The sequence below is a fragment of the Natronoarchaeum philippinense genome, from assembly GCF_900215575.1.
In the GTDB taxonomy this organism is placed as follows: domain Archaea; phylum Halobacteriota; class Halobacteria; order Halobacteriales; family Natronoarchaeaceae; genus Natronoarchaeum; species Natronoarchaeum philippinense.
Window position 1 is genome coordinate 214,585 of record NZ_OBEJ01000002.1, and the last position, 53,427, is coordinate 268,011.

A 53,427-nucleotide genomic window follows, 5' to 3' on the forward strand; every position below is an offset into this window, starting at 1 on the left:
GCTCGGGGTCTGGTTCGGAGTGAAATTCTTGGGATTATTCGTCTTCGGTAAGGTCTACCAGCAGCATTTCTGAATCGGAGTCCCACCAGCACGGGTACCGTCCTTCACCCACGTCCCTTCCGATTCTTCTCACTACCGAGTGAGCGTTGATGCGAATTCGCTCGTCGTCCAGAATGTTCACGCGGTATCGTCCCGGCGGGTCTGCTTCTTCGTTGCGGAATTTGATTCCCATTACCGTGACTGGCCGCGTCTCGAAATCCATCATAATCTGTGCAGAGGCTTCACTCAACTCGATACTTGAAGGAAGCTCTTGTCTGATCGACTTGTGGAAACGGATAGACCTTGAACTGATGGAGGCCGTGTTCATACTACGGTTCTCACCCTCCTATTGTGCGCAGCAGTTGCTGTTTGAGAAATTCAAGGGTAGTCGATGATGACCTGCCCTTCGTTCTTTAATTGCCCTTCCAAGTAGATTCCGTTGACCTCGCTGAACTTCTGAGCGTACTGCGTGATTTCTGCCGGTGGGTCTTTCTTCTCCAGCCAGTCGTCCAAGTCAAGGGAGTACACGGTCTCCACCCAGTCGATCTCCACCTGCCAGTTGATGCCACCGATGTGACTCCAAGCGTTCGGCTCGATGTTCTCTTGTGCGTCGGAGACGGCGACGAACGGGCCGAGGAGGAATCCGTGTCTGTCGCTGTCCTTTCGCATCATCCGGTGGAGGAGGAGCTTGTCGTTCTCCTCGACAGCGAGCGGTTCACCCTCACCGGTGGTTTTCTCGTGGTTGCCAAACAGGCGGCGGATCATACATTCCCGTTCGGTGTCCCACGTGCAGGTGAACTTCCACAGGGTCATTAAGTCGACTTGCGGATCAAAGCACAATAACGATTGCTGCGAGTCGGCGGCGTGGGGAGCATACGACTGCTATTGGGCCGACACAGCCGCACCGCCAAGGGCGAATTTTGGATGAGCGGTTTATAACGTATCTGTGTGACTTCCGACCAACGACGTCAGTCTGCGAAGTCGCCAATCTCGGTCTGCTCCAGTTCGGCCTGCACGTCCTCAACGAACTCGTCCACCTTCCGCTGGAGTGCTTGCAAGGATTTCGAGACGGCCTTCCACTCATCCTTGTTCCCAGCCTGTACCTTCTCGATGTGTTCGTTCAGTCCCTTCTGCTGGTACTTGTTGATGACCTTCTCGGTGTGAGCGCGGAGTTCCTTCTTCATCTCCTCGTCAAGATCAACCCACAGAGGGTGCGCGTCCTCAAGCAGGTCATCGACGTCGAACGTGTCCTGTTCAAGGGCGACGTGGACGGTCGATTGGAGGATGGAGATGGTGAACTGCTGGTAGTCGTCATCGCTCGTTCCCACGTCGAACGGGAAGTAGTCCGTCGGAAGTCGCCGCGTTCCCGTCCGGATCGGAAACTGCGCCTGCAGTTCATCGAGGTTGAACTCGTAGTCCTCGAGGGTGCGGATGGTGAACTGCTTGGCGTCCTCGTCAAAGTGGACGACCGCGAAGTCATTCTCGGGGAGGAACGGGTTAACCGAGAGATCGGCGAAGGACGAGTAGGCGAACTCGGCGTCGTAGTCCTCGTTGGCCTCGGCGGACGAGACGACGCCACGCGTGAGCAGGAACTCGGGCGAGTGGTGGATGGCCTCGTACTTCTCGTTCTGCTCCTCTTTCAGAGTCTTCGACTTGCAGTCGATGACGATGGAGTGGTTGTGGCCGCGGCTGGTGAGAATCAGGTCAGGGTTCACCGCGTCCCCGTCATGGAAGAAGTGGGGATCAATGATGTCGACGGTGTAGCCGAGGCGCCGGAGCGCGTCGGGGAACGTCCTGTCGATCTGGCAGAGGGCGATCCAAGCGTTGATCTGCTGAGTGTGATCGGAGACGTTTTGCATCACTCCAGCACCTCCATCACGGCGTTCGAGTCGTAGTGGCGTTGGAGGTTGGCGTAGATTCGCAGGGCCGTGTTCCCGCACGCCTCCTCATCGAGGTAGAGGCGAATCCACTCCGGGCAAATCTCCATCGTGTACTTGTCGTTGTTGTGGAGATCGATCCCCTTCACCTTCCAGTACTGGTCGTCCAACTTCGTCTTCGCACCCCACAGGCGGAGCGGGTTCTTCGAGGTGATGATGTTCTCGATGAACTCCCGGACGTCCTCAATTTCGTTATCCAATTCGATGACGAGTGGCGTGCCGTCGATTCCGGTGCCGTGTTCCTTCGACTCGTAGGATATGCGGTGATGTTCCTCGATCCGTTGGAGGAGATCAGCGTACCGGTTCTTGATCTCGTCCACCGTGTCGATGTGGAGTTGAATGGAGTCGCCGCCCGACGTGGTGAAGCGACCGTTGTGGGTGACGCGCTCCAAGACGAACGAGCCACCGATCTCGCGCTTGATGCCGACCGCCGAGAGGGAGAGGAAGGAGGACAGCTCCTCTTGACTGTCGAGGATATCGAACAGGGTGCTGGTTCCACGACCGCTGCTCTGGACGGAGAGGTCTCCGAAATCGAGCCTGTCCTCGATGTAGTCCGAGGAGAACACCTCGTCGGCCTCGTAGCTGACGCCAACGTCGCGGAACTCGCCCATCTCCATAATGTCGCGCTGTTGCTCGACGGGCATCCACGTGTAATCAAGGCCGTTGCGGACGCCGCTCACCATATCCTTCACGACCGCCTTCGCATCGTCCGACTCCTCGAGGGTGTAGAGCGTCCAAAATCGCGAGTCGCTGGAGTCGAGGAAGAAGGTGTGTTTGTTGCCGTTGCGGCGGATGACGAGTTCGTGGAGATCAAAGTCCACTTCGCGTGCCTCGGCGATGTCCACTCGCTCCCGGAGTTGCTCGGGGGTGACGTTCGACTCGATGAGGAACGTCTTGAGCATCGTCTGTCCGGGCTGCAATTCCTGATCGTCCACCAGCTCGTCGTACGTGCCCTCGATGGTGTACTCGAGGTGCTCGAAAAGGTCACGTCGGCTTTGGATGCTGGTGGTGGACATTCTTCCGAGGTTCTTGTTCCGATTTAGTGGTTCGTGTGCCCAGTATGTTAATAATTACCAGATCGGGGTGAAAGTGGTTTCTCGTCGCGTGATCCGAGATTCTGACAGGAGGGTCTTATTCGTGATGGTGTTATTGAGGGGGTGGTGGAATGAGTGCGTGGCCGTCTGTATGGGGCCGCCACGCCACCTCAGACGCTCTCTATTACCTTTAATAAGTATGGGATATGAGAAAGTGAATAGGAATGTCGAGAGGGATGGCGTTCATTGACGCTCGGAATCTGATGAACGGTGCTCACAACGAGTTCGGCGCCAAGATGGATTTCGTGGAGGCTGTCGAGAAGGTGGCCGGTGACGATCTCGTCCGCACTTACTTCTTCGACAGCTTCGATCCCGACGACAAGCCGAACGGGTGGTACCACTCGCTCCGAATGCAGGGATTCCGGGTCGTTGACAAACCCACGCGCGAGCGCGACACCGGGATGACCTCGAAGGGCATTGATATCGGGATAGCGACGAAGATGGTGGGACAGGCCTATCGTGACTCATACGATGTGGCGTACCTGTTCACCGGTGACAGCGACTTCGAGTTGGCGGTGAGGGAGGTGCAGGAGGCGGGGAAGCGCGTCGTCGTCTCACAGTTCGATCACACCGCAGCGTCGCGATTGGAGGCCGCCGCGGACGAGTTCGTGGACTTGGAGGAGTACGGGGAGGAGTTGAAGAAGTGACTGAGCAGGGTTGGAATGTGGGAGTAGTATGTGCGGACGTGGCCACATCCCCATCGTCTCATTCATCGCGCCGTTACACGCGATGAATGGCGTCGGATGGAGCGAGTGCAGCGTCGGGATCGCGTTGTCCCGCACGCCCGCGTAGCAGTATACAGTCGTTGCTTGATTCCCCACGTTGAAGTATTTTTCCGAGTCAGTCTTTCGGCCGACAAGGACAGTCCACGAAGTAGCCAATCCCGTTCTCTTGCCGCTTGGCCTGCTTTTTGCTGCGACGCTCATCTGTAGAAGCGAATCCCCGTGGTTTTGACCTTCTCTGCTCACAGGTGTCAGTTCGTCACTTGGGCGACTCTGCTGTCGGTTGCCCGTAGGTAGTGACTGCTACAGATGAGCGTTTCTGAAAGTCAAAGTGAATCGATGCTGATCTGCTGACGTGCATGTCGGACGCTATCGAGCGACTGCAATCGAACTGGTCGGAGGAGCTGCCGCACGGAGTGATGGAGTGGGAAGGGAACGTCAACGAGGTGGCCGGTCTGGAAACCCTGCCGAATCGATCCGGGGACGTGGACGGAATGCAGCTGGGGGTGCCATCCACGGGAAACTTGGGTCTCGTTCTGTCGTCGCCGGAGAGGGTGGACGAGTACGTGGAAACGCACGCGGATGGAAACATCGACGTGCCGCAGTACTACTCTGGGTTCCCGGAGCGCGACGACCTTTTTGTGGAGCGGGGTGGGGATGGTCTTCGATCGGATGTGGTTGAGGCGGGCATTCGGGTGTTGAACGGTGGTGGCAGGTACGATGAATCTGAGTTTACCTTGTACGACTGTTTGCAGAGTGATGACGTGATGCCCTGTCCGCTCGTCAGAGGGGGTCACGGGTGCGTGCTTCTCACGCCGGCGCTGAAACCGGAGTGATTCTACACGTCGAGGAATGGGTGCGGCTGGTGTCCGCTGTTCTTGACGATTCGGCGGGCGTTGAGGCGCATCTTGCGGCTTGACGTACGAAATCCTTGCATTCTGCACTGCGGACGAGTTCGGACAACACGTGCCGGAGTGACATCTAACAGGCTGGAATGCGGTACTGATGTGTATGAGGCATCAGCTGGACGACGCCGGACGCATCGTCTTGGCTGACGATCTGGCCAGCAGCTGTATAATCACTGGAGAGCACTTGTCGGGCGGAGACATCCACTTCCGCATATGGCTGCATTCCGAGGAATGGGATGCTCCGGTGTTTGCCGATATATCGGCGGAGCGGGTGCAGGACTGCATTTCGAGGTTGCGTTCCGGCGGCGAATTTGATCACTGGGCGCGTTGGACGGAGAGCGGTGGGAGGGGGATCGAGTGTCCGATATGTTTGGAGGACAGGTACACTGCGGGAGAGCAGCACGTGATGACTGAGGTGTGTCAGCATCCGGCGGCAGAGTTGCGGGCCGTGGATTCGTCGCCGTTCCTGCACGCTGGCTGCGTGGATGATTTCTGCGACGTGCTGGAGTCGGTGTTTGACCAGTATCCGAAAGTGATGCTCGAGTTCGTGTGAGTGCAAGCGGTGTGGTGGTTCGGCGTTGCGCGGAATCTCCTACTGTCTCGTGGTAGTACGGATTTTCAGCCGTGTGGCTCAACTATGATCCAGACGCGGAGGCGTCAGGTCAGCAGACGTTTGACGGGTTTTGACTTCCTTCGGGCGTTCGTGTTTTACCGGCCGGGGGCGGAGTTCCGAGCGATACAGACACGCTTGCCGCTGTGTTGAGAGCCGAGCAACGGTAACGTTGGCATCTGATCCACTTGTGAGGGGATGGGCGGAGAATGGAGCGTGTGACACTTCCCGCCCACGACCGACTCGCCGCGCCACCCACATAGTGGCTTCCAATTTTCTGAAAATCAAAGTCATTCGCCGTGCAAGTCCCGGAACGTGCATGTCGGACGACGCCATCGAGCGACTGCACCAGAATTGGTCGGAGGAATTGCCTCGGGGATGGATGGACTGGCGAACGGATCAAGTAGGAGATATGGACGTTCTCGTGTCGCGACGTGGGAGTGTTCCCCATGTGGACACGCGAGGTGCGGTGCTCGCAGAGGTGCTGGGAATCGTCGTCTCTCCATCCTCTGCCGTGGATCGATACGTCGACGAACACGCTGACGGGACGCTTGACATCCCGCAGTACTACTCCCGATTCCCTGAACGCGGTGATGAACCCGTCCACTCGGTCGAAAACTCCAGTCTGTGGTCAGCCTGCGTTGAGGGGGCGCTCCGACTCCTGAACGGCAACGGTCAATACGCCCGTGACGAGTTCACGTTGTACGATTGCCTTGACGACAGCAATCCGATGCCATGCCCGATGCTGCGTGATGATGTTGGCTGCGTACTCATCGCCCCCGCCCTGAGTACGGATACGGATCACAATCTAACCGGGTCAAATTCAGCGGTCGACTGACGGCGCGGTCAAAAACCGCGCGTCCGGTGGCACCCTCCCAAAGGTGCGAAGACATGAGCAGCTGAGTTCGCCTCCTCGGGACGAACTCACCTCGTTGGTAACGGAGGTTGCAATAAAAAGGCCGGCACGGCAGCCCTCTGGCGAGATCGATCACTAGCCTGCGTTCTAAGTCGCTCGAAGTCGCACAGGCGGGTATGAGCGTCGTTGAGCGACTGCAATCGAATTGGTTGGACGAATTGCCCCGGGGACAGTTGAACTGGAAAGATGAGACACGGACAGTCCTTGGACTCGAGATCATCGTCAGCGGTTACGAGGCACCGGAACACGTCGACCGAGGTGGATTTCTGCCGGGAATTTTTGGCCTCGTTGTTTCCCCGCGGGAGACGGTGGAGACGTATGTTGAGGATCACGCAGATGGAACGATCGATATACCGCAGTACTACTCGGATTTTCCAGAGGGAGACTCGATGCGGGTCAATCTATACGAGCGGGGCGGGGATGCAGTTCGTGCCGCTCCGCTCGAGTCGGCAATCAGGGAGCTGAACGGCAGCGGGCGGTACCGCAAGTCTGAATTCACGCTGTATGACTGTCTTGGCGGGGACGCCAAACCGTGCCCAATTGTACGTGAAAATGTTGGATGCATCCTGCTGGCCCCGATGTTGGGGCCAGAATAGCCGCGTTGGTCACCCTCCCAAAGGTGCGAGGAAACGAGGTGAGCAGCGAGTCCGTCTGCCCAAGACGAACTCACCTCGTTGGTTACGGAGGTTGGAACAAAAAGGCCGGCACGGTAGCCCGCTGCCGAGACTTCTCACGAGCCCGCGTTCTAAGTCACTCGAAGTCGCACAGACGGGTATGACTGTCGTTGAGCGACTGCAATCGAACTGGTCGGACGAATTGCCACACGGCGTGATGGAGTGGCAGGACGAGACGAACACCGTGATCGAGCTGGAGATTCTGCCGAACCGTCCCGTCGAACCGGACGGGATGCGCCTGACGGACGAGTCGGCGAAGGGCGCCATCGGCCTCGTCGTCTCGCCGCCGACGAAGGTCGACGAGTACGTGGACGTGCTTGCGGACGACACCGTTGACATCCCCGAGTACTACTCGCGATTCCCAGATAACCGGGAACCGATGATCCAGCACGGCGACGACGCTTTATTCTCGGAGTGGGTGGAGGCGGCCGTTCGCGTTCTCAACGGTGGCGGCAGATACGACGAGTCCGAGTTCACCCTGTACGATTGTTTGGTGGACGATCCGCAGCCCTGCCTGTTGCTCCGCGAGAGGGTGGGCGCCGTTCTGCTCGCGCCAGCCGATTTGTCTCCCGAGGTGAAAGGGCTCTAAATTGAGCAGGCTTTCTATTATCATAAAGCAAATAAATTCCTGTTTTCGGCACCAAATACCGCTTGATGGCGGATGGATTCGAGAGCGTGGATGAAGCGCTCGAGGCGTTGAAAGACGGCGAGACAACGGCCTCGAAAGTGAGAGAACAGTACGGACACGTCGACGGCATCGAGCGCAGCATCTCTGTTGCACTCGCCAAGCGAAATCAGGATATGACTCAGGAGGTGTTTGAAGACTCGTTCTCCGCCGAGTTCTCCCTTGATAGGGAGTGGCCCACTCTGACCGAGGCGCGGGAAATGAACTGGCCGCCAAATTGGGACGCCGCAGACCGCTTGACGTCCGTGGTCTACGGGCTTCGACAGCCTCGGGAGACGGAGTGGATCGCGGAGCGTGCCGACGTGGATGTTGGCCGTGCGGAAGAGGTCTTGGAGGGGTTCGACTGGGTGTCATCCCTCAACGACGGGGAACGGTGGTATCCGTGCAGCATCGAGGAGCGCGACGAGTACCGCGACAAGAGGTGGTCTAAACGCTGATTCCGGCGAGTTTTCATTCAAGACGTGGGGTGTGTCTATAGACACTCCCGTCGTTGGTAACGTTCCACAGGAAAGGAAGGGGTCAGTCTTCGTCTTCTCCGACCTCGCCGCGGGCAGCTTTTCCAGCCGCCTCGACCATTTCCTCTACTGTGTCCAAATCCACATCTGCTTCTTCGGCGATCTCCTCTGCCGTCATCACGTGTTCACGGGGCATTTTAGGCGAAAGTTCGGGTTCGTTCAGTAAAAGTCACACCCGGATGCGGGGTGGGGCTGCTGGGCCGGCGTTTAAATGCAATTACGGTCGACCGCGGGGTGCTATGCCCGAAGACGATAGTAACGACAACGACGGTGAGGAGATGGACGTGGTTGACCCGGAGGAGGTCGATCACGCGCTCGACCGTCTGGGCCAGAAGCGACTGGCGATCGATCTGCTGGCCGCACAGCGAGACATCGCGGAATCGCTGGTGGGTGTGCCTGTGTGCGAAGATCAGGAGGAGATGGTGTTTGGCGTGTTGCACGATCTTGAGGAGGCTGCGGAAGCGGTGTGGCCCGACGATGATATGCCCGATGTCGGTGAGATTGCAGAGGGCGACTGGGACGACGATGAAGGAGAGAACGTTGAAGACGAGGCAGAGAACGAAGAGGAAGAAGACGGGGAGGAGTAAACCCCCGTTGTATCTGCGGGATGCTCGCATCCTACCACTTGCGTCCCGCAGTTGACCTCTGTGTCGGATGCTGTGGTCGGTTGGTTCAAGGCCGTGTTCCGCGGCCTGCCTGACGAGCAGGCATCGTACAGTTGCATCTCTTTTCTTATATGTATCTCGCAGATTGGGGTACACCAAACCGTCACACAAACCTAAGTGACAGGCACCAAGACAACTGGTATGGTGTTCGCAAGCGCCCTCAAAGAGAACCTCTACGACCTGTGGATGTGCTGGGAGTGTGGCACCGTCCGTGCCATCGAAATCTCCGAGAGAAACGCCAACGCTCCGATCCGCGACCAGAAACTCGAAGACCACGGACTGGAGTGTCCCGCGTGTGGAAACAAGGGTGCCGAGAAAATTGTCCCGGAAGAAGACGTGCCGAACTGGGATTAACACTACGGCGTGATCAACTCAGGCCGACGCGCTTGATCTCGTCCGCGACCACATCGTCGGAGGGCGTCTTGATGTAGTCCTCCATGGCTCCGAGTGACGACCAGCCGCCGATGGCCATCACGGTGTGTGGGTTCATCTCCTTCCGCACGAGTCGATCCTGCGCGAAGAACCGACGGAGGTCGTGAGCGGACAGCTTCTCCCAGTCCGCACTCCGACCCGGGACATCATCGCCCCGGGCGGCCATCTCGTCACCAAGCTCGTGAACGATGTCTCGGACGCGGCTCTTAGTGACGCCGAGAAGCAACTCGTCTTCCTCAACGTCCAGCTTGTGCCGATTCTCCAGCAACTCCACGTACGCGTCCTGTGGGATGTGGGCGTCGCGGAGCTTCCCACCGCTTCCGGTGGTATCCTTCCCCGCCTCTTCGTGGACGCGGAGCCAGTACAGACCGTCGTCGGCGTACATGTCTTCGGGTCGGACGGCTGCCATCTCCTGCGCTCGAAGTCCGACTGAGCCGCCGAGCAGCGCGACGGCGTGATGCTTGTGTGATCTGTCCTCTGCAACGTCGCATAGGGCCTCGTACTCTTCGGGCTTCAGCCAGAGCTTGTATTCGGAGTCTCCGGCTGTGGACTTGACTCGCATCGACGTGACGAAAGTATGAGTTTCCGGCAGATAAGTGCCGGCCGGCTGGGGGTGTTCGGTTCGTCGGCTGTGTTGAGACGGCTGATTTTGCGGGATAGAGCGGTTCGGGCTGATTCGAGGTGCCGATAATTACGAGAAATCGTCACCAGCCCTCGCTGCTGAACCGAACAGGGGTGGGGTTGCTCTCGACGTGAGCCGCTCGACGAACAGAACTCGTTGGTAAGTCGCCCAACCCAGCCGCACCTACTCGTTGCTGGAGGGATGATGATTGGCTGGGCTTCCGCGCTGAACGTCGCCCGCATCGATGTGGTCTCGCCGCCGACAGTCGTCGCAGGCCACGCTGATACCACCCGGGACGCTCAGGGAGATCGTCACGTCACCACTCCCACAGGATGGGCACGACAACCACACAGAGAGGAGTTCGACAACGGACTCCATCTACTCGCCCTCGATCTCGTCAAGCAACTCGCGCAACTCCTGTCGCTTCTGTTCAGTCAACCACTCCATCTCTTCATCCAACTCCTCTCTCGCAAGGTGATGCGAGTGAGCGACGAGCGTGTTGACCGATGCGAGGTAGTTCTGCATCGATTTCTTCCGCTCCATCTCATCGTCAGCGTTCTCGTATTCGAAGAGATTGCGACGGAGGATTTCCAACGTCAGGCCGAGATCATGGTCGTGGTCGAGGTTATCATCATCGGGCATATCTTGAGGATGTCCGCTACTCCCTGATATATGCCGGCCTCGATCCCATCCATCCCACGCCTCAAGTGAATCCTCTGCGCGATCGAGCCCTTCGAGCGCGTGGGCTGCGTCGATGCTGGCGGAGAGGGGAGGGCCTCGCCCGCTGTCGCCCTCTTCGAGCACTTCTTCCAGCACGTCGCGCAGAACTGGAATGCACTCCCTCGCCCGGTCGGTTTTCGACTTTTCGCTCATACCGATTGCATCGGCATATTGGACTCTAAATGTTGGCTTTCCTATAATAGAATGTGTTTTCATTCAAGACGTGGGGTGTTGCGCTCGTTGGTAACGTCCAATCAAACACCGCACAACAATCTAGGGTGTCATAAAACGATTCACACACCTCAGTAGCTTCCCGAAAACCGGTGTCTGAGAGGTGGGAAATATTGCCGCTATTCAGAAGCAGCAACAGGAGTCCTCTTGACCGGTATCAGAAAACCATGCCAACCGTTCTATGACAGCCTAACCGCACAACAATCATCTACCCCGGGCCGCAATTGGGTGACAAGCGACCCCACTCCCTCACGTATCAACCATGGAAGAAGTGATCACGGAGGAACTCATCGAGCAGGCCATTTCGAACCCGGACAACCAGAGCCCTGCCGACCTGACGGACAAGACCGTTGTCTACTTTGACCAGAAGGTGTGGGGTGAGATCAGGGACGCAAAGGTCAACGCCGATTCCGACCACACTTCACTTGACGAACTCGCCCAGCGTTCCGTCAACGAGGCCGACTTCGTTTACCCGTTCTCGCTGGAGAACATCATCGAGACCAGCGCGGCATCGGATGTGGAGTTCAAGGCCGACGTGTACGATATGATGATGGACTTGTCGAGGAATCACTCGATCAGGAACTATCCCTATGTCTTCGACCATGAGGCGAGAAGTTACATCTGTGAGCGACACAACCTGCTCCCCGAGCTGGACTCCAAGTCGTACGTGTTCGGCAAGGGGACGGCACACGCCGCCGGCGAGTGGAAGATAGAGTCCGAGAAAGGTGTGCCCGAGGAGGTGATGGATGAGTTCATCAAGGTCATCAGGGATGAGGAGGTGAATCGGAGACTGCTTCACGCCCGGTTGACCGAAGACGCGCCCGAGGTAACTCCAGAGCACAAGCGGGAGTACGAAGACCGGTATCGTGAGAAAGTCCAAGAGGTCGGTGAGGAGTTGGAACTGGAGGATCTAGAGGAGAGAAGCCTGTACCTGTCCGATGTGTTCATCGACACGCTGATGCCGAGGGTCAGAGGATACTGCCGCGATCTGGGCCTGAACCCGCTTTGGCCGATATTGTACGATCCCCGTCAGCTGTCCTTTGAGGCGTTTTTCAGACGGTTCCCCGCGTTCTACACTTACTCGACTCTGCACTTCGCCGTGGACGCACACACGGATAGGGAGCCCGAGTTCAACGACGTGCTGGACATCAGTCAACTGGCCGTGGCAGCACCGTACGCCGACATCGTCGTGACCGAGCAGTTCTTCGCCGGGATGCTGCACAGGTTCGATGTTGGAGATGCCTTCGACACGGAGATATACCAAGACGTAGACGCCTTCAGACAGTTCTTGGAGGAGACTCTTGATTGACCTCGAAACAGCTCGTTGGTGAGGAACCGGTTTTGAGGCAGAATAACCGGGGGTATTCCAGAACATCAGCCGCTCCTCGACAGAATAGCGGCGAGTGATTGAAATAGGTGAAAATCAGCTCTCGGATGCGTCGAGGATCAATCTCCTCAACGACGTCTCAACATCCCTATCCAACTCCTCGATCAATCCGAATAGATTGTCCACTATCACCTACATCACTCAACAACCACACCCGAGTCGTCCGCTCACCCGTTACAGGAGAGGAAAATATCTGAAAAACAGATCAGCAATCCTACCGTGAAATAGTCTCGTCGACCGTGACCCTAATTAACGCAATTGTGCCGCCACGTCTTCTACCGCGCTTTTAACCGCCTTCTCTTCCATACCCGGCCGTAATAGCACTCGCCCCGAAGCATCTCGTTGCTTGCCGTTCTTGTGTCCACTCACTCTCACCTTTGCCTTCGGCAGAAATGATGTCCGCCGTTTTACTTCGAACTCACCATCCCTGAACGAGGCATCGATAGTTAGCTTTCTGAACAGAAAGGGACTATTGTAGGTGAGGTTGAGCACTTCGAATCCGACATCGTACTCCCGAGCCAAATTCTGTGCCTGTTCGCTGGCCTCCTCTCGGGCAGATTCAATAGAGGTGAAGGAAGTGCCAATCCCTTCTGCAACGTTTCCCTCTCGGTCGCGTGCCGTTGCCTTCACGATGTACGGTCGCTTTTCGTGTACGTAGACGGTGTTTTCGATCTCGACCTGCTCGTGATTAGATACGTTCTCGTGTTGGGCCATTTCAGCCGATACCTCGGCAAGAACAGCAGAGTAATTAATGGGCTTAACACCTGTTCACTTGTTGAACGAATGAGGATCAGAAAGTATCTAATTCAGCTCAGGCTGGCCCGTACACGGTAAGGTCGTCACCCAACGTGTACAGACGGTTGCCGACAACTGTTGGAATGCCGCCATCGGTATTCGTTATTTGACCTTTCTGTTGTCCGTCTTCGGTGCTCATCACACTAATAGTCGCATTACCGAGATCGACATACAGCGATTCGTCCCCAATCGCCACAGGCACCCTCGAAAACGAAAGTGTCGAAATTTGATTTGTCAGAGGTGCTTCCCACTGTTTTGAGCCGTCGGAAGCTGAGTATGCGAGAATGCCTTGAGGTCGAACAAGGTAGACAGAAGAATCATCTGCAAGCGTTGCTCTAACCGCTGTTCCGTTGTAAATATCGGTATTGCTCCATCGCAACTCTCCCGCATTCAGGTCGTACGCGAATAGCCCATCTGATACCGCGTGAAGGTACAGCATATCTCCGACTGCTGCGATGTTTGTCTTGTACACCTCAAGTGAGGAGACGCCAAGAGAGAGTGTTGCTTCCCTCGACAAGTCATCGATGTTTAATACCGTAGATGGGGAGCCATAGGTGATGAGTCGATTACCGACTATCGTGCCGGACAAATCTGTATATATCGAGGTGCTTTCGCCCGTGATGGTCTTTTCATCAACGACACTACCCTCTCGAATGTCGAAAGCTAAGATTGTCGCTTCAGAGCTTGAGATGGCTTGACTTCGGTAATACAGTCTTTGGCCGTCAAAGACTGGTATCTCGGTTGCTTCTGAAGGTGCATTGTATAGGAACTGCCGGCTGCCATCTGTGGTGGACAGACCGATTATTCGACCTTGTTTGGCGCCGACGAGTGTTTCTTCGCTGGCGGGATACAGGTCGTAATTGAGATTGCGCTCCCAGAGTTTGTTTCCTGCGCCATCGAAACTTCGCATCCGCGGCCCTTTCCCCGAGATGTGACCGCTGACTGTCGTTTGACCGTTATGGATCACCACCGATTGCGGATTGCCATACGAACCAACATTCCCCGTCCACAACTCGGTCGCGTTTGAACCGGGGCCGCTGTAGTCGGCAGTATACTTGTCCGAACTCCCGTCAAGGTGACTGGGGATGAGCCCGATATCATTCTGATAGGGGCCCGATGGCGCATCCGAGCCTTCAGTGGTCGCATTAGTCTCGGACGAGGGCGTTTCCGTCGAATTTTCCTCGGAGCCGGGCGAACTCGTCTGCGGGCTATTGCCTTGGCCACCTGTAGATGAACAACCGGCGAGCCCTGCGAGGCTGGCTGCCATTGCAGAAAGAACTGTCCGTCGATACCAGCGCCGTTGCTGCGTGTCTTCCGACATATCGTTCCAAAAGCGGGGGCGACTCCGAGAGTAATTAATGGGTCTAACACCTGTTCACGGCGTGAACAGGTCACGTGTGCCGTCAAGAGGATTTTGACTCCGGAGCTTCCTCGGGGACGTACTCTGCCAACGGCTCGGCAGCCACGAAGTAGTCCCTAAATACGGCTTCTGCCCAGCGGATCGCCGGCTGTGATTCTGCCTCGAAATGACCGAGATACTCTGATTGTTCCCCGTGAACGAGCAAATACACGATCCCGTCCGCTGGAGATGGCCCCTCATCAGCGACGTACATTCCATACGGAATCGATTCACACACGCGAATGTCAGCGTAGTCGCTTTCGACCAGATTCACCATCCAGTCGATATGGCGGTTTACGAGCGACTCCATCACGTGCTTCTCGAGGACGAGATCGAGTTGCAACTCCTCTTTTTCCACGCTCTGGTCGTAGATGGTCTGCGCGAACTTCGTGCTGTTGTCGGCAACGCCAAGTCCACAGAGACGGTCAGCGTCTTTGATCCGTCTGATAGCCTTCTCCACATTCGCTTCCATCGACGGCGGTTGTACCGGAACTGCCTCCGCATCGCGGAAGAACACGGGATCAAGAGGCGCCTCGTCCGGAAAGTGCTCAATCAACCGATTTCCGGATTCAATCGTCTCGGTGGCGGCTGTTGCTCCTCTCACTGCGTCCAGTATGAGTTCCCCCTCTCGGGTGACCTCGTATGTGCCGTTCTGTTTTTCCACCAACCCTGCCTCGTCAAGTTCTTCGGTCGCTCGATGGACTGTCGGACGCGAGTCCCCAACTGAGTCCACGAGATCGCTGCGCCGCTGAGGTTGTGTAGCGAGCTGTTCCAGATATTCCTGCCGCTGAAGAACGAGTTCAACGACATCCGCATTCCCCATCGTTGTACTGTTTTATACGTGGAATTCACAAAAAAGTGCTCTGATGTATAAGATTGCTAATTTCGTCCGTATTAATTTCACTTGACTGACTTCGTCTAGAGCTGGTGTAAGCGGGATTGGAGACGTGTACAGAACCGTCTACTCCTCACAGCAGAAACGATGTGACGACGCTTCGAGAACACGAGGTGCCGCTCAATGCGGTCAAGGTGTTCTCCGTCGAAAATACGTTGGTGAGTAACCGGCTCAACGAGCACGGCGAGAGCAGGAGAGGTCGCGTGTTGTTCATCGAAGTAGCGTCTCGCCGTCGAGTTGCATCTCATCGTGTGCGATCGGATCACCGGTCTGCACGGCGTCAAGCATCTCGTTCACCGCATCTGGCCTGTTCTCCTCGGGAACGTTCGCGATCACGTTGATGAACAGCCACGCCATCCCATCAACCTTGTCCTCCAAGTGGTACGCGCTTGAGGAGATCGCACCGCGGCTCACGTCATCGAGTTGCTCGGCCATCTCGGCGTGCGAGTCGATGCCGTGCAGGTAACAGGCCATAATCTCCGACTCTCTGGTTCCGATCGGGCTGTTCTCGTCGATCACCTCCGCCAACTCGTCGATGCTTCGCCTCGGTTGTTCCCCGATCTCCTGCGGGTCTTGTCCCTCGAGCAGCAGGTCGATGTCGCTCGCATCCAGTTCCCTTGCACGCCACGCAACGCGGGCGGCCTCGCCACTTTCGTCCACTTCATCGAAGACGGCGACGAACTCCTCCAACTCGGGATACAGCCACGAATCATTCAGTTTGGCGGCCCTGCTCCACACGCCGCGGGATTCGAGAAATCGCTTCGCTCGCCGTCGCCCGATGGGAATGAATCGTTCCTCGGGCGGTTCCTCCGCGTAGTAAACCGTCTGCTCGGTCACCTCCGCCTGCACTCGCTTGACCCTCTCTCGCTCCAGCTCGGAGCAGAACGTCACCTCCCATCCCTCGCTCTCCGCCACCTCGACCGCCGCCTCCGGAGCGTCGTCCTCGATGGCCAAGAGGAACGGCTCGTCTGCGGCCTCCCAACATCGATACGTCTCCATCTCGTCGGCCTCGTCGGGGACGTCAGTCGCAACCAGCACGTGGTCGTGGTCTTTGTCGCTCGATACCTCGTTCAACTCGAACTCTGTGAACACCTCCAACAGATATTATGTTATCTGACAATAAATATCATTTCGTGGTGGCGTGACGAGGGATCAGACGACGATGGGATGTCTCGGAATCCCGGACGGTACGGTGGTTTTCCGCCCATCTATTCGATGTCGAAGCGGTCGGAGACCTGATCGGCAAACTCGCCCTCTTCCACGTCAAGGTAACCGACCTGCCGTCCCTCAACATACACGTGGCCCTCAAAGTCGTACAGTTCGATCTCGCAATCTCCCAGCGTAAAGCAGACCCCCGGAGAGCGGCCCCACGACTCCTCGGTGGGGTACTTCGCGCTTCGCCACTCCACGTCCTCCACACATTCGTCAACCCACTCCTCAACGCGATCCGGCTCGTCGTGAGCGCACTCGATAAGCCACGCCACGGGCGGCGTATCGTCTGGCACATCTCGTGATGCACGTTCCACGACCGAGTCGACAGCGAGCGCAAGCGAAGCCATCGCTTTCTGATGTGCTGTGTCCATATCCGTGGCTATCGTGGTGGGACTGATAAGAACAGCGTCAGAACAGGCGACAGTCCCATGGCATCTCAAAACACCACTTACAGGGCTATCTGAACTTCTTGAGCGTGACCCTCAACATCGACGACCGATTCGACTTGGCTTCCTGAAACGATACGAGGCAACCGCGAGGAGGCGTGGCGACAGTTGGAGCGATCTTTCGACCGACCTGTCTCAAACGCGCGAAAAAGAAAGGGGGTTGGCAGTCAGTCGATGCGCTCGATCTCGTCAACGACGCCGAGCGTCTCGTACGGTGCCCTACCCTTCTCCTCGTCGTACTCCGGCTGGTGCGACACCGTTGCGTTTGTCCATCCAGACCGCTTCCGGTAGGCCGAGACCGGCACCGAGTGGTACACGGTGTCGATGCGCTTGGCAGTGTCCTCGTCGATGGCGACGGTGACTGTGACCTCGCGGTGATGCTTCGGTCTCACGTGAAGCATCACATCCGTGCATTCAACGACGCCATCGAACTCGATTCCGTTCTTCAACTCGACGCGAACTTCGTCTCCATCTTCCAACGACGCTAGCGTGTTAATGACATCTGGTACTGCCACTGCACTAGGTATTAGGCACTGGAGTGACATAACCCCGTTGTCTCGGAACCCGTCGATTTCACGGTTTTCGACGCCTGTACTCTACTCGACTCGTTTCTCGTCTCGTTTTATCGACTTGTTCTCGACACCTCAGGTACACGAGTACCGGCGTTTTCTCAGGTACCAAGGTACCAAGGGTTTCGCCTAGAGTCAGTTTATGGAGAAGTCGGCCTGCCATTCGTCCTCGAAGTCCTCGTCCGCATCCTGCTCCCGTTTGGCGAGCGCGACTGAGATGGATCGCTCGATTCCGTCGATGTGCGAGTACTTCTCCAGCACCTCGTCTGGTTCGGCCTCGCCGCGCTTGATTTTGTCCAGCGCGTTTCGCACCTCGTTCACGTCCGGTTGTACGTCACGCATCCCTTTGAAAAACCGCTTTCCAGAGTCTGAAAGCCGGGATACTAATTTCCCGCCCGGGTGCATACCTGCGTGCGTGAACAGCGAGGACATCCGCCTGCTCCAGCAACTACTCGCCAACCGCCACGGTTCGCTGACGCTGACGGAACTGTCGGCCCGCAACCGGGAGGATGAGGCCACGCTTGCGGAGCATCTTGACGGTTTGCGAGAGAACGGTCTTGTGACGACGCTTGGAGACTCGGGGAAGTACTACACGGTCACCGAGTGTGGGATACAGGTGTTGAAGCAGATCGGGCATTACGAGCAGATCGGCATCCTGCACGATATGTACTCGGCGGCGGAGACGGACGTGGGGGCTGGAGACCGGCCGCGGCCGGAGTGGCTGTAGCCGTGCCCGAAGACAAGGTGAGAAAGGTTGGTCTCGCTCTCCGTGTTGGTAGCAGGGCGAGCGTGGAGGAGGTGGCCGAGGAACACGAGGTAAGTGAGACAGACGTCCGCGATGCGGTGGAGTGGGCTGCCGAACATCCTGCCGAGGTGCGGGAGATCATCGAGGAGCGTGCGGAGTCGCTCGCCGACTTGGAGCGGGAGTACCCCGACGGGGTTGATCCACCCCGGGAACAGTCCGCGGCGGATTACAGGGAGCGGCAACTCGACGCGCTTGACGCGATTGTCGAGCAATTCGAGTAGTCACTCGCCGTTCAACAGTCTCTCCACCCACTCCGAGAAGTCGCCGCTCTCGTTGACGCACTCGTCTAGATCCACAACCGCACCCCCGCGTGCGTGCCATCGTTTCTTTCGGTAGTCGCGCTCGTCCATACCCGAATCTCTCCCACTATCGACTTGAAAATGTACTTTGGAAAGAGAGAAAGTCTGCTACTCGATGCCCAATAGTTCGTCTGCGTTCCTCCAGTCAGTAATGTCACCCCACCTGTCAACCGCTTCATCGACTGGAACCTCGTCAGTCCAGTCAAATTCGAGATCATCGACGTCGGTTTTCATAACGCCGACGCGGACGCTCCACTCCCGCTCGTCGTCGCAGCGGAAGTCGTACGTGAAACTGGCCAATCGTGCCTCGTACTCCTCCTCCGTCATAATCTCGTAACTGCTGGCGAACGCGGCCTCGATCTCGTCCTCGTAGTCGCGGTAAGGACAGTGAGGGGAGCGTGCGCCGACGGCGACGAGCAGGCCAGCGAGACCCGGCGGGTGCGGGCTTCTGCCGGTGCGGCTTTCCAGTCGCTCGATGATGTCGTGGACGTGGGTGAGCACGATGCGGGGGTAGCCATCCCTCTGTCTCCATACCAGCACCTCGTCGTCATCGTCTGCAAATCTCATCTTTGTCTTTGTTCCCATTCTCTGCATTTGATAGTTGGTGCGTGGCCCAGAAAAGAGCACTGTCTCGGGGTGTGGCGGTAGAGATCAAAGTTTGAAGTGGATGGTATTGAGGTATATTCATCGAATTGACTAGGTGTTTGAGGAATGAAGGACGCGAGGAAACGAAAGACGTGAGCAGCGTCGGTGGCACCCTCCCAAAGGAGCCAGCCTTGCTACGCCCCGGTCGTCGGGACGCACCTCATACTCGGGGTTGATTTGTATTAAACGCCGGCGTGCAGCCGGCTGCAGAAGGTCAGCAAAAAAGTCACTTGTCGTTGGCCAACTCGTAGAGTCCGGTGTTGACCTTCTCCACCAGACCAGCCAGTCGCAGCTCCTTCAGATGGTGCTGGACGGCGTGCTTGCTGTCGATGCTGGTGTTCTCCTTGATGTGGTTCGGCGTCGCTCTGCCTTCTCGAAGGACTTCGATCACTTCTTCCTGTGTCGGAGTGGGTTTCTGTTCTGCACTCATATACGTGTAGTGGTACGTTATAGTGCCACTTAGTGGTTCTGAGTATCCGACTACAAACGACCTCTAACACCCACTTAGTACGTTTGCTTTACTTTGTGGTGCTACCCCGTAACCCTTTTGTGTCAGATGGAGCAAGAATAGAGTGAACAGAAAAAGAGAGCAAACGAGGTGACACACGATATGGGACTCGGATGTTTTGGAGGTGATTTGGCGCACAAACCAACGATGGAATGAGCCAGCGAGCGTGGTAGTACCCCACCGCCGCACCCGGATGATTGGAAAGACGGGCGCGAAACGGAGGTGAAAAGCCCGCAATGCCTTCCTCGGGCAACCGAGGTGCGTTGCGGGTCAAGGCGACTACAAGGGCGCTGAAACCACGATGGACGGCACTCAGTTCCCGTACGGCCCGGCTCCGCCGGGAAGCAAGCCCGGGAACGCACGCACGAGAGCCGTGACCGACTCGGCGAACGTGCGTGCGCACTATGTTGGTTTACTCAGCCCGGCGGCCGCGAGGCCGCGCGGGTAGGCAGGCTGGTGCCTCACCCTCGTGGTGAGTCGCGCGTTCGATTCCCCGGCTGCCCCTGTTGCTCTGGAGGTGATCTAGACGTTCTGCGACACTAACTACCATTCAACTATGTCCGACACACGATCCGAATTCGACACGCTCGAAGACCTGTTCGCTGATGACCGAACAATGCTGCTTTCCGCCGATGTTCACCTGCTGGAGGAATCACACATCGACAACCGTCCTGCAATCGAGATTGAAACCAACTCCCCGTCCCTCGTCACACCAGACGAGGACTTCGAGGAGTTCATCAAGGAGTATGGATGTGTTTCCATCCCCGACTTCGGGAACACCTACATCGTAGTCGATGGATAGGATGAGATTGTAGCGTTGTAAACAAGACCGCCCGCTGAACGTATTCCGGCGTCACAACCGGCAGCGGCATCAGACTCGGCTGTTCTGCGGCGACTGGAGGTGATCAAATCTACTGCAAACTATGTCTGACAACAACAGCACTTCCGACACGGAAAGCACAGACATCGAAGAGATGTACGACGCCTTGAACGAGGCGGACGTTGGAGATGTCGTTGATCTTGAATTGATGAACCAGCACGGCGAGCAAACTGGAGGTGGGGTTTTCCGCATCGACGAGAAAGTACACGAGTTCGGTGACGGAAAGATCATCTGCCGCAACGACGTTGACGATAGAGTTCACCTAATTCTCGAAGAAGTAGAATACACATCTGGAGCGCCGATATTCATCGAGGAAAAGGGAGAGAATTGGTTCTCGTATGCGTCGGTTTATGCCATCTACGACTGACCCGTTCGATTGACCGCCCCATCTTGCCCGCTGACGTTCGACTCGGTTCACAACCGGGAGCGGGGCTACGACTCGGATGCTTCTGGAGGTGATGTGCTGGAAGACAATCTACCGACAAACTATGTCCGACAACATCGACATCACGGTCAAGAGCAGAGAGTACAGACAGTACAACAATAACACGTCCCGCTACGAGGTCTTGGTCTTGGACGTTTCCGCCGCGGACGTTGAATACGAGTCAGACGAGATCGAGATGCCGATCAGCGGCGTCGAGCACGCCAACTACCTCGGCACGCACGACTTCGAGCGGGTGTTCGTGAAAAACGGACGACTGTGGGCGGAGACGGTTGACAAAGAAGTCGACGTCGACGGAGACGAGATGCTGTGGGTGTACTGCTACCTCGTGCAGGAGGACGACGGCACCGTCGCGTGGGAGATCGACGACGCGAAGGCTCCCGAACCAAGTGACGAGTGGCCGGAGGAAGCCATTCACGGCGAGACGATCTGGACGCGGGACTGACGTTCAACTTTCACCACGGCCAGCCGCGCGAACGTTGACTCGCCTCACAGGCGGGGCGCGGCCTCGACTTGGATGTCAGTAGACGACTCTGGAGGTGATACACAATCACGAAACTATGACCCGACAATACACGGACACCGAGTCAGCATCGATCACGACAGACGCAGAGCTTTCACGCGATCTCGCCGACTTCGTGAAGACGCGAAACATCAGCGACGCGGAGACAGTCATCACGGTTGGAGACGGGGATGAGGCTTACTGCATCATCTCGGTCTACGGCGGCGAGTCATCCGCAGTCGTGCTGTACGACTACGTTGCCGGTGCCGGCGTTGGGGATGTGGCGTACTGCGCTGATGTGGGCGAGGTTTACGAGGGCCTACAGCGGCTCCTGAACCACGATGAAACGGCGACGGTAGAAGAGGACATCACGGGGTTGCTCGACTAACTCACGACCCCTTTCCTCGCGGCCAACCGCGCGAACGTTCTTGACTCGGGTGCAAGACCCGGGGCGCGGCCTCACGAGTCAGATGCCTGCCGACGGTCTGGAGGTGATACTACTATCGACAAACTATGTCCGACAACAACATCGACATCGAGAGCGAGAACAGCATCCAACCGACGCTGCTCGAAGAAGGCGACGAGATTCGCATCGAGAGCATACCCACCGACGAGGAAGTCGTGACGACGGTGAGCAGCGTTGAACACGCCCGCGACGAGCAGAAGCTCACCACCGTCCACCTCGAAGATATCGACCGGCGGCTGTTCCACGATGATGAGTGGCGGTGCGAACACGTCGAGTGCCGCGTTCGGCGCACCGGTCTGCCAACCACTGAGGAAATCATCGAATCCCTGAAGAGCAGCGAGCGACAGCCGGATGAAGCCGACGAGTACGTCGCCATCGAGGGCGACATAGAAGCCTATCACGAGGCCGCCGACGGCCGCGTGATTCTGCGCTACGTCCTGCAGATGGGTTGGGATATGGACGGCTCCCACGAGGGCGAGATGCTCGCCGACGAGGAGGTGCAGGAGATGACGCCCCACGGCGTGACCGGCGATTGAGAACCACGACCGCTTTCTCACAGGCCAGCCGCGCTCGGCGCCACCCTTGCGGGTGCGGCGGTTCGACTCCACCGGCGGCCCTCGACTTGGATGTCAGTAGGCGACTGGAGGTGATCCAATCAATCCACTGTAAAAATATGTCCGACAACACATCTGATTCCGATCCGGACAGTATCGACATAGAAGCCATCGAAGACGGCGATGTGCTGCACATCGAGAACAAGGTTGGCGACGAGGAGGAAATGTTGCAAGTGGAGTACTGCGGGCACGAGATGGTTTGGCTGGAGAACGACAAGCGGCTGTTCCACGAGAACAGGAGTGAGAAGTGGACGTACGAGGGCATCGCCGCGAAAGTGACTCGGGTACACGGGGGGAGCGAAAGCCCGGAGAGCGACTTGACCGACGATGGCTGCGACACGCCGTCGGATAGCAGATGACGATAGAGTACCTGTGCCCGCAGTGCTTCACCCGAGCCGTCACGGCAGACGTTCATCAATACGAGTGCGAGGCCTGCGGCCAGTCGTGGGACAGTCTCCGAGAGTTGGCGGAGACCAAACCGAAGACCGAGATGGAACAGCAGACCTTGGCCTCGGTAGCCAGTCCGGGAGATGCTGAATGACCTTCGAGGAGACGTGGATCGCAGGGAGCGACGAGGACAGGTTGATCGTGAAGACGAACCCACGACATCAGGACGTGCATCTATATGAGTTCCATCGCAGAGGAGAGGCTTGGGTGCCAAGCGGTGTTGTGACGGGACACGTCATCGAGTACGCGCGAAACAACGTTGAGGAACCCGTTTTGAATCGCCGTCTCGGCGATGGTCAGCTCCAGCTCTCGGACTTCTTGGAGAGCGTCGAGAGCCGCTCCGAGGTCATCGCCGTCGGCTGAAGGCGGATACCAATTCTATTTCAGACAATACAGATTACCGCGCCATACAGCGTTTTTCTAGCGGGGTATCAGACATTGCACTTTTCTGACCGACGGCCCAAGTATGACGTGCAGTCGTGGCAGAGACAGAAGACCAGTCCGAATCAGCCAGCGACATTAACCGAATAGGTTTGGCGGCGAGTTGGGAAGTCATCGACGATCTCGGAGAACTAGACGACCACGAGATGTACGGGTTGGGCATCGCCACCGGGTACCTGCAGTCCCGGTGGAGCAACCTCCGCCCCGACGACATTGAGCGGGTCTCCGACGAAGTCATCCGCGATCCCCTCCACATTCCTGAGGAGCCGAACGACGTGGAGCGCGAGTTCATCGAGCGACGTGACCTGCTCGCGGAGGCCATAGCAGACCTGAAGTTCGAGGGCAAACTCTGATGCCGCAGTTCACTTAACTTTCTCATAACAGTATTTCACGTTGCAGTACCGCGTCTTTCCGACGGGGTGTCAACCAGTGAACTTTTCCGGAAGCCGTTCCAAAATCCGATGCAGTCGTGTCGAAGCAGTCTGCAGACGTGGACTCGACTTGGATGCACGCAGACGAATTCCATCGGGAATCGCCAAGCGAAGAGCGACTCGCAGTCGCCCACGAGAATATCATCATCAAGTGGGCTGCCGAGCACCCCGAGTGGTTGGAAGAAGTCCGCCCGCGGATGCTCGAAGACCCGGAGGAGTGGCCGGACGATCTCAACGAGGCGGAGCGTCGCTTCATATCGCACAAGCAGGCCGAGCTGGCCGGTGATGACGTGTGATCCGGATCGACAGTCCGAGAAGACACGCGCACGGGCAGGCGCTCGGACAACTTGAGGAGAAAGAAGGCGAGCAAGTGGATGCGGATGACCCGCGCATCGACGAGATGCTGCAGGCTCCCGTCGAGGATGTTGAACTCCGCAGACACGAGCACGGCTCCGGCCACGTCCGCGGCGAACCGGCCCCGGGAGAGCAAGTCGCCGTCATCACCAACGAGGAGGGCATCCGCTGGTGGCTCACCGCTCGCAACATCGAGGACGAGGATGTTCCCGAACACGTCCGCCGCGCCGCCCTGCTGGCGTTGGACGCCGAGGATTAAGCCGCTTTCACCGTTTTCTTTCCACAGTTCACCGCAAACTGTCATACAATGATCCTTTACACTTCACCTTCCAACACTTCAACAGGAATGGTCGAGCCGGAGCTGGACAATTCGGTACTCGACGTCGAATCGGTAGAAAGTCTGAAAGCCGTCGACGTCGCCACGGACGCCGTTCTCGTCCACGCCGACAAATGCAACTCATCAAAATCTGCATACGAAATCAGGAGCGCGTGTCAACATCTCATAGAAGATGACGGCGAACCTCGTCAAGATGATTCCCCGCTCGCCGTATCCGTTGTTAGAACGGCTGATTGAGGACGCACAGAAAATCCATCAGCAACGACCCATACTGCAAGAGACGCTCGCTACCGCTACGCGACCGAGGTGTGAGGGCCAACTAAAGACGAATGCTCGCGGTTGATGCGTTCCTCGTCCTCCTCGCTGAGAGCGTAATTGATCGTCATAGTGGCACGGTAGGCCGGCCGGCATCTAAGTGCTCCCAACCGCTCGTTGGCAATCGCGACTGCGAATCGGCGCATCGAATATGCTCGAATCCTCGAAATCGGATATGGAAGATCGCATCAGCGATATTCACGGCGCACTCGTTAACCTCCACGGCGAACCGGAGCCACCTCGGGATATGCATCCGGTTGACTCCGTGATCCACACGATACTAAGTCAGAACACGAGCGACGAGAACAGAGACAACGCGTGGGACGATCTTGTCTCCGAATTCGGACATAATTACGAGGCCATCGAGAACGCCGACCACGACGAACTGGCCGATGCCATCAGAACCGCCGGACTCGCCAATCAGAAGGCCTCGCGTATTCAGGATTCTCTCCGTACTATCCGCGAACACACCGGCGGCGAATACTCTCTTGAGTTCATCAAGGAGATGGACGTGGACGAGGCGCAGTCGTGGTTGACGAATATCAAGGGAATCGGAGACAAGACCGCCGGTATCATCTTGCTCTTCCGGTTCGGTATGGACTACTTCCCCGTCGACACGCACTGTGAGCGGTTGGCAAAGCGGTTCGGCTTGATCCCTGAAGACGCCAGCTACGCTCGTGCGCACGAGTTGCTCACTGAGCACGTGCCATCCGACATCAAGTACAGCTTCCACCGGCTGTTGATCGACCACGGCCGCGCCTACTGCACCGCCCGGGACGCGGACTGCAGCAACCCGGTGTGCGAGCAGTTCTGCGATTGCGAGTACTGCTGACGTGTATAGAATCTATTTACGCGACTTTGTTTACAACCAGAAATCGGAGGTCATCCAGACCGTCGCCGAGCGCGTGCTCGACGAGTACGGCTCGGCCGCGGCGTTCGACGACTTCGTCCGGGAGGACGACCCGGAAACAGTTCGAGACGTACTCCTTGACTTCGGCGGCGTCGGGCCGAAGACAGCCGACTGCGTGTTACTGTTCGCGGGTGGACGCGAGGGTGTGTTTCCGGTCGATACCCACGTCCACCGGATCTACCGTCGCCTCGGCGTCGCGCCGCCGGACGCCGACCACGAGGGGGTTCGGGAGGTGGTCGAGCGCGACGTGCCGCCGGAAAAGTGTGGGTTCGGACACACTGCGAGCATCCAGTTCGGCCGCGAGTACTGTTCGGCGCGCAAGCCCGCGTGTCTGGATGGGGCCGAGGAATGCCCGATGGCCGATCTGTGCGATCGGGTCGGTGTCGACGCCGACGCCGGGGCCGCCGTCGATCCGGCGGAAGCCAGCGAAAAGTAGGGAGAACCGCAGTCGTCAGTACGACTTCGCGAAGTACGCGACTTCGTGCGCCTCGTCCTCGCAGATCGCGCACTCGTCGGCCTCGGGCTCGACATCCCGGTCGAGCGGGCACATCACGATCTCGGCGGCGATCTTCTCCTTGATCGCGGTCTCGCAGGCCTCGTCGCCACACCACGGCGCCTTGACGTAGCCGCGGTGCTGGCCGATCGTTCCGAGAATCTCCTCGGCGCTGTCGGCTTCTCGGATGTTCTCTTCGAGGTTTTGCTGGGCGGCCTCGTAGAGCTTGTCGTACACGTCGTCGAAGTGGTCTTCGACGGTGTCGGCGATCTCCGCGCGGTCCTCGACGATCGACTCGCCGTCGGGGCGGTGGACGATGGTGACTTCCTCGTCCTCGACCTCGTGAGGGCCGATCTCGAAGCGCACCGGGACGCCGTTGAGCTCGTGTTCGTTGAACTTGAAGCCGGGATTGCGCTCGTCGCGGTCGTCGAGGTCGACGCTGACGCCGGCGTCTTCGAGGTCCTCGGCGATTCCCTCGGCGTATTCGAGCACCTCGTCTTTGGTGTCTTCCTGCCAGATCGGAACGATCGCAACCTGCGTGGGCGCCACCGTCGGCGGGACCACGAGTCCCTGCTCGTCGCTGTGAGTCATGATCAGCGCGCCGAGCGAGCGCCACGACAGTCCCCACGAGGTGGTGTGGGCGACTTCCTCCTCTTCGTCCTCGTCGGTGTAGGTGAGGTCGAACGCCTCGGCGAAGCTCGTCCCGAGGTAGTGGCTGGTCGCGCTCTGGACGGACTTGCCGTCGGGCATCAGCGCCTCGACGGTCGTCGTCGTGTGGGCGCCGGGGAACTTATCGTGGGACGGCTTCCGGCCGCGCATGACCGGGATCGCCAGCACGTCCTCGAAGAGCCGTTCGTACTGGTCGAGCCGGAGCATCGTCTCGTCCCACGCCTCGTCCTCGCTTTCGTGGGCGGTGTGGCCCTCCTGCCAGAGGAACTCCTTAGTGCGGAAGAACGGCTTCGTCTCGGTGGCCTCCCACCGGACGACGCTACACCACTGGTTGAGTCGCAGCGGCAGGTCGCGGTGGCTGCGCACCCAGTCGGCCATAAAGGGCGCGATGATGCTCTCGCTGGTCGGGCGTACCGCCAGTCGCTCTTCGAGTTCGTCGTGGCCGCCTTGGGTCACCCACGCCACTTCGGGGTCGAACCCTTCGACGATGTCTTTCTCCCGTTCGAGGAAGCTCTCGGGGATGAACATCGGGAAATAGGCGTTGTCGACGCCGGTGTCTTTGAACCAGCCGTCGAGGTTGTCCTGCAGCGCTTCCCAGAGGGCGTACCCCCGAGGCTTGGTCACGATGAAGCCGCCCATCGGCGCGTAGTCCGCCAGATCCGCTTTCTGTACGACTTCGGCGTACCAGTCGCCTGTCGCGTACTCTTTGCTCTCCGTGATGCCGAGTTCTTGCTCGCTCATGCTGTCCTGTTGTTCCACACGAGTTCGTCGGGGGTAATAGACGAACCGATACTCTCGGAGCGCCGGGCGGCCTGCGGGCCGATGCCGCGTTGCTCGTGCCGCGTTGCTCGCGGCCACCGCGTCGGAAGAATGATACACGCGTGCGTTCTGGCTGTAACTAGTATGGGCTCTGACGACGCGAACGGCCAGACTGACGCGGACGAGTTCCCCGGGAGGGCTACCGAGTCCGTGCTGGCCGCACTGACCGAGCCCCGCCGTCAGTACGTTCTCTACTACCTTCGAGAGCGCGAGCGCGCGGACTTAGCGACGCTGTCGTGGGTCGTCGCCGGCTGGCTGGGTGCCGACAGCGACGCTGGCGTGACATCCGGTGCGGACCACGATCGGCTCGAACTCGAACTCCATCACAATCACTTGCCCCACCTCGACGATATCGGACTGATCGAGTACGATCCGAACACCCACGATGTACGCCTCACCCAGCCTACGGAGCTGGTTGCCGATCTCCTCGACAGGATCGGCGGTCCCGAACCGTCGGCTGACTACGAACGCCGACCAGTAGCGGACGCTCGTACTAGCATGTCCTCTCTCAGGACGACCGACGGCATCGACTCGCTGCGCGACCTCGTCGAAGATGTCGAGCAAACTGCGACGACGATCACCGTGTGCGCCCCCGACGCCAGCGAAGCGTTGCTGGACCAGTTCGTGACGCGAAACGTCGAGATCGAACACGAATCCCTCCCCGCGGTCGCCGACGGCGGGTTCGTTCTCGTCCAGCGCAACGGCGTCACGCTGGGAACGATCGGCCTCGACGTGCTCGAACGCGCCGCCACGTCACCGACCGCGCCGCCCGGCGAACGCAGCGACGAGGACTACAGACAGTTTCTCTCGTTGTTCCGGGACACCCAGTTTACCACCGCGTCCCGCGGGGAACTCCTCAAAACAGCCCGAGAGATCGAGGACCGGGCTTGGCGAACTGGAGAGGGACGGCTCCGGACCGGATTTCAGTCCTTGTCGGCCTATCAGGATCAGCTCTCGGTCTACCGTCGGCTCGGGACCGAGAGCGATCTCGATGTCCACGTGTACGGGCGCCCCGACTGGACGCCGCCGGCGATCGAGGGCGTCCGACTCCACGAGTCGACGGGCGCGGAGATCGGACTCGTCTGGTTCGTCGTCTTCCACGACGGCCGCGACGACGCCACGGCGTCCGGGCGATCGAACTCCTGTGCGCTGATCGCCGAGGAGCGCGCCCGCGACCAGTACTACGGCTTCTGGACGTACGATCCCGAATTGGTCGCCGCGATCGACGACTATCTCGCGTCGACGTACCGGTAGCGCCTACCGTTCGGCACGCTCGACGGCGGCGTCGACCGCGAAGGGACTCGCCGTTTCCGTCCAGTTCCAGCCGGGCAGACGCGTCTGGAAGCCGGCCGCCAGCGCGGCGTCGAGATCGTCGAGTCCGGCCCCACCCACCTCTGGATGGTGCGTAATATCGGCGTAATGAAACGTCGCCTCGGCGAGCAGACCGAACGGCTGTGCGCCCGCGATCGTACCCGCTAGCTGGCGCCCGAGCAACTCGTCGACGACGAATCCCGGATAGTCGTCCTCGACATCGAGATCCCGCAACAGTGCAACGAGCGCGGCGACGTTGACCGCGCGGTCGCCGTCGGCGAACACGGCGTCGACCTCGGCGCGAAACTGATCGTACTCGACAGGGTCGACTTCTGTCTCGAACGCGGCCGAAAGCTCTGCCCGGACCTCGTTGAGCAACTCGACGACGGACTCTCGACCTCGGATCCACTCGTACTCCCGTTCGACGGTGGCTGGCGAGATGTGCATGTACGGGCGATACTTGCGCGTTCCCTTACCCGTTATTGCGAAGGCTTTTATAACACGGAGCAAGTACGATCGGATAAGCGGGTTCTCCCTGGAATCCTCCCGCACGGGTCTGGACATTTCCCGGTCGAGACGAGACGAACCTGATACCGACAACTCAGTATGCGTACTCTCTGGCTTCCCGACGTCGCGCGGCGGACTCGTCGTGCCGCCCCGTTTGCCGTCGTTCCCGGAGTTTCTGCATCGTCGTCTCGTGACCGGCCCCGACGGGCCTGCATTCGACGGGGGGACACCACGCTACTGCGACGTTTCCACCTATGAGTTCCGTTGACCAACAACTCGACGAGTTGCGTACAGAGATCAAAAGCGAGCTACCAAGCGACATTTCGGTTTCGGAGGTGAAATACGAGGGTCCTGAGCTGGTCGTCTACACGCGTGATCCGAAGGAATTCGCCCAGCAGGGCGATCTGATCCGACAGTTGGCCAGCAAACTCCGCAAGCGCATCACCGTCCGCCCGGATCCCGATGTTCTCGCGGAGCCGCGCGACGCACGCGAACAGATTCTCTCGGTGATTCCCGACGACGCCGGGGTTTCGGATCTCGATTTCCACAAAGACACCGGCGAGGTCGTCATCGAGGCCGAAAAGCCCGGTATGGTGATCGGCCGACACGGATCGACGCTCCGAGAGATCACTAAAGAGGTCGGCTGGACGCCCGAAGTCGTCCGGACGCCGCCGATCGAGTCCTCGACGGTCTCGAACGTCCGGAACTTCCTCAAGCAGGAACGCGACGAGCGCCGCGACGTGTTAGAGCGGGTCGGTCGTCAGATCCACCGCGAGGAGATGTCCGACGAGGAGTACGTCCGCATCACGACGCTTGGCTGCTGCCGTGAGGTCGGCCGCGCGGCCTTCGTCCTCTCGACGCCCGAGACGCGCATCCTCATCGACTGCGGTGACAAGCCCGGCGCGGAAGGCGAGGTGCCGTATCTGCAGGTGCCCGAAGCGCTCGGCGCTGGCGCGTCGAACCTCGACGCCGTCGTGCTGACCCACGCCCACCTCGACCACTCCGCGCTCCTCCCGCTGCTGTTCAAGTACGGCTACGACGGCCCGATCTACACGACCGAGCCCACCCGCGACCTGATGGGCCTACTCCAACTCGACTACCTCGACGTTGCCGCCAAAGAGGGTCGGACGCCGCCCTACGACTCCGAGATGGTCCGCGAAGCGATCAAACACACCATCCCGCTGGAGTACGGTGATGTCACCGACATCGCACCCGATGTCAAGCTCACACTGCACAACGCCGGCCACATTCTCGGGTCAGCTGTCTCTCACTTCCACATCGGCGACGGTCTCTACAACGTCGCCTTTTCGGGCGACATCCACTACGACGACACGCGCCTGTTCAACGGCGCCGTCAACGACTTCCCGCGCGTCGAGACGCTCGTCCTCGAATCGACCTACGGCGGCCGCAACGACTACCAGACCGATCAGGACGACGCCGAGCAGAACCTCAAGCGCGTCATCAAGGAGACCTACGAGAAGGGCGGCAAGGTGTTGATCCCGGCGTTCGCCGTCGGACGTTCTCAGGAGATGATGCTCGTCCTCGAAGAGGCGATGCGGAGCGGCGATATCCCCGAGATGCCGGTTCATCTCGACGGGATGATCTGGGAGGCGACTGCGATCCACACGACCTACCCCGAGTACCTGCGCGACGAGCTTCGTGATCGGATCTTCCACGACGACGAGAACCCGTTCCTCGCCGATCAGTTCAACCACATCGACGGCGGCGAGGAAGAGCGCCAGCAGGTCGCCGACGACGGCCCCTGTATCATCCTCTCGACCTCCGGGATGGTCACCGGCGGCCCGATCATGTCGTGGCTGCGCCATCTGGGCAGTGACGCCGACAGCACCCTGACGTTCGTCGGCTATCAGGCACAGGGAACCCTCGGACGACGCATCCAGAACGGGTGGGACGAGATTCCGATCGACGACGACGACACCGGCCGGCAGTCGACCCTCTCGCTGAACATGGATGTCGAAACCGTCGAGGGCTTCTCCGGGCACGCCGACCGTCAGGGCCTCGAAAACTTCGTCAAGACGATGAACCCCCGACCGGAGAAGGTGCTCTGTGTCCACGGCGACGAGTCCTCGACGCAGGATCTCTCCTCGGCGCTGTACCACGACTACAACATGCGGACGTTCGCGCCCAAGAACCTCGAAACGTTCCGGTTCGTCTAACGGCTTCGCGCACTCTTCGATCACGGGCGTCTCTCCTCCCAACCGAGAGTACGTTCTCGATCGGGCTGCCGGTGACACTCTCGAATCCGGCATCATTCACGTATGTATCGGTACATACCGGCCCGTTCACCACATATAAACGGCTTATGTGCTGTTTCGCGTGCGTCCTCACGATGGGACAGCGGTCAGTACCGGTCACGGCCGATCAAGGTATCGATATGCCGGAACAAACGACAGACAGCGACTGGAGCCCCGAGCGAGCGTTTTCCGACGCCGTCGAGCAGCGCCATCACCGGATCGACGCCGACGAGTGGCAAAACGTCTACGTGATCGGCGATATCCACGGTTGCCTGACCGAACTGAAGGCGCTCGTCGAACGGATCGACCCCGACCCGGACGAACTGCTCGCGTTTGTCGGCGACCTCGTTCGCAAGGGCCCCGACAGCGCCGGCGTCGTCGAGTACGTTCGGGACCGACCCAACGCCGTGCCGGTACTCGGGAACAACGAAGCGAAGGTGCTGCGCGGCGACGCCGATCCCGGGCTCGACGACGAGCACGTCGACTACCTCGAAACGCTGCCCGCGGTCCTCTCGTGGGGCGACCACGCCGTCGTCCACGGCGGCGTCGATCCGTCCCGTCCGCTGTTCGAGCACGGCGTCGAGGATTTCCTGACGATGCGGGCGCCGCTGGGCGACGGGTACGACGGCCCCTTCTGGTTCGAGCAGTACGAGCGCACGCCGCAGGTGTTCTTCGGCCACACCGTCCTCGACGCCCCGGTCGTAGGCGAGGGGGCGATCGGGCTCGACACCGGCTGTGTCTACGGCGGCGCGCTGACCGCCTACGACTGTGGCGCCGACGAGTTCGTCAGCGTCCCTGCGCGTGACACCTATCAGGAGCGCTCCCGGTCGAAGTTCGTCGACCCGTCGGAACACGACGTCGACGCCGGCGGACAGTAAGATGGCCCCTGACCAGTCATCGGCAGACGGCAGCGTCGCGGACGCCGACGCGGAGGATGCGCCGGACGACGGCGTCGCCGCCGAGCCCGAAGATGCCCAGCAGTTCGCACCCCCGCCACGCAACGTGGATGTCGATATCGATGTCGGCGACGACGCCGCGGCGTCCCCGGGATCGGGCGACGATTCGGCGTCCGATGACGGGCCGGCGGTCGATCTCGACGATCCCGAGTACTACCTCAACCGCGAGCTGAGCGAGCTCGAGTTCCAGCAGCGCGTCCTCCACGAGGCGCTCGACGACCGGAACCCGCTGCTGGAACGGGTGAAGTTCCTCTCGATCGTCACCGAGAACCTAGACGAGTTCTTCCGAAAGCGCGTCGGCGGTCTCAAACAGCAGGTGGCCGCGGACGTCACCGATCGGACGGCCGACGGCCGGACACCCGGCGAACAGTGGACGGAGGTTCTGGAGGCGAGTCGACCGCTCCTCGAACGCCAATCCGAGTGCTACCGTGAGGAAATTCGTCCGGCGCTCGCGGACGAGGGGATCGAAATCCTCGATATCGAGGACCTCTCGCCCGGCGAGCGGACGCAGCTACGGGAGTACTTCGAGCGGTCGATCCTGCCCGCGCTGACGCCGCTGACGTTCGACCCGGCCCATCCGTTCCCGTTTATCTCCAACCAGAGCCTCTCGCTGGCCGTGCTGACGCGGGAGTCGCCAGACGCCGACGTGACGTTCTCGCGCGTGAAGATCCCGCGCAATCAGTTGCGGTTCATCGATGTCGACGAGCTGGTCGACGGCGACGCGGGCGGCGAAACACAGCGGTTCGTGCTGCTCGAAGAGCTGGTCCGCAACAACCTCGATCTCCTGTTTCCGGAGGTCGAGATCGTCGACGACGCGCTGTTCCGGGTGACGCGGAACGCGGAGGTCCGGCGGGACGAGGAAGTCGCGGAGGACCTGCTGGAAATGGCCGAAGAGGTGATCGAGGAGCGGCGGTTCGCCACGGTCGTCCGACTCGAAATCGAGAGCGACGTGCCGGCGGCGATCCTCGACATCCTCCGCGAGCAACTCGATCTCGAAGCGCGCGAGGTCTTCGAGATCGACGGCCCGCTCGACTTCCGCGACTTCGGGACGCTGCTGGATCTGGACCGTCCGGACCTGTCGGTCGATCGCTGGACGCCCCAGCCTCACCCGCGTCTCGACGATCCCGCGACCGACATCTTCGAGGAGATCCGCCGGGACGACGTGCTCGTCCACCACCCGTATCACTCGTTTACCGGCACCGTCCAGCAGTTTCTCGAAGCCGCCGCGGAGGACCCCGACGTGCTGGCCATCAAGGCGTCGATCTACCGCACCGCCAGCGACTCGCAGGTGATCCAGACGCTGATCGACGCGGCGCGCAACGGCAAGCAGGTCGCCGTGATGGTCGAACTCAAGGCCCGTTTCGACGAGAAGAACAATCTGGAGTGGGCAAAGCGCCTCGAAGAGGAAGGCATCCACGTCGCCTACGGGACGATCGGCTACAAGACCCACACCAAGACCTCGCTGGTCGTCCGCCGCGAAGACGACGGCGTCCGTCTGTACTCCCACGTCGGCACCGGAAACTACCACTCCGAGACCGCAAAGCAGTACGAGGATCTCGGACTGCTCACCGCCGACAGGGATGTCGGCCACGATCTGGTTCGGCTGTTCAACTACTTCACCGGCCACGCGCGCCACGAGGACTACCGCACGATGCTCGTCGCGCCGGGCAACATGCGCCGCCAGTTCACCGACCTGATCCGCGCCGAGGCGGCGGCAGCCCGAAACGGCGAGGACGCCCGGATCGTCGCCAAGATGAACCGGCTGGAGGATCCCGAGATCGTCCGTGAGTTGTACGCAGCCTCGATGGCCGGCGTCGATATCGAGCTGATCGTCCGGGACATCTGTCGACTTCGCCCCGGCGTCGAGGGCGTCAGCGATCGGATCGACGTCTACAGCGTCGTTGGAAGATTCCTCGAACACTCCCGGATCTTCCGGTTCGAGAACGGCGGCGATCCGCGCTTTTTCGTCGGGTCGGCCGACTGGATGACTCGAAATCTCGACAACCGCGTCGAGACGATCGTCCCGATCGAGGATCCCGCGCTGCAGGCCGAACTCTCGACGGTGCTGGAGCTCCTGCTCGACGACAACCGTCGTCGATGGGTGATGCATTCGGACGGACGCTACGAACAGCTCGTGCCGGGCGACGACCAGTCTCGATCGACGCACCAACGACTGATGGAGCGAGCTCGTTCGGGACGCCACTGCGCGCGCCGCGTCAGTAGCGACGGGGGAGACGAGTCCTAACGCCATCGGATAGAATATCGGCCGGACGCCGAAGGGTAGCTCGCCACTGTCGTTCCGGTCCCGACTGTCGGCGTCGCCCCGCCGTGGCATCGTCTCGCAGCGGCTACGCTATCGAGCGTTTCAGTCGGGCGAAACGAGAGAATCGGTAACCCCGTGTCGAGACGTTACTCCGGCTTCAGCCCTTCGTCCTGCACGCGCATGATCGCCTCGCCGTCGGCGAGGTTCGGTGCGTCGACCAGTTTGAACACGCGCTTGTTACCCTTGGACTTGCGGATGTAGACCCGGAACGTCGAGGTGTGCCCGAGGATGTTCCCGCCGATCGGCTGGGTCGGGTCGCCGAAGAAGGAATCGGGGTTCGAGGCGACCTGATTGGTCACGAGCACGGCGGTGTTGTTGAGGTCGCCGACGCGCATCAGGTCGTGGAGGTGCTTGTTGAGCTTCTGCTGACGCTCTGCGAGTTCGCCTCGACCGACGTACTCGGCGCGGAAGTGGGCGGTCAGCGAGTCGACACAGAGCAGTCGGACCGGGTAGTCGTCGTCTTGGCTCTCGCTCGCGAGGTCCTTTGCCTTCTCGGCGAGCAAGATCTGGTGGTTACTGTTGAACGCCTTGGCGACGTGGATCTTGTCGAGGAAGCTCTCCAGAAGCTCGTCCATCGTGTCGTCGTCGCCGGGTTCGCCCTCGATCTCGCGCTCTTCGAGCACGTCGGCGATAATCTCGTCGTCGAGGCCGCGGATCATGTCGTCGATTCGCTCGGGCCGGAACGTGTCCTCGCTGTCGACGAAGATGACCGAGCCGTGTAGCCCGCCGTGTTCCTTGGGAAGCTGGACGTTGACAGCGAGCTGGTGGGTCACCTGCGATTTGCCGGCGCCGAACTCGCCGTACACTTCCGTGATCGACTGCGTCTCGACGCCGCCGCCGAGCAGGTCGTCGATCTCAGGAATGTTGAAGGAGAGCTTGCCGATCTGCTCGCGTCGTTCGAGCACCTGCGCGCCGCTCTCGAACCCGCCGATGTCGGCGGCCTCGCGGGCGGCCTGAATGATGTCGGCCGCGGTGGACTCGCCCACGTCGGCCGTGTTGCTCAGTTCGCCCGGGCTAGCGACGGCCAGCCCCTGATAGGAGTCGAAGCCGTTGTCGCGGAGCTTCTCTGCGGTTGCTGGTCCGACGCCGGGGAGATCTTCGAGGTCTGCTTCTGCTGCCATACAACCCCGTTGCCCCCGATGGTACATAAAGGCCCGTTAACACCAAAGTGAAAGTGAAATTGGTAGCGCCCTCGCGGAGCATTCTGCGCACGATCGTATCTAAAGCTGCGTGTCCTGCAACGCGCACTGTGACCTCGCGTTCATCTGGCTCGATTGCCGGCAAAGTGTTTAGGCACTCACCATTTGGTTTGGCCTCACCTACTGCAGCGTGCCTCGATCCGTCCTCTGGAGGGGCCAAATCGCACGACGAAATACGATAGTATATATGTAAGGAGTAATCATGACATGGTATCCATGGTACAACAGTCCCGCATGCACGTCTGGACCCCTACCCGTGTCAAGGGTTCCCAATCGACACGGTCGGCCGACGGCTCGTCCGCGACTGTTGTGCCTGCCGGTACAGCGCGTCTGCAAGCGTCGTCACGTGCCGACGACGGAGTCCGATCTATATGAGCAAGAACGACGATCCCGTCAGATCGCTCGCGAACGGTCGAACAGCACCCGGTAAAACGACTGCGTCGGAACGTAACGAGGGGCGTTCCCAGACCTACGCCGGATTCGGCGCCGACTCCTACCACCCCGGCCAGCCCCGGATCGTGACCGTCGGCGAGGCGCTGGTCGACCCCGCCTTCGTCGGTCGAATCTACGGGAGCGACCGCAGCAACTACTCCAACCGCGACCACCTCGGCCCGCGGCTACCCGTGCTCCGCGAGGACCCCGAGGAGTACGCGCCCGAGGATTTCGAGTGGTCGATCGCTGAGCGACCCGAGGGCAGCGACGCCGAACTGTCCTTTTCGATTCCGACCGTCGACGACCAACCCCGTTACGACCACGGGCAAGGCCACGTCACCGAGTTCGTCCCAGACGCGCCCGGCACGTACGTGCTCGAACTGGAGGCGCCCGACGGCGTCCACGAGCAGACGATCTACGCGTTTCCCGAACCGCCGGCAGCGGCCGAGCGCCCGCCGCGCGTCTCGCTCGACGCCGAGTACGACGCCGAGACCGACGAGTTCGTCGTCGACGCCGACGCCGCACTCGCGCCGGGCGCCGACGCGTCGACGGCGGCGCTCGAAGCCGTGTTCCTCGCCGACGACCGTGACGCGCTGGCGACCGAGGACGTGCGAGCCGACGAGACAACCGCGCGTGTTCCCGTGTCCGCGCTCGATGGCGAGTCCGCGCGCATCCACGCCGCGGCATACGACGGCCGGCTCACGAGCGTCGTCGACACCGTCGAGCTCTCGCCCGACGGCGCCGTCACGCTGCCGAACCGCCCGCCGGCGTGGATCGAGGACTCCGTCGTCTACGAGATCTTCACCCGATCGTTCCACGGCCAGCCCGGCCAAACGGACTTCGACGTACTCGAAGCCGGCATCGAGTACATGGACGACCTCGGCGTCGACGTGGTCTGGCTGACGCCGATCGTCCCATCCGCCAGCGCCGCGAAAGAGATCTCCGGTGGCGGCCCTCACGGCTACGACACGCTCGATTACTTCGACGTGGCGCCGGATCTGGCGCCCGATGGCGAGGACCCGATCGAGGCCTACCGCTCGTTCGTCGAGGCTTGCCACGACCGGGACATTCGCGTCGTGTTCGACTTCGTGGCCAACCACTGCGGCCGAGACCACGAGTTCTTCCAAGCATCGATCGACCAGCAGGGCGAGGCGCTCGCGCGCTGGCCCCGCGTCGACGCGTGGGACGCCGACTCGAAGTACTACGACTGGTTCGATCGGGTCCACGAGGCCCGCTACGACGGCGACGGACTGGTCGAGCCCGAGCCCCGCGTGACGGGTTTTTTCGACCTGCTCGACATGCCCAACTGGAACTTCGACAACCTCGCGGTCCGCGAGCACCTGCTCGCGGCCGCCGACTTCTGGTCGGGCGAGATCGGGGTCGACGGCTTCCGCTGTGACATCGCGTGGGGCGTCCCCCACGACTTCTGGAAGGACGTTCGCGAGGTCGTCCGGTCGAACAACGACGAGTTCCTGCTGCTCGACGAGTCGATCCCCCACGACCCCGCCTTCGCCGAAAACGAGTTCGACATGCACTTCGACACCGTCGAGTACACCGGCGCGGCCCACGACATCGCCCGCGGCGAGGGCACTGCCTTCGACCTACTCGACGCCGTCGAGGCTCGCGCAGAGAAGGGGTTCCCGGACCACACCCTATTGCTCAACGCCACCGAGAACCACGACGAGGCGCGCCTGCTCAACGAGGCGCTCCACGCCGGCGCTCACGACGACCCCGAACACGTCCAGCGAGCCGTCTGGGCCGCCAGCGTCGCGCTGCCGGGCGTTCCCTTCGTCTACTCCGGACAGGAGCGCCAGATCAGCAAGTACGGCGAGGGCCGCCACCGCGGCGAGGGCGACGACCGCGACGCCGACGTTCGCCCCGGCGGCAAGCAACGGGCGTTCATGAACTGGGCTCATCAGGGCGATACGGTGCCCGAGGAGCATCTCCAGTTCTACAGCGACGTGATCGACCTGTACCACGAGACCGACGCGCTCGGCCCCAACGCTGACCTCGAAGACGTCTGGTTCCGGTCGGACGACCACGCGCTCGTCTTCGGGCGCGACGCGAGCGACGTTGTAGACGCTGCCGGTCCCGAGCGCGCGGTCGTCGTCGTCAACTTCGACAGCGACGGGCCGGCCCGAGTCGAGCTTCCCTCCGGCGTCGATACGATCGACCGATTCACGGGCACCGATCTCGCGGCCGACGCCGCGGCGTCCGGCGGCGACGCCACGCCGGACGAGCTCGTAACCGTCGAAGTCGACACGATCGCCGTCTTCGAGACGCCGACGTTCGACCCGCTGGGCGAGCCGATCGCCGTCTGGGACGGCGACGCCGCGCCCGGGCTCGGCCCCGGCCACTACGAGTTCCCGCTCGCCGAGGACTTCGCGCCGGGCAGTTTCGATTTGGAGAGCTTCGAGCTCCGCGAGTTCGACGACAGCTACCAGTTCGTCTTCGAGTTCGACGCCATCGAGAACCCGTGGAACCGCGACCGGGGCTTTTCGGTCCAACTTCCGCAGGTGTACGTGCGCGAGCCGGACGCCGGCGGCGGGTCGGTGTACGCACAGGCCGGCGTCAACGCCCGCTTCGAGGACGAGTACCACCACCGCGTGCTCGCCCGGCCGATGGGCGGTGTCACGGTCGAGAGCCCCTACGGCGACGTGCGAGCGACCGGCGGCGCCGAGGTGCTCGCCGACCGCGACGCCGTCGTGGTCTGGGTTGGCAAGGACGCCCTGCCGGACCTGACCGACGGCGCCGAACTCGTCCCGTTGGTGACGGCGTTCGACGAGACGCGAACGGACCACGTCCGCCCAGTCGAGGCCGAGGCGAGCCAGTGGACTTTCGGCGGCGGCCGCGAGGACGACATGAACCCGAACGTGCTCGATCTGGTGACGCCGTCGGGCATGGCGCGAGCTGACGCGCTCGCGTACTCCGGCGAGGAGTTGGCGACGATTCCCTTTCTCGATGCCTCGGAGTGAGGACTAGCGGCTACTAGTTGGTTCATTTTCTCTGTCACCGCGACCGACGACACCTCGAAAGCCCCCGAGAGGAGTTCACAGCGGTTCTAAATACGGCCAGCCGACAGTCAAACGATACTCTCTGCACTCGGCTACTCTCACTCCCAAGGATGCCGCCCGCCCTCGCTGGGCCACAGGGGATACCAGTACTCCTTGTCGTCTTCGACGTCGAGTTCGCCATCGAGCACGCTTGCAAGCTTCAACTCCAGCTGGTTGTCGCGCTCGTGGCTGGCGTCCGGCGCGGGCGCAAACGGGTAATACGAGCCTCGCCGGAACGAGTAGATCCAATCGGCGGGCTGGCCGCGCCCCTCGAAGGCGAAGACGGCAGCGAGCAGGCGCGAGCCGTACCCCTCTTCGATGAACGTGTCGGCGGCGAAGTTGAGATTCGTCACCAGATCCTCGAAGTCGTCCTCGTCCTCGAAGACGACCCAGCGATACCCGTGGTCGTCGTCGACGAACCGCGAGACGGTGCCGGTTTCGGCCTCGCCAGCCGCGAGAATATCGCGGACATCGGAGACGGTGCCGGCGAACTCGTGGCTGTCGACTTCGGCAAAACACAGCGCGGCGTAGCCGGTCGGCTCGTAGCCCAGATCGGCCGACATCGTGAGGTAGGCGGTGCTCATCCCGAAGAGGTCGTCGGGGTCGGCACCGCTCGTGGCGTCGGATTCGGCGCGGGTCCCGAAGATGCTCCGGAGCCCGTCGAACAGTCCCATGCTCGCCAGTAAGGCCGTCGAGAACTACAACCCTTCCATCTCGCGTGCCAGCTGGTCGAGCTGCTCGATGCGCTTTTCGGTCGGCGGGTGAGTACTGAAGAGCCGCGCGATGGCGCCCTTCGATATCGGGATGATGAAGAACGCGTTCATCTCGGCCTCGTCGCGCATGTCCCGGCTCGGGATCTTGTCCATCTCGCCGGAGATCTTCATCAGCGCCGACGACAGCGCGGTGGGCTTGCCGGTGATGACGGCCGCCCCTCGGTCGGCGGCGTACTCGCGGTACCGCGAGAGCGCCCGGATCAGGATGTAGCTGACGACCCAGACGACAAGCGAGATCAGGATGGCCACGATGATGCCGCCCCCGCCGCCCTCGCGGCGGTGGCCGCCACCGCCGAAGAAGGCGCCCCACCGAACGATCATGAAGGCGATCGTCGACAGGAACGAGGCGATCGTCATCACCATCACGTCGCGGTTCTTGACGTGGGCGAGTTCGTGGGCGATCACGCCTTCGAGTTCCTCCCGGTTCAGCGTCTCCAGAAGGCCGGTCGTCACGCAGACGGCGGCGTTTTTCTGGTTACGTCCGGTCGCAAACGCGTTGGGAACCCGATCGTTCGCAACGGCGACGGTCGGCTTTGGCAGATCTGCTTGCTGAGCGAGACGCTGGACCGTCGCGTGGAGTTCGGGATACTCCTCCTCGCTGACCGTCTGTGCGCCCATGCTCTTGAGCGCGAGTTTGTCGCTGAAGAAGTACTGGCCGATCGAGAACGACCCGATCACCAGCCCGGCGAGTAGCAGGCTTCCCCCCGAGTACGCCCACAGTCCCGCGAAGAACACGATATACAGCGCGAACAGTAGGAACATCGTCAGTCCCATTCGCGCGCGAAGTCCCCAGTCGGGTTGCCACTGCATGCCTTCTGTTACGGTCCGAACGGCATAAAGTCGTCCGGATCAACACGTAGGATTCCGGTTCGTGGGTGTTCGTCTCGACGCCGCGCGGCATCGCCTCCTGCCTGCTGTCGCGTCAGCGATCGATTGCGTACACCTCGGCCCAGAGAAACGCGACGCCGATGCCACCGTACGTGAGGCCGAGCACGGTCATGATCCACTGGCTCTGTACTGCGAATGCCAGCGCCTGCACGATCCCCAGCAGGACCATCGCCACGCCGATGATGGTCTTTGCTCGTCGTCGCTCCATGCGACGTAGGTCGGCCGGGGTTCTGATAAATCCCGTTTTCCGAGACGGCGTGGCTTCGATAACAAACCGATGGCTCTCCGGTTTCTATTTGCTTCGTTAAAAGTGGGACCGCCGAGAGTCGAACTCAGGTCATACGGACCCCATCCGCATAGGATACCACTACCCCACGGTCCCGGGTTGCATTTTCACGAACGCCGGTCCACAAGTTAAGGGCTTCGTTTCGTCGCCGCAACCAAGCGCCCGACCGCGATCTAGAAGCACGACGAATTGGCTCATCATACGTTAGAAAAATTTTTACGGGACGGATCCGATTAGCAGGATATGACCGCAGACGAGAAACTGACCTCAATCCCTTCGGGGATTCGAGCTGCCTGTGTCGCGGACGGATATCTGGTCCTGCTCGGCATGGCCTTTTCGATGATCGGACTGTCGGACATGGCCGAGGCCGGCTTCTTCCAGTTTTCGTTCCTCTCTATCGATGGGATCGCGTGGGTGATCTTTGCCGCGCTCATCCTGATCGTAGCGCAGTTGTACGTCATCGGCGGCGTGTGGCAGATCAAGCCGTGGGCTTGGACTGCAGGCCTCGTCATGTTCGGGGCGCAGGCGCTGCTGTTCGCCGGCATTCTGGTGTGGGTACAGCTCAACTCTAACGTCCCGGTGTCGTACGCCGACGGCCTGATCCAATGGCTGGTGCCGCTGGTAGTCGCTTTGGGCTGTCTCGCATACATCTTCGACCAGCGCTCTTGGTACCGCTGAACGGCCCGCTGTTTTTGCGATTCGTTGGTGTCGGCGACACTGTGTAGCGTGCGCTCTGGCAAGTGCTTGCGGCGATAGCAACAGTCGTCAAAAACGAAACGCGCTCGTGTCCCCGATCTCACCCAGTCGGGGGCCTGTCGTTGTCAGGCCGGCGCGTAGCAGACCCATCCCTGTGGCGGGATCCAGATCTGCACCCAGCCGTTGCCGTCGGTGGTGAAGTTGTCGCCGTTGTTGCCAGCGTAGTCGCTGAGCTCCGTGTTGGTCCAGCTCGTCTTGACCCACTTGCCCTGCCACGATCCCGAGCGATTGAGACCGACGAGTAGATTCCCGTCGCGCTCGAAGACGTACAGATCCTTGCTCGCGTGGCGCTGAATCGACGACCCGCCGGCGAGATTTCGTCGAATCCACAGCAGGTTTTGGATATCGCTGTCCCAGTAGGGCATGTCCTTCTGGTAGACGCGTGGATACCCCTCCTGCGTGAGGATGTAGGCGTAGGCCATCTTCTGGTACTGGGGCGGATCGCTGTCGTGGTTCGAGACGAACGTCATCGCCCTGTAGGAGTTCCAGTCGACGTAGCCGCCGCCGTCGAGCGCGCTGAGGTCGCCGTTCTGATGGAAGGCGTCCTCTTTCATGGTGTAGTACAGCGGGTAGTCGGTGACCGACATCCCCGTCTGGGCGTAGCCGTCGCAGTAGCTCTTCGAGCCCTGAAGCACCTCGCCGACCGAGTACAGGCCATGCTGGTTGGCCCACTGATTGGCGTAGTCGCTGAAGAACCACTCGGGAACGTGCTTGGCGGCGTCCCACCGGATGCCGTCGACGCCGAGGCTGGCGTACTTGTCGACGTAGTCTTGGAGCTGGCCGCGGACGTAGCTCGACTCTTGCTTGAGGTCCGGCAGCCCCGAGAGGTCGCAGTTTTCCACCTGCCAGTCGTCGCTGTAGTCGTCGATGCCGCCGTTGTGGTGGAAGTCGTTGTAACTGAAGTAGGGGAACTGATCGAAGTTCACGCCGGCGGCCATGTGGTTGATGACAGCGTCGGCGATGATGTCGAGCCCGTTGTTGTGGGCGGCATCGATCATCTGGCTGTACTCCCACTCGGCGCCGAACACGCTGTCGAAGCTCTTGTGATTGATCGGCTGATAACCCAGCGGCGGGTGGTGGTCGTTGTCCTGATCGGCCCGGGTAAGTTTCGACTTCTGGGCTGGCGGCACCTGAACCGCGTCGAAACCGGCGTTCGCAATGTCGCCTATCTGGTTCTTGATGTCGCTCCAGTCGGTGTGATAGAACTGGAGCACTGCCGAGTCGCCAATCGCGGCGGCCCCGCTCCCGGTAGCGAACGCTCCCCCGGCGACGGCAGCACCGGTCGCACCGATACCTTTCAGCACTGTTCGCCTGTCGGGGTTGTACTCCGTGCCACGACCGTTGTCATCGGGTGACATAGCACCGAGTATACAGCCATCTACATTAAAATTTTTCCAAAATATAATTATAATCAATAGTTCAACGTCCCATAATTATAGAAATATACACAATTATTGTATTCCGTGGGTCGGTACTAACTGCCGCTGTTCCCAACAGACGAACCGCAATCACTACCTTCGTCCCCGAGGGACAGCGAGGCATGCAACTGGGCGTTATCGGACTTGGACGGATGGGAGCGATCGTCGTCGACCGGGTACTCGACGCTGGACACGACGTGGTGGCGTTCGACCTCGACGACGACGCCGTCGCCGCGGCGGCAGACGCCGGCGCGACGCCGGCCGACTCGATCGAAGATCTCGTCGGAAAACTCGGCGACGAAAAGCGAATCTGGCTGATGGTTCCCGCCGGGCCCGCGGTCGACGCCGCACTCGATGATCTCGAGGACGTGCTCGACGCCGACGACATCGTCGTCGACGGTGGTAACTCCCACTTCGAGGACTCGGTACGACGCGCCGAGTCGACCGAGGCGGCGTATCTCGATTGTGGCACCAGCGGCGGCCCCGCCGGCGCCGAGCTCGGCTTCTCACTGATGATCGGCGGTCCCGAATGGGCCTACGACGAACTGACCCCCGTCTTCGATGCCGTCGCTACCGGACCTGCTGGTCACGACCGGATGGGAGCAGCCGGCAGCGGCCACTACGTCAAGATGGTTCACAACGGCGTCGAGTACGCGCTCATGCAAGCCTACGGTGAGGGTTTCGAGTTGCTCGCCGAGGGGCGCTACGACCTCGATCTCGAAGCCGTCGCGCGCACGTGGAACAACGGCGCCGTGATCCGGTCGTGGCTGCTGGAGCTCTGCGAGGAGGCGTTCCGCGAAGAGGGTTCGGATCTGGGAGATGTCGACGATCACGTCGCCGGTGGTTCGACCGGCACGTGGACCGTCCAAGAGGCACTTGAGCAGGAGATCTCGCTTCCGCTGATCTATCAGGCGCTCGCCGAGCGCTTTGCCAGTCGAGACGAGCGCTTCTCCCGACGGCTCGCCAATCGGCTTCGCTACGGCTTCGGCCGCCACGAGGTCGCGCGGAAAGAGGAGTAGCAGTTTAGTTGCCATCACGGTGCCGGCCCTGCGGCAGCGGCGCCGCGCTTTCGCCGCGAGCGAACTGTAGTTCGAGCGTCGTAGACCTGAAAACCGCAAGAACGCGACCGCCGTCGCCGTGAGCAAACGAGACTACTTTTTGCCGTGCGAGATGGCCGAACACCGCGAGGCGATCCGAACGGCAGCAGGGAGGCAGGGAAACGGTGGCTGGGAAACACAATACAATTAAACCAGCATTCCGAACCCACCTCTATATGGTGAACGAACTGGGGGTCGCTATCGGGATCGGACTGACCCTGGTCGCCGTGCTCATGCACTTCTCGCGTGGCACGGGCTGGACTACGAACGAGGACATTTCCCAGCAAGTTCTCGAACGACGTGCCGAAACCGTACCGGAGACTGACTTCCCCGAACCGATGAATCGCTCGATCGGCGGCGGCGCTCCGGCCGGCGCCATCGGCGGTGGCGAAGCCGGCGGCGAACTCGAAGAGGGCGGTGACGGCGAGGGCGGCGCCAGCGGTCCCGCTGACATCCCCGAAGACGAGATCGAGTACTACGAGATCGAGTTCGTCAAGGAAGGCGAAACGATCGAAATCGCCAACAACGAGAACATCCTCGACCGCGGCGAGGAGGAAGGCTGGGATCTTCCTTACGCCTGCCGACAGGGACAGTGTGTCTCCTGTGCGGGTCAGATCGACGGCGACGCCAACGACCTGATCGAGCACGACAACCAGTCGATGCTCGGAGAGAGCGAGATGGAAGACGGCTACACGCTGACCTGTGTCGCCTACCCCCGCGGCGAGTTCTCGATCGAGACGGGCGAACAGCCCTGACCGACGATATCGTCGACTGTTCTTCGTCTGCGGACGTGATTTCTACGCTCGCTTCACAACGGTTATATCGCCACACAGTCGTATCCGTATTCGAGGGCGCGTAGCTCAGCGGACAGAGCACTTGGTTCCGGACCAAGATGCCGCGGGTTCAAATCCCGTCGCGCCCGTTCGACTCGCTTGCGCTCGTCTCACGGACGCGACGTAGCTCGCAAACGCTTCGCGTTTGCTCACTCCCGTCGCGCCCGCTGCTTTGCGCGAATTGGCACAACGTCGAATAGTTGCTAGAGTGACTGCAGATGTCCTTTCGACTAGTAACGGATAGGCAGACCGTCCCTACATCTGGATCTCATGAGCAAACGGAACGCCGATGGTCTCGCTCGACAAAAGAGAACTGCGATTGGACGGTATTGTGGACGCTGACGGCGAGATTCCGCAGGATCAGAAAAAGTACGTCAATCGCGTGGCCGAAGGCGCCTATCTCGTGCGCGCGGTCGACGGCGACGACATTCCCGAAGTTGGCGATGCGCTGTGACGCCAGCCCGCTGGAACCCGGTCTTCAGCTCCGACCCCACGGGGTCTGGCGCGGATTGAACGGCCAACCCGGATTGATGTATTTTTGCGGGGGCCACCCCACCGCAGGAGTACATCAAACCCCGGCGTCCACCGGCGCCGATCACCGCGGTGGGCATGGGCGCCGAGCACCATTTATCAATGGCGGCTGAGTTCGTCACCCCCGAACGACCGTTTCGGCCGGTTTCGAGCAGCGGTACATCAATCGGTACGTATGAGCCACTACAGTTGCCCCCTGAACGACGAGCGCGAGCGACTCCTCGACCAGCTCGAAGGCGCGACCGATGCCAACACGCGCGCGACGACACGATCGACGCCGCGATCCGGCACTATCTAGAGGATAAGGAGAATCGGCAGGAACACTGGCGGGAGTTCACGCCGGAGCAGTTGGAGCTATTGAGTACGCCGTCAATCTCTATTCAATACTATCCTCAAGTAAAATGAGACTTAGACACAGATTGCTGTGACTGGGTGGAAGTGTGATCGTCAAATAAAATAGGTTAATTGCGGGGGTTATCCGCTAACGTCGTAGTCGTGGTTTGACAGCTCAGTCGACTGGCTCCCGTCAGAGGATTCCCACGTGAGCGTGGCAGTACCAGTGCTGTCACTACCGTCGATGACTAATTCGACGGAATTGCCGGCAGTCATCGAATTGCTGTAGTAGTTATCTAGGGTGATGGGGCTTGTACTACTGTTGTCGGGAACAGTCAACGTGATCTGGCTGGGACTGCTGACCGTATCCCCTCCACCATGCTCCACGGTCACGGATCCGAGGTTTGATCCGTCATCTGTGCTGTTATCAGCCCAATCCCACTGCACTTGCGGTGCAGATTCTTGGCTGCCACCGATGTCAAGGACGAACGCACCGATCACGGCGGCTAGGATGACGGTGATTGCAACCATCAGAATGACGCCGATAACCGGCGACACAGCGTCATCGTCCGTGAATAGTTCTTTCAGATCCATTATTATGTCAGGTCGTAATCGTGGCTCGAGAGTTCAGTCGACTGACTGCCATCTGAAGACTCCCAGATAAGGGTGATCGTCCCCGTAGAGCCACCAGAGGTGCCGGGAACAACTTCAGAGTCGCCAGCTGTGATCGAATCTGCGAATGATCCGCCAATACCACTGCTCCCGAGAGTCTGTTCGGTAGCATCACCGGTCACCGAGATTTGTCCGGGATTGTTGACGGTGTCTCCCCCACCATGAGAGAGTGTCACTTCGTTAGCACCCGCATCATCTGACCAGTCCCACTGAACTTGCGGTGCGCTCTCCTGACTGCCACCGATGTCGAGGACGAAGGCTCCGATCACGGCGGCCAGAATGACGGTGATTGCAACCATCAGGATGACGCCGATGACCGGCGACACAGCGTCGTCGTCGGTGAATAGCTCTTTTAGATTCATGTTTTGCGATTGTTCACGCCGTGAACAGCAACAAAGGATATAACGTGCGAACACCACAGTTCGCGTGAGGCATTGTCCAATTGGGGACGTGGTGGCGTCCCACGCCTCGCCGTCCTTCGTTGCGTACCGACGTTATCAGTCCTCATTAGAGTCAAATGTAATAAAACCATTCCTACCACGCAAGCATCTAGTAGGTATTTTCTATCCACGGCGTGACCACGTAGCTAATGCCCTCGCCGTTCGTCACCGAGCGTGCCCTCGCCAATACCTACGCCAGTCGGTCGTACGAAACGGCCTACTAGCGGGTTCTCCTGTATCGGAAGGCCCAACGCGCCAAGCTCCGGCATCCAGACAAGGGTTCGTACGCGCTCGCAAGCGAACTCGACGTGGGGCGGAACGCGATCCGGGGGTGGGTCGACGGCGGTGCGGTGCCGAACCCCGTTCGGGCGATCCAGATTGCCGACCGACGCGGGTGGGTCGATCTCGATTACGACAGCGATGTGTTCGCACCGCTGAATCGGCTCACGGGCGGAGTGTGGCTCACAAACGTACAGCGGTTGCTCTCCCGTCACCTCGGCTTTTCAACTGTGTCGAAGCCAAGCACTCCGGGTCGTGGAACTCATGTATGTCCGGGCGCCTATCACGCACCAATGCAACAGACGTCTGACGGACGATTTCGCGTGCTCTCTGGTCGAAGTGACGATGAGTGGCTCTTGCTGGACGTGGAGTCGGCGGAACCGACGTATGTCCCGACGGCGTCGGCACCCGACCTCGCGGTCGGCAATCGGATCGAGGCGTCGCTTCGCTGGGCGGACGGCGACCCGAGCGTCGACGACTACTCGATGCTCTCACCGACGAGCTTTCAGTTCGCTCGCACCGACGAAGCCGTCTTTCAGGCCGCCCAAGAGTGCTTCGAGGCGGCCCGGTCAGCGGGCGAGGCGATGAACTCCCGGGTCACCTACAGCACCGACAACGAGCCAAACGGCGTCGTCTACACGTTTGCCGAGCAGTCCGGCCAGCGCGATCTGTTTACCGAATTCCGCGATGGCGTCAAGCCGCTCGATCCGCTGGTCGCACGTGCCGCCGAGGACGCCACGCCGCCGTTTTCCGTGTGGATTCTCGACCCGCGCGAACCGTTCGTGCTCGTCTACATCGTGCTCGATCCCGACGGAATCCTCGAAGAGACGATGCGAGATACGTATAAAAATCGAGGGTCACAGCCGACGAGCCCCGATTAGGACCCGGACGGGAGCTAATTTCCGCGGCCCCTACGACCGTGCTGGAATCCCCAGGTTCACGAACGCCGCTCGCGCGTCGTCCGCTACGTTGGTCTTGACGACCGTCCGTCCGGGCGGACGGTTTCCGGGCCACTGCGAGTCTCCTTCGGAGCGTTCACCTCGGTCCCGTGTGACGGGGAGTTTAGTTTTGCTCCGGCTCCGCACGATCCGTCCGCGAATCGGACAGTTCGTGTCGGAGCGTCCGGTGTATCCTCGGGTGCTCGTCGGACATATTGAGATACGGCACCACACAGCATAAACAGTGTTGGCGATGGCCCGAGATGTCGCATCGGCGTCACGCTGGGCCGCACCGGCGCCTACGTCCGCCCGTTCTCGCCGAGTCGGATGTGGCGGCCGACGCAATCGACCAGCCTGTCGAGCGCCGCCTGCTCTCGGCTGGTGACGGGATGGTCAGCGCCGAGTTCGTCGCTCTCGAAGGCGTTGAGAACGGCCGCGTCGGCGTCGTCACAGTACGAGCAAAGCCGATCCGGATCGGTCCTCTCGGCCTGAAACGGGATCGTCGCATCGTTGACGAACACCGCCGCGGGATCGGCGGGTGCTGCGCGCAGCAGTTCCAGCGCGCGCTCGGCGTTGTCGGCGGCGAGGGCGCGGGCCTCGCGCTCGTCGTCGCCTTCCGACCGGGGGGCGTGGGCGGCAAGGACGCCGTGAAATGCCGCCGAGGGAACCTCGACGAATCGGTCGAGTCGCCCGCCGAGCAGGACGCCGTCGCGCTCGATTTCGGGGGCGAACTCCAGCACGACGACGCCGTCGGCGCCGCGCTCGTCGATCCAGTCCTCGAGCGCCTGTGCGGTCAGCCGCGTTTTGCCGACGTTCGAGGGACCGGTGACCAGTGTCGTGCCCCGCAGCGGCGTCGCCAGCTCCGGGCCGGGTTGCTCCTCAGGCATCCGATCCGGCCTCGACAGTCGGCGTCGATCGGCGGGCCGACAGCACGAACTTGCCGATCAGTCCGAGGGTCGCTGCCGCCATCGCAACCGCGAACGCGAGCACGAACGCCGTGACGGGGTCGGTCAGACTCCCCTGCGCGTACTGGTCTCGGACGAACACGCCCGCCAGCACCGACGCGATGACGAGCACGGCGACGCCGCCGACGTTCGCAGCCGTCGGGTTCTGTTCGGGGACCGCTCCGGGGTGGTTCAGCAGGTACAGCACGACGACGAGCGCGAAGGGCGTCCCGACGAGGCCGAACGCGAGCATCACGACGAGCAGCGTGAAGAACTCGCCGCCGAGGAACGCGCCGAGCGCGCCGATCAGCGCGACGGCGACGACGGCCGCGCGAAACCGCCCGTCCGACACGTTAGTCTCCCAGCCGAGCTTGTCGGCCAGCAGGTACGGCGGGACGACCGTGTTCGCACCGAGCGTCGAGACGGCGGCGCCCCACAGCCCGAACAGGAACAGCGCTTGCGCGTACTCGCCGGCCAGCGGGCCGAGCGCGTCGGCCGCGACGGCGGCGTTCAGGTCGCCGCCGGGCGAGAACTCCGGTGCGAGCACGCTCGCGGCGACGAGAAACGTCGCCACACTGAACACGCCGAACGCGACGAGCATCGAGGTTGCCACGTCGAACCGGCCGAGGTCGTAGTCCTCGCGGGTCCAGCCGCGGGCTTGCATCGTGTAGCTCTGCATCGTGATCAGCGTGATGTGGACCGCACCGCCGAGCACGCCGGCCGCCAGCAGCGCACCGTCGAGCCCGTTGGGAATCGTCGGCACCATCCCCGACGCGGCCGCTCCGGCGTCGATCGGGACGAAAAACGCCGATGCGACGAAGGCGACCACGACGACCGAAACGATCGCCTTCGCGCCGACTTCCAGAAAGCGATAGCCGCCGCCGGCCAGCCCAGCCGCCAGCACCAGCGCCCAGACGACACTCCAGAGCCGGGCGTCGAAGCCGGTGATCGTCCCGCTGACCTCGGCGACCGTCTTCATAATCACGATCTGTGCCAATCCGGAGGCGAGCACGGTGTCGATCACGAGTACCCACGCCCACAACTCGCCGAGGTGGTCCTCGACGGCGCCGACGATGCCGCGCTCGGTCAGCAAGCCGAGTCGCATCGAGAGGTACTGCGTCGTCGCACCCAGCAGCGCCGAGAGGACGACGACCCACAGCAGCGCGTACCCAAAGGTCGCCCCTGCGCCGAGGACGGCCGCCATCGAGGCCGGTCCCGCCGCGATTGCGCCGGCCACCCACGTCGGGCCGAGCTTCGAGAACTTCGATCGTATCCCCGTCACCGCCGAGTCGTGCGTCGCGTTGCTCATCGAGATATCGAAATCGCCGGTGGCTTAAAAACTATTCTACTCGGTGGTACCACCCAAATATGATTAGAAACCAAAATGATTACCACCGAATACCACCGCTTGTTATCCATGCAGCTGACCGACGCCGAGTTCGAGCAGTACCAGTCCGACGGCTACGTCGTCGTCGAAGACGCCCTCTCGCCCGAGATGGTCGAGACGGTCCGAGAACGGCTCCGCGAGTACACTCACGGCGACCGCGAACCCGAGCGGTTCCAGCGCCAACTCGAACCCGCCGTCGAGCGCGGCGAGGTCGAAGTCGAGCAGTCGGGCGACGCCGTCCGGAAGTTCGAGGGACTGGGAATGGTCGAAGCCGACGACGTGTTCCGCGAGGTCATGCAAAACGACGCGATCACCTCCGTGGCGACTGATCTGCTCGGGCCGAACCTCAAACTGCTTCGCAGCGCCGCGATGTTCAAGCCCCCGCAGGTCGGCAGCGAGAAGGGGTTCCATCAGGACGCCGCGTACTACCCGATCCGACCGCTGGACCACGTCACGGTCTGGATCGCGCTCGACGACGCCACTCCGGAGAACGGCTGCATGCAGGTCGTCCCCGGCGCACACGCAGACGGGCTACTGGGCCACGAGGCCGTCGAGTACGACACCGACATCGTCATCGGCGAGCGCGACTACGAGCCCGACGACGCCGTGCCGATCCCGATGGAGGCCGGTAGCGCCCTCTTTACGCACTGTCTGGTGCCCCACTACACCTCGCCCAACGAGACCGAGGACTGGCGGCGTGCGCTCATCATGTCGTATATGAACTCGCGGTCGCGCTTTACCGAATCCGCCGAGGAGCGACCGGACTGGGTCGACTCGGTCCACGTCCAAGGCGAAGAGTTCCCCGGCTGCGTGTAGACTCAGTTCCCGCGATTCGGCCGAAACAGGTCGGGCGTGAACGGATCCGAACCGACGGTAATCGCGTCGGTTGGAGGCTCGTCGACCGGCACGAGGTCGGCGTCCGGCGCGAGGACGAGTTCCACGTCGGCGTCCGCGGGGACGAGTTCCACAGCAGCCTCCGGCGCGACGCCGTCGTCAGGATCACTCACTCCCGCGGCCTGCTCGTCCGGAACGATGTGAAATCCGGTCTCCGTGGTCGATTCCTCGACGATCTCGAACCCCGTCTCGGTGCGCCATTCGACCGGCATCAGTCCGGGGTATCGGGCGTCGGCGTCCGGCACGGCGACCAGCGCGTCGTCCTGCCGAGCATCGGCGTCCTCGGGGTCGGCTTCGACGATGACGAAGTCCGTTCCCGGATCGTCGTCGTCGCCGTCCGGTCCGTTCTCCGCACCGGTTTCGGGGCCCGTGTCGTTTTCGGCGCCGGTTTCGTGGTCCATGTTCACATCATACGTACTCTCGTGACATGAATCTGCTCACCGGTTCGTTCCCCACCCCGCATCTGCTGGTGGGATAGGGCGGTGGCGTCCAGCAGGATGCCGGCGTCCGGCACTCGAACGCCTTCGGACAACGTTAGGACCCCTCGCTCCCTATCGTGAGCTATGTGCGGCCGCACCTCCCTGTTCGCCACTCCCGAGACGCTCGCGGCGCGCTTCGGCGTCGACGTGACCGACGAGTACGAGCCCCGGTACAACGTCGCGCCCGAGACGCCGATCGCGGCGATCAGGGACGACGCCCCGGACGCGCTCGAACACCGCCACTGGGGTTTCGTCCCGACGTGGGCCGACGACGCCGACGAGTGGAACGGGCTGATCAACGCTCGGACCGAGTCAGTCGACGAGAAGCCGGCGTTCCGCGAGGCCTACGACCGACAGCGGTGTCTCGTGGTGGCCGACGGCTTCTACGAGTGGCAGGAGCGAACCGACGGGACCCAGCCGTTTCGCGTCGAGCGCGCCGACGGCGAGCCTTTCGCCATGGCCGGCGTCTGGTCGCGCTGGGAGGGCCCGGACAGAACCGTCGAGTCGGCGGCGATTCTCACCACCGAGGCGAACGACCTGATGGAACCCCTGCACCACCGGATGCCGGTGATCTTCGACGCCGAGGACGAACG

At 60.8% G+C, this 53,427-nt stretch carries 64 protein-coding genes, 2 tRNA genes and 1 pseudogene (1 of these 67 only partly in view); 38 read left to right on the forward strand and 29 right to left on the reverse strand.

Annotated features, from left to right (window positions below; genetic code table 11):
• Positions 1 to 34: 34 nt before the first annotated feature.
• The 4 genes from CRO01_RS07840 to CRO01_RS07855 form a co-directional block, all read right to left on the reverse strand.
• Positions 35 to 367 (reverse strand): hypothetical protein, encoded by a 333-nt coding sequence (locus tag CRO01_RS07840; RefSeq protein ID WP_143824931.1) that lies wholly within the window; start codon positions 365 to 367, stop codon positions 35 to 37.
• Between the two features lie 50 nt (positions 368 to 417).
• A complete protein-coding gene (locus CRO01_RS07845) occupies positions 418 to 852 on the reverse strand; it encodes a hypothetical protein (RefSeq protein ID WP_097008582.1) in 435 nt (144 codons plus the stop codon).
• 155 nt (positions 853 to 1,007) lie between these two features.
• Complete coding sequence (locus CRO01_RS07850; RefSeq protein ID WP_218839161.1) at positions 1,008 to 1,898, reverse strand: hypothetical protein; 891 nt, start codon at positions 1,896 to 1,898, stop codon at positions 1,008 to 1,010.
• Positions 1,898 to 2,992 (reverse strand): hypothetical protein, encoded by a 1,095-nt coding sequence (locus CRO01_RS07855; protein WP_097008583.1) that lies wholly within the window; start codon positions 2,990 to 2,992, stop codon positions 1,898 to 1,900. The genes CRO01_RS07850 and CRO01_RS07855 overlap by 1 nt, the downstream gene beginning before the upstream one ends.
• Before the next feature lie 254 nt (positions 2,993 to 3,246).
• Between CRO01_RS07855 and CRO01_RS07860 the strand changes: the two genes are divergently transcribed.
• From CRO01_RS07860 to CRO01_RS07900, 9 genes are all read left to right on the forward strand, one after another.
• Positions 3,247 to 3,717, forward strand: coding sequence for a LabA-like NYN domain-containing protein (locus CRO01_RS07860; protein WP_179747430.1), 471 nt, complete (start codon positions 3,247 to 3,249; stop codon positions 3,715 to 3,717).
• 434 nt (positions 3,718 to 4,151) lie between these two features.
• Positions 4,152 to 4,628 carry a hypothetical protein gene (locus CRO01_RS07865; RefSeq protein WP_097008585.1) on the forward strand — a complete coding sequence of 159 codons (477 nt, stop codon included), beginning with the start codon at positions 4,152 to 4,154 and terminating at the stop codon, positions 4,626 to 4,628.
• A 175-nt stretch (positions 4,629 to 4,803) separates the two neighbouring features.
• Positions 4,804 to 5,253: a hypothetical protein gene (locus CRO01_RS07870; RefSeq protein WP_097008586.1), complete on the forward strand. Its 450-nt coding sequence runs from the start codon at positions 4,804 to 4,806 to the stop codon at positions 5,251 to 5,253.
• A gap of 469 nt (positions 5,254 to 5,722) precedes the next feature.
• Positions 5,723 to 6,148: a hypothetical protein gene (locus CRO01_RS07875; protein ID WP_143824932.1), complete on the forward strand. Its 426-nt coding sequence runs from the start codon at positions 5,723 to 5,725 to the stop codon at positions 6,146 to 6,148.
• A 194-nt stretch (positions 6,149 to 6,342) separates the two neighbouring features.
• Positions 6,343 to 6,822, forward strand: coding sequence for a hypothetical protein (locus CRO01_RS07880; RefSeq protein ID WP_097008588.1), 480 nt, complete (start codon positions 6,343 to 6,345; stop codon positions 6,820 to 6,822).
• 235 nt (positions 6,823 to 7,057) lie between these two features.
• Complete coding sequence (locus CRO01_RS07885) at positions 7,058 to 7,489, forward strand: hypothetical protein (protein WP_143824934.1); 432 nt, start codon at positions 7,058 to 7,060, stop codon at positions 7,487 to 7,489.
• A 65-nt stretch (positions 7,490 to 7,554) separates the two neighbouring features.
• Positions 7,555 to 8,022, forward strand: a complete 468-nt coding sequence (locus CRO01_RS07890; protein ID WP_097008590.1) for a hypothetical protein — start codon at positions 7,555 to 7,557, stop codon at positions 8,020 to 8,022.
• A gap of 317 nt (positions 8,023 to 8,339) precedes the next feature.
• Positions 8,340 to 8,687, forward strand: coding sequence for a hypothetical protein (locus CRO01_RS07895; RefSeq protein WP_097008591.1), 348 nt, complete (start codon positions 8,340 to 8,342; stop codon positions 8,685 to 8,687).
• Positions 8,688 to 8,906: 219 nt separating this feature from the next.
• Positions 8,907 to 9,119, forward strand: coding sequence for a hypothetical protein (locus CRO01_RS07900; protein WP_097008592.1), 213 nt, complete (start codon positions 8,907 to 8,909; stop codon positions 9,117 to 9,119).
• 13 nt (positions 9,120 to 9,132) lie between these two features.
• Here the strand turns inward: CRO01_RS07900 and CRO01_RS07905 are convergent, their stop codons facing one another.
• Together CRO01_RS07905 and CRO01_RS07910 are read right to left on the reverse strand one after the other, a co-directional pair.
• Positions 9,133 to 9,759 (reverse strand): site-specific integrase, encoded by a 627-nt coding sequence (locus CRO01_RS07905; protein WP_097008593.1) that lies wholly within the window; start codon positions 9,757 to 9,759, stop codon positions 9,133 to 9,135.
• 438 nt (positions 9,760 to 10,197) lie between these two features.
• Positions 10,198 to 10,692, reverse strand: coding sequence for a hypothetical protein (locus CRO01_RS07910; protein ID WP_097008594.1), 495 nt, complete (start codon positions 10,690 to 10,692; stop codon positions 10,198 to 10,200).
• Positions 10,693 to 11,032: 340 nt separating this feature from the next.
• On the opposite strand from CRO01_RS07910, the gene CRO01_RS07915 reads away from it, so the two are divergent.
• A complete protein-coding gene (locus tag CRO01_RS07915; protein ID WP_097008595.1) occupies positions 11,033 to 12,079 on the forward strand; it encodes a hypothetical protein in 1,047 nt (348 codons plus the stop codon).
• A 327-nt stretch (positions 12,080 to 12,406) separates the two neighbouring features.
• Here CRO01_RS07915 and CRO01_RS07920 read toward each other — a convergent pair whose 3' ends face one another.
• From CRO01_RS07920 to CRO01_RS07950, 7 genes are all read right to left on the reverse strand, one after another.
• Positions 12,407 to 12,871, reverse strand: a complete 465-nt coding sequence (locus CRO01_RS07920; RefSeq protein ID WP_097008596.1) for a hypothetical protein — start codon at positions 12,869 to 12,871, stop codon at positions 12,407 to 12,409.
• 97 nt (positions 12,872 to 12,968) lie between these two features.
• Positions 12,969 to 14,273 carry an outer membrane protein assembly factor BamB family protein gene (locus CRO01_RS07925; RefSeq protein ID WP_097008597.1) on the reverse strand — a complete coding sequence of 435 codons (1,305 nt, stop codon included), beginning with the start codon at positions 14,271 to 14,273 and terminating at the stop codon, positions 12,969 to 12,971.
• Positions 14,274 to 14,355: 82 nt separating this feature from the next.
• Positions 14,356 to 15,174 (reverse strand): helix-turn-helix transcriptional regulator, encoded by an 819-nt coding sequence (locus CRO01_RS07930; protein ID WP_097008598.1) that lies wholly within the window; start codon positions 15,172 to 15,174, stop codon positions 14,356 to 14,358.
• 282 nt (positions 15,175 to 15,456) lie between these two features.
• Positions 15,457 to 16,344, reverse strand: coding sequence for a hypothetical protein (locus tag CRO01_RS07935; RefSeq protein ID WP_143824935.1), 888 nt, complete (start codon positions 16,342 to 16,344; stop codon positions 15,457 to 15,459).
• Between the two features lie 110 nt (positions 16,345 to 16,454).
• Positions 16,455 to 16,829, reverse strand: a complete 375-nt coding sequence (locus CRO01_RS07940; RefSeq protein ID WP_097008600.1) for a hypothetical protein — start codon at positions 16,827 to 16,829, stop codon at positions 16,455 to 16,457.
• Between the two features lie 242 nt (positions 16,830 to 17,071).
• Positions 17,072 to 17,449 (reverse strand): hypothetical protein, encoded by a 378-nt coding sequence (locus CRO01_RS07945; protein WP_179747431.1) that lies wholly within the window; start codon positions 17,447 to 17,449, stop codon positions 17,072 to 17,074.
• Positions 17,450 to 17,608: 159 nt separating this feature from the next.
• Positions 17,609 to 17,794, reverse strand: coding sequence for a hypothetical protein (locus CRO01_RS07950; RefSeq protein WP_143824937.1), 186 nt, complete (start codon positions 17,792 to 17,794; stop codon positions 17,609 to 17,611).
• A gap of 94 nt (positions 17,795 to 17,888) precedes the next feature.
• Between CRO01_RS07950 and CRO01_RS07955 the strand changes: the two genes are divergently transcribed.
• Both CRO01_RS07955 and CRO01_RS07960 read left to right on the forward strand, forming a co-directional pair.
• A complete protein-coding gene (locus CRO01_RS07955; protein ID WP_097008603.1) occupies positions 17,889 to 18,200 on the forward strand; it encodes a hypothetical protein in 312 nt (103 codons plus the stop codon).
• Positions 18,201 to 18,202: 2 nt separating this feature from the next.
• Entirely contained in the window at positions 18,203 to 18,499 is a 297-nt protein-coding gene (locus tag CRO01_RS07960; protein ID WP_097008604.1) for a hypothetical protein, read from the forward strand.
• On the opposite strand, the gene CRO01_RS17015 is transcribed toward CRO01_RS07960, so the two are convergent.
• The 3 genes from CRO01_RS17015 to CRO01_RS07970 form a co-directional block, all read right to left on the reverse strand.
• The gene (locus CRO01_RS17015) at positions 18,500 to 18,628 is read right to left on the reverse strand and encodes a hypothetical protein (protein WP_259370012.1); all 129 of its coding nucleotides are present in this window, start codon (positions 18,626 to 18,628) and stop codon (positions 18,500 to 18,502) included.
• A 57-nt stretch (positions 18,629 to 18,685) separates the two neighbouring features.
• Complete coding sequence (locus CRO01_RS07965) at positions 18,686 to 19,144, reverse strand: hypothetical protein (protein WP_143824938.1); 459 nt, start codon at positions 19,142 to 19,144, stop codon at positions 18,686 to 18,688.
• Positions 19,145 to 19,448: 304 nt separating this feature from the next.
• Positions 19,449 to 19,652 carry a winged helix-turn-helix domain-containing protein gene (locus CRO01_RS07970; protein ID WP_097008606.1) on the reverse strand — a complete coding sequence of 68 codons (204 nt, stop codon included), beginning with the start codon at positions 19,650 to 19,652 and terminating at the stop codon, positions 19,449 to 19,451.
• A gap of 634 nt (positions 19,653 to 20,286) precedes the next feature.
• On the opposite strand from CRO01_RS07970, the gene CRO01_RS07975 reads away from it, so the two are divergent.
• The 12 genes and pseudogenes from CRO01_RS07975 to CRO01_RS08035 all read left to right on the forward strand — a co-directional run.
• Positions 20,287 to 20,532: a hypothetical protein gene (locus tag CRO01_RS07975; protein WP_097008607.1), complete on the forward strand. Its 246-nt coding sequence runs from the start codon at positions 20,287 to 20,289 to the stop codon at positions 20,530 to 20,532.
• Between the two features lie 121 nt (positions 20,533 to 20,653).
• Positions 20,654 to 20,977, forward strand: a complete 324-nt coding sequence (locus tag CRO01_RS07980) for a hypothetical protein (RefSeq protein ID WP_097008608.1) — start codon at positions 20,654 to 20,656, stop codon at positions 20,975 to 20,977.
• Positions 20,978 to 21,098: 121 nt separating this feature from the next.
• Complete coding sequence (locus tag CRO01_RS07985; RefSeq protein WP_097008609.1) at positions 21,099 to 21,497, forward strand: hypothetical protein; 399 nt, start codon at positions 21,099 to 21,101, stop codon at positions 21,495 to 21,497.
• Positions 21,498 to 21,612: 115 nt separating this feature from the next.
• A complete protein-coding gene (locus CRO01_RS07990) occupies positions 21,613 to 21,942 on the forward strand; it encodes a hypothetical protein (protein WP_097008610.1) in 330 nt (109 codons plus the stop codon).
• Between the two features lie 125 nt (positions 21,943 to 22,067).
• Entirely contained in the window at positions 22,068 to 22,556 is a 489-nt protein-coding gene (locus CRO01_RS07995) for a hypothetical protein (protein WP_097008611.1), read from the forward strand.
• A gap of 137 nt (positions 22,557 to 22,693) precedes the next feature.
• A complete protein-coding gene (locus CRO01_RS08000) occupies positions 22,694 to 22,993 on the forward strand; it encodes a hypothetical protein (RefSeq protein ID WP_097008612.1) in 300 nt (99 codons plus the stop codon).
• 178 nt (positions 22,994 to 23,171) lie between these two features.
• Positions 23,172 to 23,444, forward strand: a complete 273-nt coding sequence (locus CRO01_RS08010; protein ID WP_097008614.1) for a hypothetical protein — start codon at positions 23,172 to 23,174, stop codon at positions 23,442 to 23,444.
• A gap of 116 nt (positions 23,445 to 23,560) precedes the next feature.
• Positions 23,561 to 23,875: a hypothetical protein gene (locus CRO01_RS08015; RefSeq protein ID WP_097008615.1), complete on the forward strand. Its 315-nt coding sequence runs from the start codon at positions 23,561 to 23,563 to the stop codon at positions 23,873 to 23,875.
• Between the two features lie 152 nt (positions 23,876 to 24,027).
• On the forward strand, positions 24,028 to 24,249 hold the full coding sequence (locus tag CRO01_RS08020) for a hypothetical protein (protein WP_143824939.1): 222 nt from the start codon (positions 24,028 to 24,030) through the stop codon (positions 24,247 to 24,249).
• The gene (locus CRO01_RS08025; RefSeq protein WP_097008617.1) at positions 24,246 to 24,566 is read left to right on the forward strand and encodes a hypothetical protein; all 321 of its coding nucleotides are present in this window, start codon (positions 24,246 to 24,248) and stop codon (positions 24,564 to 24,566) included. Before CRO01_RS08020 ends, CRO01_RS08025 begins: the two co-directional genes overlap by 4 nt.
• Positions 24,567 to 25,134: 568 nt before the next feature.
• Positions 25,135 to 25,791: an endonuclease III domain-containing protein gene (locus CRO01_RS08030; protein ID WP_218839162.1), complete on the forward strand. Its 657-nt coding sequence runs from the start codon at positions 25,135 to 25,137 to the stop codon at positions 25,789 to 25,791.
• Positions 25,792 to 25,819: 28 nt separating this feature from the next.
• Positions 25,820 to 26,305: pseudogene (locus tag CRO01_RS08035) on the forward strand (endonuclease III domain-containing protein); the annotation flags it as partial.
• 15 nt (positions 26,306 to 26,320) lie between these two features.
• Here the strand turns inward: CRO01_RS08035 and proS are convergent.
• Positions 26,321 to 27,772: a proline--tRNA ligase gene (gene proS / locus CRO01_RS08040; RefSeq protein ID WP_097009158.1), complete on the reverse strand. Its 1,452-nt coding sequence runs from the start codon at positions 27,770 to 27,772 to the stop codon at positions 26,321 to 26,323.
• A 162-nt stretch (positions 27,773 to 27,934) separates the two neighbouring features.
• Here proS and CRO01_RS08045 point away from each other — a divergent pair, with 162 nt between their 5' ends.
• The gene (locus CRO01_RS08045) at positions 27,935 to 29,104 is read left to right on the forward strand and encodes a DUF7344 domain-containing protein (RefSeq protein WP_179747432.1); all 1,170 of its coding nucleotides are present in this window, start codon (positions 27,935 to 27,937) and stop codon (positions 29,102 to 29,104) included.
• Between the two features lie 3 nt (positions 29,105 to 29,107).
• Here the strand turns inward: CRO01_RS08045 and CRO01_RS08050 are convergent, their stop codons facing one another.
• Positions 29,108 to 29,608 (reverse strand): hypothetical protein, encoded by a 501-nt coding sequence (locus CRO01_RS08050; protein ID WP_097008621.1) that lies wholly within the window; start codon positions 29,606 to 29,608, stop codon positions 29,108 to 29,110.
• A gap of 314 nt (positions 29,609 to 29,922) precedes the next feature.
• Between CRO01_RS08050 and CRO01_RS08055 the strand changes: the two genes are divergently transcribed.
• From CRO01_RS08055 to ppk1, 3 genes are all read left to right on the forward strand, one after another.
• Positions 29,923 to 31,845: a beta-CASP ribonuclease aCPSF1 gene (locus tag CRO01_RS08055; RefSeq protein ID WP_097008622.1), complete on the forward strand. Its 1,923-nt coding sequence runs from the start codon at positions 29,923 to 29,925 to the stop codon at positions 31,843 to 31,845.
• 218 nt (positions 31,846 to 32,063) lie between these two features.
• Complete coding sequence (locus CRO01_RS08060) at positions 32,064 to 32,801, forward strand: metallophosphoesterase family protein (protein WP_097009159.1); 738 nt, start codon at positions 32,064 to 32,066, stop codon at positions 32,799 to 32,801.
• 1 nt (position 32,802) lies between these two features.
• On the forward strand, positions 32,803 to 35,124 hold the full coding sequence (gene ppk1 / locus CRO01_RS08065; protein WP_097008623.1) for a polyphosphate kinase 1: 2,322 nt from the start codon (positions 32,803 to 32,805) through the stop codon (positions 35,122 to 35,124).
• Positions 35,125 to 35,288: 164 nt separating this feature from the next.
• Here ppk1 and radA read toward each other — a convergent pair whose 3' ends face one another.
• On the reverse strand, positions 35,289 to 36,323 hold the full coding sequence (radA, locus tag CRO01_RS08070; RefSeq protein WP_097008624.1) for a DNA repair and recombination protein RadA: 1,035 nt from the start codon (positions 36,321 to 36,323) through the stop codon (positions 35,289 to 35,291).
• A gap of 449 nt (positions 36,324 to 36,772) precedes the next feature.
• Here radA and CRO01_RS08075 point away from each other — a divergent pair, with 449 nt between their 5' ends.
• Positions 36,773 to 39,808 carry a glucodextranase DOMON-like domain-containing protein gene (locus CRO01_RS08075; protein ID WP_179747433.1) on the forward strand — a complete coding sequence of 1,012 codons (3,036 nt, stop codon included), beginning with the start codon at positions 36,773 to 36,775 and terminating at the stop codon, positions 39,806 to 39,808.
• Between the two features lie 137 nt (positions 39,809 to 39,945).
• Here CRO01_RS08075 and pspAB read toward each other — a convergent pair whose 3' ends face one another.
• The 4 genes from pspAB to CRO01_RS08090 form a co-directional block, all read right to left on the reverse strand.
• Positions 39,946 to 40,560, reverse strand: a complete 615-nt coding sequence (gene pspAB, locus CRO01_RS08080) for a PspA-associated protein PspAB (RefSeq protein ID WP_097008625.1) — start codon at positions 40,558 to 40,560, stop codon at positions 39,946 to 39,948.
• Between the two features lie 24 nt (positions 40,561 to 40,584).
• Positions 40,585 to 41,469, reverse strand: a complete 885-nt coding sequence (htpX, locus tag CRO01_RS08085; RefSeq protein ID WP_097008626.1) for a zinc metalloprotease HtpX — start codon at positions 41,467 to 41,469, stop codon at positions 40,585 to 40,587.
• A 112-nt stretch (positions 41,470 to 41,581) separates the two neighbouring features.
• Entirely contained in the window at positions 41,582 to 41,755 is a 174-nt protein-coding gene (locus tag CRO01_RS16605) for a hypothetical protein (RefSeq protein WP_179747434.1), read from the reverse strand.
• 103 nt (positions 41,756 to 41,858) lie between these two features.
• A tRNA-Pro gene (locus CRO01_RS08090) sits at positions 41,859 to 41,929 on the reverse strand.
• 147 nt (positions 41,930 to 42,076) lie between these two features.
• Between CRO01_RS08090 and CRO01_RS08095 the strand changes: the two genes are divergently transcribed.
• Positions 42,077 to 42,511 carry a hypothetical protein gene (locus tag CRO01_RS08095; protein ID WP_097008627.1) on the forward strand — a complete coding sequence of 145 codons (435 nt, stop codon included), beginning with the start codon at positions 42,077 to 42,079 and terminating at the stop codon, positions 42,509 to 42,511.
• Positions 42,512 to 42,654: 143 nt separating this feature from the next.
• Here CRO01_RS08095 and CRO01_RS08100 read toward each other — a convergent pair whose 3' ends face one another.
• Positions 42,655 to 43,947: an alpha-amylase domain-containing protein gene (locus CRO01_RS08100; RefSeq protein ID WP_097008628.1), complete on the reverse strand. Its 1,293-nt coding sequence runs from the start codon at positions 43,945 to 43,947 to the stop codon at positions 42,655 to 42,657.
• Between the two features lie 182 nt (positions 43,948 to 44,129).
• On the opposite strand from CRO01_RS08100, the gene gnd reads away from it, so the two are divergent.
• The 5 genes from gnd to CRO01_RS17020 all read left to right on the forward strand — a co-directional run bounded on the left by gnd (position 44,130) and on the right by CRO01_RS17020 (position 46,766).
• Entirely contained in the window at positions 44,130 to 45,026 is an 897-nt protein-coding gene (gene gnd / locus CRO01_RS08105; protein ID WP_097008629.1) for a phosphogluconate dehydrogenase (NAD(+)-dependent, decarboxylating), read from the forward strand.
• Between the two features lie 254 nt (positions 45,027 to 45,280).
• Positions 45,281 to 45,859, forward strand: a complete 579-nt coding sequence (locus CRO01_RS08110) for a 2Fe-2S iron-sulfur cluster-binding protein (RefSeq protein WP_097008630.1) — start codon at positions 45,281 to 45,283, stop codon at positions 45,857 to 45,859.
• Positions 45,860 to 45,953: 94 nt separating this feature from the next.
• Positions 45,954 to 46,026, forward strand: a tRNA-Arg gene (locus CRO01_RS08115).
• A gap of 200 nt (positions 46,027 to 46,226) precedes the next feature.
• Positions 46,227 to 46,391 carry a hypothetical protein gene (locus CRO01_RS16610; protein ID WP_179747435.1) on the forward strand — a complete coding sequence of 55 codons (165 nt, stop codon included), beginning with the start codon at positions 46,227 to 46,229 and terminating at the stop codon, positions 46,389 to 46,391.
• A 252-nt stretch (positions 46,392 to 46,643) separates the two neighbouring features.
• Positions 46,644 to 46,766 (forward strand): hypothetical protein, encoded by a 123-nt coding sequence (locus tag CRO01_RS17020; protein ID WP_259370013.1) that lies wholly within the window; start codon positions 46,644 to 46,646, stop codon positions 46,764 to 46,766.
• A 176-nt stretch (positions 46,767 to 46,942) separates the two neighbouring features.
• Here the strand turns inward: CRO01_RS17020 and CRO01_RS08120 are convergent, their stop codons facing one another.
• Positions 46,943 to 47,395, reverse strand: coding sequence for a type IV pilin (locus tag CRO01_RS08120; protein ID WP_097008631.1), 453 nt, complete (start codon positions 47,393 to 47,395; stop codon positions 46,943 to 46,945).
• 2 nt (positions 47,396 to 47,397) lie between these two features.
• Positions 47,398 to 47,835: a type IV pilin gene (locus CRO01_RS08125; RefSeq protein ID WP_097008632.1), complete on the reverse strand. Its 438-nt coding sequence runs from the start codon at positions 47,833 to 47,835 to the stop codon at positions 47,398 to 47,400.
• A gap of 650 nt (positions 47,836 to 48,485) precedes the next feature.
• On the opposite strand from CRO01_RS08125, the gene CRO01_RS08130 reads away from it, so the two are divergent.
• Positions 48,486 to 49,073, forward strand: a complete 588-nt coding sequence (locus tag CRO01_RS08130; protein ID WP_097008633.1) for a DUF6663 family protein — start codon at positions 48,486 to 48,488, stop codon at positions 49,071 to 49,073.
• 356 nt (positions 49,074 to 49,429) lie between these two features.
• On the opposite strand, the gene CRO01_RS08135 is transcribed toward CRO01_RS08130, so the two are convergent.
• Together CRO01_RS08135 and CRO01_RS08140 are read right to left on the reverse strand one after the other, a co-directional pair.
• Positions 49,430 to 50,017, reverse strand: a complete 588-nt coding sequence (locus CRO01_RS08135; RefSeq protein ID WP_097008634.1) for a hypothetical protein — start codon at positions 50,015 to 50,017, stop codon at positions 49,430 to 49,432.
• Positions 50,010 to 51,383 carry an NRAMP family divalent metal transporter gene (locus CRO01_RS08140; protein WP_097008635.1) on the reverse strand — a complete coding sequence of 458 codons (1,374 nt, stop codon included), beginning with the start codon at positions 51,381 to 51,383 and terminating at the stop codon, positions 50,010 to 50,012. The genes CRO01_RS08135 and CRO01_RS08140 overlap by 8 nt, the downstream gene beginning before the upstream one ends.
• Positions 51,384 to 51,491: 108 nt before the next feature.
• On the opposite strand from CRO01_RS08140, the gene CRO01_RS08145 reads away from it, so the two are divergent.
• Positions 51,492 to 52,277: a phytanoyl-CoA dioxygenase family protein gene (locus tag CRO01_RS08145; RefSeq protein ID WP_097008636.1), complete on the forward strand. Its 786-nt coding sequence runs from the start codon at positions 51,492 to 51,494 to the stop codon at positions 52,275 to 52,277.
• A 2-nt stretch (positions 52,278 to 52,279) separates the two neighbouring features.
• On the opposite strand, the gene CRO01_RS16615 is transcribed toward CRO01_RS08145, so the two are convergent.
• Complete coding sequence (locus CRO01_RS16615) at positions 52,280 to 52,756, reverse strand: hypothetical protein (RefSeq protein WP_179747436.1); 477 nt, start codon at positions 52,754 to 52,756, stop codon at positions 52,280 to 52,282.
• A gap of 162 nt (positions 52,757 to 52,918) precedes the next feature.
• On the opposite strand from CRO01_RS16615, the gene CRO01_RS08155 reads away from it, so the two are divergent.
• A protein-coding gene (locus tag CRO01_RS08155; protein ID WP_097008637.1) for an SOS response-associated peptidase crosses the window boundary here: on the forward strand, positions 52,919 to 53,427 show its 5' portion. It continues 184 nt past the right edge of the window; the window shows 509 of its 693 coding nt (coding positions 1-509); the start codon lies at positions 52,919 to 52,921; its stop codon lies beyond the right edge, outside the window.

Bases quoted from the DNA above. Each gene is read 5' to 3' on its own strand.
- CRO01_RS08095 (WP_097008627.1), top strand. From the start codon at position 42,077: ATGACCGCAGACGAGAAACTGACCTCAATCCCTTCGGGGATTCGAGCT.
- CRO01_RS08010 (WP_097008614.1), top strand. From the start codon at position 23,172: ATGACCTTCGAGGAGACGTGGATCGCAGGGAGCGACGAGGACAGGTTG.
- CRO01_RS07995 (WP_097008611.1), top strand. From the start codon at position 22,068: ATGTCCGACAACAACATCGACATCGAGAGCGAGAACAGCATCCAACCG.
- CRO01_RS08140 (WP_097008635.1), bottom strand. From the start codon at position 51,383: ATGAGCAACGCGACGCACGACTCGGCGGTGACGGGGATACGATCGAAG.
- CRO01_RS08110 (WP_097008630.1), top strand. From the start codon at position 45,281: ATGGTGAACGAACTGGGGGTCGCTATCGGGATCGGACTGACCCTGGTC.
- CRO01_RS08045 (WP_179747432.1), top strand. From the start codon at position 27,935: ATGGGCTCTGACGACGCGAACGGCCAGACTGACGCGGACGAGTTCCCC.
- CRO01_RS07985 (WP_097008609.1), top strand. From the start codon at position 21,099: ATGTCCGACAACATCGACATCACGGTCAAGAGCAGAGAGTACAGACAG.
- CRO01_RS16605 (WP_179747434.1), bottom strand. From the start codon at position 41,755: ATGGAGCGACGACGAGCAAAGACCATCATCGGCGTGGCGATGGTCCTG.
- CRO01_RS07940 (WP_097008600.1), bottom strand. From the start codon at position 16,829: ATGGACACAGCACATCAGAAAGCGATGGCTTCGCTTGCGCTCGCTGTC.
- CRO01_RS17020 (WP_259370013.1), top strand. From the start codon at position 46,644: ATGAGCCACTACAGTTGCCCCCTGAACGACGAGCGCGAGCGACTCCTC.
- CRO01_RS08075 (WP_179747433.1), top strand. From the start codon at position 36,773: ATGAGCAAGAACGACGATCCCGTCAGATCGCTCGCGAACGGTCGAACA.
- CRO01_RS07930 (WP_097008598.1), bottom strand. From the start codon at position 15,174: ATGGGGAATGCGGATGTCGTTGAACTCGTTCTTCAGCGGCAGGAATAT.
- CRO01_RS07855 (WP_097008583.1), bottom strand. From the start codon at position 2,992: ATGTCCACCACCAGCATCCAAAGCCGACGTGACCTTTTCGAGCACCTC.
- CRO01_RS07875 (WP_143824932.1), top strand. From the start codon at position 5,723: ATGGACGTTCTCGTGTCGCGACGTGGGAGTGTTCCCCATGTGGACACG.
- CRO01_RS08050 (WP_097008621.1), bottom strand. From the start codon at position 29,608: ATGCACATCTCGCCAGCCACCGTCGAACGGGAGTACGAGTGGATCCGA.
- CRO01_RS07860 (WP_179747430.1), top strand. From the start codon at position 3,247: ATGGCGTTCATTGACGCTCGGAATCTGATGAACGGTGCTCACAACGAG.
- CRO01_RS07920 (WP_097008596.1), bottom strand. From the start codon at position 12,871: ATGGCCCAACACGAGAACGTATCTAATCACGAGCAGGTCGAGATCGAA.
- CRO01_RS08000 (WP_097008612.1), top strand. From the start codon at position 22,694: ATGTCCGACAACACATCTGATTCCGATCCGGACAGTATCGACATAGAA.
- CRO01_RS07865 (WP_097008585.1), top strand. From the start codon at position 4,152: ATGTCGGACGCTATCGAGCGACTGCAATCGAACTGGTCGGAGGAGCTG.
- CRO01_RS07845 (WP_097008582.1), bottom strand. From the start codon at position 852: ATGACCCTGTGGAAGTTCACCTGCACGTGGGACACCGAACGGGAATGT.
- CRO01_RS07900 (WP_097008592.1), top strand. From the start codon at position 8,907: ATGGTGTTCGCAAGCGCCCTCAAAGAGAACCTCTACGACCTGTGGATG.
- CRO01_RS08135 (WP_097008634.1), bottom strand. From the start codon at position 50,017: ATGCCTGAGGAGCAACCCGGCCCGGAGCTGGCGACGCCGCTGCGGGGC.
- htpX (WP_097008626.1), bottom strand. From the start codon at position 41,469: ATGCAGTGGCAACCCGACTGGGGACTTCGCGCGCGAATGGGACTGACG.
- CRO01_RS07880 (WP_097008588.1), top strand. From the start codon at position 6,343: ATGAGCGTCGTTGAGCGACTGCAATCGAATTGGTTGGACGAATTGCCC.
- CRO01_RS07970 (WP_097008606.1), bottom strand. From the start codon at position 19,652: ATGAGTGCAGAACAGAAACCCACTCCGACACAGGAAGAAGTGATCGAA.
- proS (WP_097009158.1), bottom strand. From the start codon at position 27,772: ATGAGCGAGCAAGAACTCGGCATCACGGAGAGCAAAGAGTACGCGACA.
- CRO01_RS07885 (WP_143824934.1), top strand. From the start codon at position 7,058: ATGGAGTGGCAGGACGAGACGAACACCGTGATCGAGCTGGAGATTCTG.
- pspAB (WP_097008625.1), bottom strand. From the start codon at position 40,560: ATGGGACTGTTCGACGGGCTCCGGAGCATCTTCGGGACCCGCGCCGAA.
- CRO01_RS16615 (WP_179747436.1), bottom strand. From the start codon at position 52,756: ATGGACCACGAAACCGGCGCCGAAAACGACACGGGCCCCGAAACCGGT.
- CRO01_RS08120 (WP_097008631.1), bottom strand. From the start codon at position 47,395: ATGGATCTGAAAGAACTATTCACGGACGATGACGCTGTGTCGCCGGTT.
- CRO01_RS08125 (WP_097008632.1), bottom strand. From the start codon at position 47,835: ATGAATCTAAAAGAGCTATTCACCGACGACGACGCTGTGTCGCCGGTC.
- CRO01_RS08060 (WP_097009159.1), top strand. From the start codon at position 32,064: ATGCCGGAACAAACGACAGACAGCGACTGGAGCCCCGAGCGAGCGTTT.
- CRO01_RS07925 (WP_097008597.1), bottom strand. From the start codon at position 14,273: ATGTCGGAAGACACGCAGCAACGGCGCTGGTATCGACGGACAGTTCTT.
- radA (WP_097008624.1), bottom strand. From the start codon at position 36,323: ATGGCAGCAGAAGCAGACCTCGAAGATCTCCCCGGCGTCGGACCAGCA.
- gnd (WP_097008629.1), top strand. From the start codon at position 44,130: ATGCAACTGGGCGTTATCGGACTTGGACGGATGGGAGCGATCGTCGTC.
- CRO01_RS07890 (WP_097008590.1), top strand. From the start codon at position 7,555: ATGGCGGATGGATTCGAGAGCGTGGATGAAGCGCTCGAGGCGTTGAAA.
- CRO01_RS07980 (WP_097008608.1), top strand. From the start codon at position 20,654: ATGTCTGACAACAACAGCACTTCCGACACGGAAAGCACAGACATCGAA.
- CRO01_RS08055 (WP_097008622.1), top strand. From the start codon at position 29,923: ATGAGTTCCGTTGACCAACAACTCGACGAGTTGCGTACAGAGATCAAA.
- CRO01_RS07965 (WP_143824938.1), bottom strand. From the start codon at position 19,144: ATGAGATTTGCAGACGATGACGACGAGGTGCTGGTATGGAGACAGAGG.
- CRO01_RS07870 (WP_097008586.1), top strand. From the start codon at position 4,804: ATGAGGCATCAGCTGGACGACGCCGGACGCATCGTCTTGGCTGACGAT.
- CRO01_RS16610 (WP_179747435.1), top strand. From the start codon at position 46,227: ATGGTCTCGCTCGACAAAAGAGAACTGCGATTGGACGGTATTGTGGAC.
- CRO01_RS07975 (WP_097008607.1), top strand. From the start codon at position 20,287: ATGTCCGACACACGATCCGAATTCGACACGCTCGAAGACCTGTTCGCT.
- CRO01_RS08130 (WP_097008633.1), top strand. From the start codon at position 48,486: ATGCAACAGACGTCTGACGGACGATTTCGCGTGCTCTCTGGTCGAAGT.
- CRO01_RS07840 (WP_143824931.1), bottom strand. From the start codon at position 367: ATGAACACGGCCTCCATCAGTTCAAGGTCTATCCGTTTCCACAAGTCG.
- CRO01_RS08020 (WP_143824939.1), top strand. From the start codon at position 24,028: ATGCACGCAGACGAATTCCATCGGGAATCGCCAAGCGAAGAGCGACTC.
- CRO01_RS08100 (WP_097008628.1), bottom strand. From the start codon at position 43,947: ATGTCACCCGATGACAACGGTCGTGGCACGGAGTACAACCCCGACAGG.
- CRO01_RS07850 (WP_218839161.1), bottom strand. From the start codon at position 1,898: ATGCAAAACGTCTCCGATCACACTCAGCAGATCAACGCTTGGATCGCC.
- CRO01_RS07915 (WP_097008595.1), top strand. From the start codon at position 11,033: ATGGAAGAAGTGATCACGGAGGAACTCATCGAGCAGGCCATTTCGAAC.
- CRO01_RS07895 (WP_097008591.1), top strand. From the start codon at position 8,340: ATGCCCGAAGACGATAGTAACGACAACGACGGTGAGGAGATGGACGTG.
- CRO01_RS07910 (WP_097008594.1), bottom strand. From the start codon at position 10,692: ATGAGCGAAAAGTCGAAAACCGACCGGGCGAGGGAGTGCATTCCAGTT.
- CRO01_RS17015 (WP_259370012.1), bottom strand. From the start codon at position 18,628: ATGGACGAGCGCGACTACCGAAAGAAACGATGGCACGCACGCGGGGGT.
- CRO01_RS08030 (WP_218839162.1), top strand. From the start codon at position 25,135: ATGGAAGATCGCATCAGCGATATTCACGGCGCACTCGTTAACCTCCAC.
- CRO01_RS07905 (WP_097008593.1), bottom strand. From the start codon at position 9,759: ATGCGAGTCAAGTCCACAGCCGGAGACTCCGAATACAAGCTCTGGCTG.
- ppk1 (WP_097008623.1), top strand. From the start codon at position 32,803: ATGGCCCCTGACCAGTCATCGGCAGACGGCAGCGTCGCGGACGCCGAC.
- CRO01_RS07945 (WP_179747431.1), bottom strand. From the start codon at position 17,449: ATGTCACTCCAGTGCCTAATACCTAGTGCAGTGGCAGTACCAGATGTC.
- CRO01_RS08145 (WP_097008636.1), top strand. From the start codon at position 51,492: ATGCAGCTGACCGACGCCGAGTTCGAGCAGTACCAGTCCGACGGCTAC.
- CRO01_RS07990 (WP_097008610.1), top strand. From the start codon at position 21,613: ATGACCCGACAATACACGGACACCGAGTCAGCATCGATCACGACAGAC.